Origin of the sequence: Achromobacter sp. MYb9 (assembly GCF_002975275.1) — a bacterium.
Classification (GTDB): Bacteria; Pseudomonadota; Gammaproteobacteria; order Burkholderiales; family Burkholderiaceae_B; genus Achromobacter.
In genome coordinates this window covers 1-57,671 of sequence record NZ_PCOQ01000026.1, presented here as the reverse complement: position 1 = coordinate 57,671, position 57,671 = coordinate 1, and the positions used below count along the sequence as shown (strand labels likewise).

Genomic DNA, 57,671 nt, shown 5'->3' with positions numbered 1-57,671 from the left:
ATAGAACGCGTCGGGCAACGCGGCGAACGTATTGACGACGTGCAGTTCGGACAAGGATTGAGCGGTCATGCGCGTTGGCTCCTCGCGGCCCGCTTGGCGGGGCGCACATAGAAAATGGCGCTAAGGAAGAAGATGGACGACAGGACGATCTCGCCCCAAGCCATCAGCACCGAGAGCGGGGCCGGATCGGACATGGCCCGCACCGCGCCTTCCATCAGATACAGCAGCGACAGCATCGACGCCCACTGATAGGTATAGAGGTTTCCCCGCAGAATGCCACGCAGCGGAAAAGCCAGCGGCAGCGCTTTCAGCAGCATCCAGGAACCGCCCGGCCGCACAGGCGCCACCACGGTTTCCCAGGTAACGCACAGGACGATCAGGGCGAACAGTGAAACCGAGGCCAGCAGGCGCAAGCGGGGGTTGAGTTCAGGGTTCATGCTGCTATTATCGCCTGATGAATCGCCCCGCCGAGCCTGCCGCCGCTACGCCGGCGGCCACCGAGCCCTCGACCTCGCGCTCTTCATGGGCCGTGAGGGCCGGACGCGTCGTCCGGTTCACTGCGCAACGCGCCAACGAAGAAAAGCTGCTTCAGGTTGCCTCCAGCCTGACTTTCACCACGGTGCTGGCCATCGTGCCCATGCTGGCCGTGGTGCTATCCCTATTCACCGCGTTTCCGGTATTCCAGGAATTTCGCCTTGCCCTGGAAGACTTCCTGACCAACAGCCTGATGCCGCCGTCCGTTTCGGACAACATCATGGAATACCTGAACCAGTTCGCCCGCCAGGCATCGCGCCTGACCGCGATTGGCGGGGCATTCCTGCTGGTGACATCGCTGCTGCTGATCATGACGATCGACCAGGCCTTCAACGATATCTGGCACGTCTCGCGGCAGCGGCCTCTGCCGCAGCGGGCGCTGGTGTACTGGGCCATCATCACGCTGGGACCGGTCCTGGCGGGCGCCAGCCTGTGGGCCACCTCTTTCGTGGCGCGCGAATCGCTGGGCCTGGTGGCGGACGTGCCTGAAATCGTCAGCGTCGCCATTTCCTTCATCCCCCTGATCCTGACTGCCCTGGGCTTTGCCGCCCTGTTCGTCGTGGTGCCCAACCGCGAAGTGCTATGGCGGGATGCGCTGGTGGGCGGCTGCGTGACCGCCATCGTCCTGGAAATCATGAAATCGGCGTTTGCGTATTACCTGACCCGGTTCCCTACCTACACCGTTATCTACGGGGCGTTTGCCACCCTGCCGATCTTCCTGCTGTGGATATACCTGTCCTGGCTGGCGGTGCTGCTGGGCGCCACGCTGGCCTCCAGCGCACCGCTGATCCGGCTTGGCCGCTGGGAAATCAACCGCTATCCCGGTGCGCAATTCGTCGACGCCCTGGATGCGCTACGCGCCCTGCGCCGCGTGCAATCCGCCAAACCGCCTGGCCTGCCCGCGAATGAGCTGGCCTCGCAGTTGCGCCTGCATCAAGACGAATTGAACGAGGTGCTGGAAATACTGAATACCATGGGTCTCGCGACGCGCACCCCCGAAGACAACTGGGTATTGACCTGCGACGCGCGCGATACGTCGATGGCGCCGGTCGTAGACCATTTCCTGCTCGACCGCAATCAGCCTCGCGTCCGCAACGACCCCGAGATATTGCGAGTCGCTTCTGCCGTGATTTCCCAGCAAAATACGCCTACGCTGGAAGAACTGTGCGGAGAAGCGCAGAATACCGAAAATGGCGTCGCTCCAATATTGCAATTGGAAGCGAACAAGAAATAGCAAATGCATTCGGGCGTAGTCCGCCCAGGAGGAACCGATGTTGAAGGTCAGCGAGATTTTGCGCGTCAAGGGCGATACGCTCTATACGGCGTCGCCAGACATGCCTGTGTCCCAGGCCGTGCAAACCATGAGCGAGCAGGACATTGGCTCGCTCGTGATCATGGAATTCGGCACCCTGACCGGCATGCTCACGTTCCGCGAGATCATCCGTCACATGCACGCCCATGGCGGCGCCGGAGAAACCACCATCCGTTCCATCATGGATGATGCACCGGTCAGCGTGTCGCCCAACACCAGCGCCGACGAAGTGCAGCGCCTGATGTTGGAAAAGCATGCTCGCTACATCCCCGTCATGGATGGCCCGACGTTGATGGGCGTGATTTCGTTCTACGACATGGCGCAGGCCATCGTGGCGGCTCAGCAGTTCGAAAACAACATGCTGAAGGCCTACATTCGCGATTGGCCCACGGAAAGCGCCGAACCGGCCAAGTCCTGAGCGCCCTGCCTGCCAGCGTCCCGCGGCGCCTGCCGCGATATGGCTTATCCCCTTCCTGGCCTACACCCCTTTCTGGCTTACACCCCTGCCGGCGCCGCCTCGAACGCGGCGCCGCGCATTTCCGGCGCCTGCCGCTGGCTGCGCCAGGCGTCGTAGATCAATTCGGGGTTATTCGCGGCAAGCAGCGCCGGATCCGACAGCATGCGGCGCCAGCGGCGAGCGCCCGATTGCCCGTTCACCAGACCCAACATCGGCCGCGTCATCACCCGCAACGGCACGCCCTTGGCCACTTGGCGCGCGGCGTATTCGGTCATTGCATCCACCACTTGCGCGTCGCTGGGCAGCCGTACGGACGGCCACAGTTGCAACGACACCTCTGACAGCACGCGCGGCGTATGCCAGGCCGCCCGGCCCAGCATCACGCCATCGAACTCGTCCGCGGCACGGACGGATTGCTCGGCATCGGCAAGCCCGCCGTTCAGCACGAACGTGCAATCCGGGAAGTCCAGTTTCAGCTGCTTGACCACGTCATATCGCAGCGGCGGAATTTCACGGTTATCCTTGGGCGACAAGCCCTTGAGCACCGCATTGCGGGCATGGGCAATAAAAACCCGGCATCCGGTGTCGTAGATCTTGCCGACGAAATCCCGGACGAACGCGTAGGATTCCTCGTAGTCCAACCCCAGGCGGTGCTTGACCGTGACGGGAACATCCACGGCATCCTGCATGGCTTTCATGCAATCAGCCACCAGCGCCGGTTCCGCCATCAGGCACGCGCCGAAAGCCCCCTTCTGCACGCGTTCCGACGGACAGCCGCAGTTCAGGTTGATCTCGTCGTAGCCCCATTGCCGACCCAGCTTGGCGGCGTGCGCCAACGCGTCGGGTTCGCTGCCGCCCAACTGCAGGGCCACAGGATGCTCGGCTTCGTCGAAATCCAGATGGCGCGAAACGCTGCCGTGCAGCAGCGCGCCCGTGGTGATCATTTCCGTATACAAGCGTGCGCGAGGCGCCAGCAGCCGGTGGAAATAGCGGCAATGGCGATCAGTCACGTCAATCATCGGGGCGACGCACAGCCGCCAGTCGGGGGAGTCCAAGAATCACTCTACAAAACAAGGGGATGCGGTATTTTACGGGCTTAGCGGCATTATGTCCGGCAGGGGCGCACCCGCGCCGCCGGCCGATCATCGTAACCCCGCCCGCTATGTGGTCTAAAATTGCGCCGCCGCCGCCGCACACGCATGGCCGAGCGTCCGTTAACCCCCTCACCCCTCTATATCAATGGCCGTATTCACTCCCGTATCCGACGACGACGCGCGCGCCCTTCTGGCGCAATTCGACCTGGGCGAGCTGGTTTCGCTTCGGGGGATTACGGCCGGTATCGAGAACACCAATTACTTTCTGTACACCACGCGGGGCGAATACGTCCTGACCCTGTTCGAGGTCCTGACGCAGGCGCAATTGCCGTTCTACATCGAACTGATGTATCACCTGGCCCAGCGCGGCATCCCGGTGCCGCAACCGCAGAACCTGCGTGACGGCACCCGCCTGACGACGCTGCACGGCAAGCCCTGCGCCATCGTTTCCCGCCTGCCGGGGGGCTACGAACCCGCTCCGGGCGCCGCCCATTGCGCCCTGGCCGGCGCCACCCTGGCCCGCGCCCACCTGGCCGCCCAGGACTTCCCGATCCACCAGCCCAATCTGCGCGGCCTGTCCTGGTGGCTGGAAACAGCGCCCAAGGTCATGCCTTTCCTGGACGCCGGCCAAGCCGGATTGCTGCAGTCGGAACTGGCCGCCCAAGAAGCGGCGGCAGCTACACCCACCTGGCAGGCATTGCAGACCGGCCCGGCCCATTGCGACCTCTTCCGGGACAACGTGCTGTTCGCCGGCACATTCGAAGATCCGCTGATGGGCGGCATCATCGATTTCTATTTCGCCGGTTGCGACACGTGGCTGTTCGACGTGGCGGTCAGCGTCAATGACTGGTGCATCGACCGCGACACCGGGGAATTCGTCCCCGAACTGGTGCAGTCCTGGCTGGCCGCCTACGCCCGCGTACGTCCGTTCACCGACGCCGAACGCGAGATCTGGCCGGTGATGCTGCGCGGTGCCGCGCTGCGCTTCTGGATATCCCGCCTGTACGACTTTTTCCTGCCCCGGCCGGCCCAGACGCTCAAGCCCCACGATCCGCGGCACTTCGAAAGAGTGTTGCAAGCGCGCCACCGCCCGGGCTTGCCAATATTGCCGTAACCGTTATGCCCCCCATAATGGGGTTAGCGCGTCCCTTTTGAGAGATCACCCCTTTAGAGAGCCATGCAAGCAGCATTCCTACCCGCGACATCCGGCTGGCATTGGGTTCGAGACGGCTTCCGTCTGTTCCGCAAACAACCTCTGGCCATGTTCACCTGGGCCATGTTCATCAGCCTTTTGGTCGTCTTCGCCAGCGCGACTCCTCCCGTCGGACCGATCCTGGTCGTGGCGCTGATGCCGATCATCACCCTCATGACGCTTTCGGCGTGCAAGCACGTGGACGCCGACCGCGTCATGCTGCCATCCATGTGGGGCAAGCCCCTCAAGCAGCCCGGGGTGTTCAGGAAGTTGTTCCTGATGGGCCTGCTGTATGCGGGGCTGAGCATGGTAGCGGGCCTGCTGACCTTCCTGCCCTTCATGGACTCGATGGCGGAAGCCTATCGCATCGCTTCGGTCGAACGTTCGCTGGACCCCATCCTGATGGCCATGCGCGTACCGTTGACCATCTTCGCCATCATCTATGTCGTGATCGCCGCGTTGTTCTGGCATGCGCCGGTGCTGGTGGCCTGGCATGGCCTGCGCCTGGTCCAGGCCTTGTTCTTCTCGGGTATCGCCTGCTGGCGCAATAAGTGGCCCTTCCTGGTGTACGGCGCCACCTGGGCCCTGGTGTTCCTGTTCATCGACCTGTGCGCGGGCTTGCTGGTCACGATGGGCCTATCGCCCCAGTTCGCCGGCACGCTGCAAATTCCGTTCAACATCGCGGCGGGCGGCGTTCTGTATTGCAGCTTCTATCCTGCCTATACCTCCGTATTTGGCATCGATCGCGCCAGCTCGCATCTCGACAACGGCCACAGCGCCGAAGCATAGGGCAATGCGGCAGGGCTTCAACGCCCTGCGCACCCCGATCACCCGCATGTCCGGCGCCACGAACGCCACGTCGATGGCGTAGCGCATACCAAAGGTATGCACGCTGGCGCAAGGCATCAGCAAAATGCCGGACCGCCGCCCAGGCGGCCGGCGCCCCAGCAAACCACGCATCCGGCCGCACCAGGTCGACACGCGCACCAACCTGAAACGGTCTACCGGCAACGACGGGCGGCGGTTCATTGCACGCTTTGAAGCAGTTGGACAGCGATCGGGAACGCCAGCACGATGAAGGTGCAGGGAAATATGCAACCGATCAGGGGCAGCAGCATCTTCACCGGGGCCTGCATGGCCAATTGCTCCGCCCGAACATGACGGTCGCTACGGCATTGCGCCGCCTGGGCACGCAATACCGGCCCCAGACTGATGCCAAGCGATTCCGCCTGCGCCAAGGCTGCCGCCCAATTTCGCGCCAACGGGCTATTGCAGCGATCGGCCAATGCCTTGATCGCCGCGGTTCTTGAGACGCCTGCCCGCATCTCCGCCAACGCGTCCGCCAAGCCGTCGCGCAACGCGCCTCGCGGCCCGCTTTGCGCTGCCAGTTGCAGGGCGCCCTGCACGCTCAAGCCTGCCTCCACGCACAACGTCATCATGTCGAAAACGAAGGGCAAATCCCGTTCGATGCTGCGACGGCGCTTTTCGCCCAGGGTGCGCAGCCATAGCGCCGGGGCCACCCCGCCCGCCAAGGCCGCCACAATCATCCAGGAGGCCCAGACGGACGGTGCGGGGTCGGCAAGTGCCGCAACCGCCGCGGCAAGGCCTCCCGCCCCCCCGGCAGCGCTTGCGGACAACGCTGCCATGTGGGCGTAGCTGACGCCTGCCGGCAACGCGGCTTGCTCGATCGCCCGCGTCAGTCGGATGCGCAAGCGCCAGGAACACAGCGGCCCCACCCAAGGGGCAACCGCCGACACCCAGGGCCAGGCGGCCCGCCACCACCACGGCAACGAGGCGGCGGCGACCTGCTTGTCCCGCAACAACGGGCGCAATGCAAACCACGCCAACCCGCCAACGCCCAGGGCCGTCGTCAACATGCCCAATTGCAGCCACATCTTCGCCTCGCTTTCATGTTCAACACGTGAATCGGACCGCACACCGGGTCAAAGGTCGATCCGGATGATGCGCCGGATCAGCACCACTCCCGCGATCTCTAGCACCGCGATGATGGCCAGCACGCCCCACCCCATCGGCGTATGCCACAACAGCTGCATGATCTCTGGCTCCAGCCTGTCCAGCACGGCAAGCAGCAGCAATGGCAGCGCGCCGACAATCCAGGCTTGCAAGCGCCCTTGGGACGTCAGTGCCCGTAACTTCGCCTGCAATTGCAGCTGCGCCCGCAAAGTCTGCGCGATGCTTTCCAGCGCCTCGGCCAGATTGCCCCCGGTCTGCGCGGCAATACGCATGGCGGCGACCACCAACGAAGTGGAATCAGCCGGCATCCGGGCATGCAGGTTCTCTAGCGCGGTATCCCACGGCACCCCCATGCGTTGTTCCCGAAGCATCAGGCCGAATTCTTGCGCCAACGGTGCGCCGCTCTGCTCCACGATGTGCCGCAACCCGGTCGCCAGCGCAACCCCCGCACGCAATGCCGACGCCAGCATCAACAACGCCATCGGCAGCTGTTGCTCGAAGCGGTCTGCCCGCCTGCGCCGTAGCCGATCGACCGTCCAGCGGGGCACGCGGGACGCAAGTCCCGCCGACAGGGCCGCCACGACGCCGCTGCCGGATACGGACAGCGCCAGTCCCGCCGCCAGCACGGCACAGGCGACGGCCGCCGCCCACAGCTGCGCCGGATCGATGAACAGGAACACTTCGCTCAGGCGAACGCCTGCGTCCTGGGTATAGAACTCGCGGTACCGGCGCAAGGCCGGCGCGAACCAGCCCTGGGCATGCCAGGCAAGAATCGCCACGCAGCACATCGCCCCCGCCGCCGCCAGCCAGATCATGACAAGCCCTGTGCAACGCTCGCCGGGCCGGAACGAGCACCGCCGGTTTCCGCAAACCAGGCAGGGTCCAGCGGCACGCCTTCCTCGTTCCATTCCCGCGCGAAGCTGGGCAAGGCGCCACACCCTAAAAAGCCTGCCACGCGGTCGTACCGGAACAACTCCAACAGCTGGATGCGCCCGCTTTCCATGCCCACGACGTCAACAATCGACATCACCACCCGGCGACCGTCCGCCAACCGGGCTTGCTGCACCACCAGATCCACGCTGGCGGCAATGTGCTCGCGCACGGCCGACAATGGCAGGTCCAGGCCAGCCATCAAGATCATTGACTCCAGCCGGCCCAGCGCATCCCGAGGGGAATTCGCATGCAGCGTCGTCAAGGAGCCTTCATGCCCGGTATTCATGGCCGTCAACATGTCGAACGCCTCGGCCCCCCGACACTCGCCGACGACGATCCGGTCGGGCCGCATGCGTAGCGCGTTGCGCACCAGTTCGCGGATATCGATGTGCCCTCTGCCCTCCTGGTTGGCGGGGCGGGCCTCCAGCGCAACCAAGTGATCATGATTCAGCCGCAGCTCCGCCGCGTCTTCGATCGTGACGACGCGTTCGCCGTCCGGAATCTCGTTTGAAAGGATGTTCAGCAACGTCGTCTTGCCGGACCCGGTCCCGCCCGATACCACCAGGCTTTTACGCATCCGGACGCATACCGCCAGAAACTGCGCCATGCCGTCGCTTAACGAAGACGCGGCGATCAGATCGGCCATCTTGGGCCGTCGCTGCGGGAATTTTCGGATGGTCAGGCTTGCTCCTTTCATGGCGATAGGCGGAATGATGGCGTGCACGCGCGATCCGTCAGGCAGACGGGCGTCGACCATGGGCGAACTCTCGTCGATGCGCCTGCCCAGCGGCGTCACGATGCGTTCGATCACCCAACGCACGGATTGCTCGCTGGTGAAGGCCGCGGGATGCCGCCACAGCCGGCCGGCACGTTCGACGTAGATCTCGTCATAGCGATTGACCATGATTTCCGTAATGTCGGGCGCCGCCAGCAAGGGCTCCAGCGGCCCCAGGCCAACGGCTTCATCCAGCACCTCGCGGCACAGGGCGGCCCTGTCCACATCGGAGGACAAGTCAGGATCCGTGGCGACGATCTGGGTCAGCAGACGTTCCGCTTCCGCACGCAATGTGCCATCGCTCATGCCAGCCACATCGCGTCGGCGCAGATCCAGCCCATCAAGCAGCGCTGCGTGCAATCGTCGGCGTTCCTGAAGCCGTTGAGGCGCCACCGGCTGCGCGATCCTTGCTGCGTGCGGCAACACCGAGACGGACGCAGGGCTGGCCGCCACGGACTCGGCGGCCTCGTGCGCCTGAGCATTGGCCGTGGGTGCGGCACTGGACGAGTCCCATTGCACCCTCAGACGGCAGGGGCCGATCAGAATGTCGTCATCAGGCAGCACCGGCGCATGTCGCACTACCCTGACGCCATTCACCATCGTGCCGGCGAGCGTGCCCAGGTCCTCAAGGACGATATCGGCATCCTCGCGCGACAGGCGAGCATGCTGCCTGCCGACCCGCCAGTTCGCGATACGCAGGTCGCACTGCGCGCTCCGTCCGATCAATACCGGCGCCGCAGCCGCCAGGCGGCGAACGCCCGCGTCCTCGAAAGTCATCTCAATATCAAGCATCGTCTTACTCCCGAAGCAGGGCCTGAGTCACGTCGTCGCCGGCCGCCCATTGGGAACCGGCCCCCGAATAGGGATCCCAACCTCCCGTTGCCAATGGCACCGCGGTGCCCAAACGGGGCGGCTCGGGAAATGTGGCGTTCAGCACGTCGCGCCCACGCCGTATCCGGTCCGCCATGGCAGGTTCACTTTGCGACACGATCTTTGGCGTCACGAAAATCGCCAATTCAGTTTCTCGCTGTTGATAGCGGCGCGACGCAAACAGCGCCCCCAGGATGGGAATGTTCTGCAGCCAAGGCAAACCGCTGACTTCTTCCCCTTGCTCCCTGGATAGAAACCCGCCGATGACCAGCGTATTGCCCGAGCGCACGTTGAATTCGGTGGACGCGCGCCGGGTGCGCAACGCCGGACCGCCGGCCACGCTAAGCGAAGCATCCACCGAACTGGCTTCCACTTCGATCAACGAGCGGATTACCCCGTTGCGGTCGATGCGCGGCGTGATGTTGAGCGATACGCCATACGGTTTGAACAACGTCGTGGGATTGCCGCGCGAATCGGTCGACACGTAAGGCACTTCCCCGCCAGCCAGGAACGTTGCGCTGGAACCGCTGCGCGCAAGCAGTTGCGGTTGGGCCAACATCACGGCCTCGCCGGTTTGCGCCAGTGCGGCGATTCGCGCGGACAACAACGCATTGACGCCGAAATAGCCCGCAGCCGACGATATCGGCCCTGCGGTCTCGATCACCGCTTCTCCGGGCCGGGTCATCCTGCCCAGCGCTCCCGCGTCCCACGCCAGGCCCGCGTTTATCCCCCCTTGCGTCATGCCATCCCAGCGCACGCCGAATTCACGCAGCCTTGAGGTGGGAATCTCGACCACCTGCACATCCAGCAACACCATGCGGTCCCAGCCCACTTGCCCGGTGAAGTCGAGCACCGCGGGATACCGTTCAGCCAGGGCGGCAATACGGGACCTGTCGTCATCGGACAGATCGTCGCCTTCGATCAAGATGCGTTCGCCCACGCTAGTGCTGCGCGCGCCCGGGATTCGGGCAAGCAAGGCCTCGACTTCCGCGCGCAAGCGCGGTGCGCCCGCAGCGACGACCCGCATTTCGTAGGCGGTCGGCCGCCCCTTCGCGGTCCAGACGTGTACCGAAGAGATGCCTTCCGCGCGGGCGAAAATCACAACATCACGGCCTTCCGCCGCCACGGCGCTCAGCACCTGCCCGTTGCCAATAGCCACCCTTTTCACGCCGGGATGCGGTAGCACGCGCGTCTCGCCCACTTGGAGTTGCAGCACTTCCATCTCGGCCCACGCGGCGGGCGCCCACAGACACAAGCCCATCGCGCCAAGGATCAACACGATACGTCTCATGGCCGCCCCGTCTCGAAGGTGGTCATCGCGGCATGGCCTTGGGGAACGACAAGAGCTTGCGCATCCACCCGGTCTCCGTAAAGGATGCTCACGCCAGGAGTCGGCTCGGGCTCGGCATCCAGACCAACAAGGGACGCCAGATCCGTCTGGGCCGACGCCTTCACGGCAGCCGCATCATCACGGTGCCGCAGCATTGCCGTCAGCGAGCCCGCCTGCCTGGCCGCGATGAAACGCACCGCTTCGTCCGGCTCGGCAGCCAGCGTGATGTTGCCCACGCCCACGCCGTCGGAATCGGCCTCTGCCCCCACGGTCAGCACTCGCATGCCTTGCAACAACGGAACGGTGAGCTCGCGCTGGCGATGTGAAAAACTCACGTAGATATCGATCAGATCGCCGGCGCGCAACATCTCGGCCAACCCTCCGAGATCGCCCGCAGCGACGGTAAGTGCCCGTTGGCCAGACCGAAGCCTCGACGCCAACGCGGGCGCCGGAGGGGTGAAGGTCAGGTGCGTCTTCAAGAGGGGTTCCCCGTGTGCCACGTCCGCCGCCAGGGTCGCCCCCAGCAGGCTGCTCAGATCCAACGGATCCAGACTGGCGCTGGAGGCCCACTGCACGGGGATTTCGCGCACGGCCAGATGCATGTCTTCCAGCCGCGTGCCCGCAGGCAAGTCATAGGCAGCCACCAAGCGTTCCACGACAGGGGTACGGGCTTGCGCCTCCAGCGCCTGCACGCGTTGCTGCACGTGCTCGCGCACGGCCCACGCCGACACCAGGCCCGCCGTCAACGCCAGGCCATAGACGCCCACGCGGCGCAAGCGCTGCACGCCGTGAATGATCAAGGCCTTCATGACGCCCATCCCCTGACGCGCAGGCCGCTGCCGGAATCCAGCGGCGCCACGGAAATCCGCAGACGGTGGCTGCCCCGTGCCCAAGCCTGCACCTTGCCGTCGCCGGCCTGACGCCGCCATCCATTCTGCAATAGGCGCGCATCCAGCACGGACATCATCCGCGCTGGTGTGAACGCATGCTGCCAGATCCGTTCGGTCACCCTGACGCCTTCGTCCATGACGGCTAAATCCAGCCGCAAGCGTGAACCTTCCGGCAACCACGCGGGCTCGGGCGAGTCCCGCGACGATGCCTGAGATGCCGCCACAAGGCGCAACGTGGAAATACTGCCTACCGTGCGCCCAGCACCGGCGTCCTCCATCTGCACCACCCACTGCTCGTCGCCGATCGTGCCGGAAAGGATCAACTGCCCGGGCAGCACGTTCAAATCAACCAATGCGGACTGCTGCCGCGACAGATGGCGAACCAGGTCCGGCGCTTTCATCGGCACGTCAAACACAAGAACCTCGGCCGGTTGGCCATACAGCCACAAGCGATCGGCCAGCAGCGCATGGCGCGCGCCGTCGGGAAACCGCAACCGGTTCAGTGACGACATCTTGGGCTTTGGCAACGCTCGATCATCCGACGCCGGCGCGGCTATCAGCCCCGTTGCACACGCCATCAAACCGCCGGCCAGCATCAATCGGCACGAACCAGCAAAGGCGCGTCCCTTCCGCAGCAAGCACGCAAGCATGTACGCGTTCATCGATTCTTCCCCCCATGTCTTCCCAACCGATCCGCAGGCACAACGTCTTCCCACGCCGAGAGCCAGTCCGTCGACACCGAAGGCCTGCCCCAAGGGCCGTCCATGCGTTGCACTAGCGCCCCCACCCGACGCGCCTGCGTCAGCGACCCGCGTTCAGCCTGCCGCCATGCCGTGGGCGCATTGGCTATCCGACGACGCGCATCGGCGTCCCCATCGGCATACCCGGCGCCAATCGCCACCCGCGTCTGGCGGATGATCCGGAGTGCAAGCGGGGCATCCACGCGCAGCGGCACCGCTTGTGCTTGCACCGTCAACAACTGCAATCCCACGCCAAACCACTCGTCCTGCAAAGCGCTCAGGCCGGGCGTGGCGATACCCCGCAACGGCTTGCCCTGCTTCGTCAGCACCGTAGCCGCGCGAGACCACGAAGGCGCCAGCGGCTGCCCTAGCGCTCCGGACATCACCGCCTTGCGGCTGGCCTGGGACATCTGCTGCGCTGAAAATTGCAGGCCACCAATGCCAGCCACGGCCCAGACCATCACCGCCATCAGCGGCAGCAGCAACAGTGCTTCCAACATGGCCTGGCCTTGCTGACGAACGATGTGCCGTTTCCTCGTCCGCATCGTCGTCATGGGGATCTCCTGGCAAGCAAGGCTTCCTGGGAATTGACAGCGGATAAACGCGCTTGCCAGTACGGCCGAAACAGCGTGGCGAATTCGCCGCACCCATCCGCGCGTTGTTCAGGCCGCAGGAAATAAGTCTCTGCGGCGCTGGTTACCGTGATGGCGCCTGCCTGCCCCACACCGGCGTATCGGAACAGGCCGGCTGGCGGGGACAGCGCGCTGTCCGCGTCCGTGGTTTTCAACACGGCACCCGCAAGGCTCACCCCGACCGCAAAACGCAAAGAATCTCCCATGCGCGAGGCGGCGACCTCTCGAAAAACGGGCAGCCCGCCGCCCGGCCATCGCTGCGCGGATGCCATCGCGTACGAATTGGCCATCGGATTCGTGATGCCGCTGACGAGGTCCCACGACGTCGATTGCTCCACCCACCGCCAGAAGTCTGCCTGTGAAAAATCCACGGGCGGTTCTTCGACGTATTCCACGCCTTCAGGCGCCTTGCTCTTCTGGCCTTGCGCGGTGCCCCAACCCATTGCGTACTCGCGGTAATAGCAACCGATCCAGCGATTGGACCGCAGCGCATGGAATGACTGCGTGTCCAAGGCCCCCCACCGGCCATCCGGCCCAAGCCAGGTCGATCCACGACGACGCAGTTCGTGCCGAAAGAACGGGCAGCGTGTACTGACAAGCCATGGATTGCGTCGCGTGTAATTCCTTTTCTTCAGGAACCCGTAACGCTCAGCCGCCTGCTCGACCGCTGGTCGCAGGCCAGATTGGCGCGTAGCGGCACTGCGTTCAATGAATCCCGGCCATGCATCCGACAGCATCTGCAACGTCAATCCCTGCGCGCCCGCGCTTGCCTCCGCTCCGTCCTCCGAGAAATTGGCGGCAAGCACCTCGCGCATGACGCGGTCGCGGGATGCAGGCAATTCCGTCATGGCGGACGCCGCAGCCTTTTCAAGCACCTGATACACAACACGATCATGTTGCGCGAAGGCGCCGGCCAGCCGCGCCTCGGCGTCGGGCAGCGCCTGGCCTGCTCGATAGGCCAGCCCCATGTCGGGGCCAAACAACATCGCGATCAAGCTGACGGGAGGATTGCCGCGGTTGCGCTGCGACTGCAGCGTGCGGCCATACTGCGCGGACGCCGCCAGCGTCACCAGATGCGCCATCGCAACCTGATGGGCGATCTGCGTCCGGTTGACATAAGCGATGGCGTTCAGCGTGCGCGCTTGTTCAAGCGCGCCACTATAGGCGGCCGCATCGGCGGCGTGCGTCAGCCGGACCCGGCCTTCGACCGTTTGGCCCAGGTTGTAAAGCACAACCAGGGACACCACGGCGACCGCCACGATCAGCATGCCCAAGACCAACGCTTGGCCATGCTGACGGACGGCATGCGTACGCCTTGGCAGCGTCACTTCGCATCCGCCGCGTTGCCGGTAAAGGACTTGAGCGAACGTGCCTTGGTCTGAGCCGCGGCCTTCTGCGCCGCCTGCTGCGCCGCGCGACTCTGCGTGCTGCCGTCTTCGCCCGCGAGTTCGCGGGCCATGGCGGCGGTTTGGGAACGCACGACTTGCCCGAAATACTGATAGACGGCAATTGCGGCCACCGCGACCAGCGCGACGACCACGATGTACTCGGTCATGCCTTGGCCCAACTGACGCTTACGAATGCCCCACATGTCTGCTCTCCGATGCAATGAATGTGGGATTCAGTGTCGGCGTGGCAGGCAGGGACGACAATTCGCAGATGCCGAGGCGGGCAAAATGGGCACAGGTGCATTGACACGCCTGAATAGCGCGTCCCAGGCGCCAAGGAAAGCCCGGCCGAGCGACTTTCTGCCACGCCGAGCCCTGCGAAAAACGTCAACCGGGAAATCTTGTAACCCGCTAATTTTTCAGGGTTTTCCCTATTGCCGAGGCCCTACCTCGGCAGTAGATTGGAGTTGCCGGGCTGTCTGACACCCATCGCGTGCGAAGCCGGGCAGGAGCGCCCCAGACTCATCTAGAGCTGGGGCGCTCTTCCATTTCTGCGCGGGCTTTGGCGCGCAGCTTGAGCGCTCATTTCGTGCATTCCCCGCTCCCGTCCGCGCCGGGTTCCGCTCGCCGCTTCAGCGTGCCGAAATGCCGACTAGTCCCCCACCTATCGTTACGCCCAACCCGATGGCCAACATCTGGATCATCGAGAACAAGCTATTGCCGCTGGCCGCATCCCGCTTGCTCGGTCGTACTGCGCGAATGCCAACGGACGGCTGACAGGCAGCGCTATCGCCCTGCCTGCCGCCCCCCAAAAGGAAAAGGAATGGCCCCGTTTTTTTTGTGGAATATACTGTATATACAAACAGTGTTTTCCATCATGCCGTTCAAAGCCCCCCTCACCCACGCCGACCTGCGCAACATCCGCGAGCGCCAGCCCTGGAACGCCGACGTCATCTCTTTGCTATGGGAGGTCAAACGGCTGCGATCCGTGCTGCTGCGCGCCTATCAGCTCTCCGCCGACTTGAAGCGGCCAGCCGGCGTGACGGGTGAACTCTATGATGATTTCATGAAGGGCTTGCGGGAAGAGCCCTGTGTCCACGAACGGGACGGAATGACGGCCTCGCTGCTGGAAGCGCCGGTCAGGCTAAGCAAAGGAATGGCGCCTCGTTAGGCGTCACCGCAACGACGCCGACGTTCTTTCAAACGTTGGCAGCCACCTTGCATTCCCGTTCCTCGCCATATCCGAATGGCCAGCGCCGCTTGTTCGGCTCGGGCGACGGTTTCTCGCTATTCATACTAAGCATCCAATTTTCGAATATCGGAATCCTAGCCGCTTATTCGTAACAGCAATGTAAGGGTTCGCAATGATGCCCTTCCGTATTCCAATTCTCTGCGTCGCAAGGATTCACAGCAAAACAGCGCGGACAGTCGTGAGGTCAGCATCCCCCTACGACATCTTCGCGCATATAGAACGTTCCTGGCGCGTCGTGAACTCGAATAAGACATAGTCCAGATCCCCCGGATCCGTACGCGCCGGTTCTCTCAATAGCAGCACTCATTTCAGAACTTCTGCCTGCCCGGCTTTGCCTTTCTACTACTGGCATCCAAGCAGTGATGGAGAACCCCAGTATTGAATGGGCGCGTGCTTTACATGCGTCAAAATAGAGCACTTCAGCTCGGTGACAGTCCTCTCCCTCAGCCCACAATCGGTTGGAACGTGAAGCCGGCCCGCAACGGCCGGTTAACTCCGCCGTTAAGGTGCCGCACGTGATTACAGCGCCAAAGTATCAAATATATACATTTAGTGGTCAACTAGATATATAAAGTCCATTTTTGAATTATTAGCTTTCAAATTGCCAACGAAGTGGGCACATCAACTTCCCAGGAGGAGGATGCAAGCATGGGCTCGCTTGAATATCATGGAAAGAACTCTTAACATAAAGTCCGTCCCCTTTTTGAACAGTCGTAACGACGGGACGACAAAATGTCACCTCATACAGTGTTCTTTCGGTACTCGTTCTTCGTCCCGACCACGACATGGCCACTTCTAACGCGCCTTCGTCGTAGGCTCGGCCTGGCGGCCCGCAGACTCAACGCGGCTCAGTCAGCCTATCTTTGCAATACTCAGCACGAATAGAGGCTCCCGTGACAATCGTGTTGTGCGACGCCTGCTATAGCCTGGCATCCGGTATGGCAGGGATTCCTCCCCACGACAACCTCCGGTATCAAGGCTTTACTCCGCAAGGTGACTCCCGTCCTGGCGATCAGGATGCCGTCGAACGCATCAATCACTATCGATGCATACAGTGCGACACACGCTGGCTGCACAAAATCGGTAAATGGGGCGTCGAGGACGGATTCCGCCTGGCGGTCTGATCCAACGTACAGAGCATCTCCCCATGCAGGAGGACGCTCGTCCTGCATCGCTCCCGCCGATATGCAGGCCCTCTCTTGGCCCGCGCCCCCAGTGCCAACGAAATACCACATAAGACGCACACGCCTTCCTTTCCGTCTGTTGCGGCCGAAGCCACTGCTCGCCGTCCTTTCACGCCGGTCCGCATATTTTTTCGCACATTGATCACGCCCTCTGCATTTCCCCGAGATCGGCCATTGGGCTCTTCAGGCTGCCTGATTCGCATAGCCGGATACGTTGCACAACACCATGTGCAGGTACTCGAAAACCCCGGTCAATAAAAAAATTGAGATTAAAAAGAAATACAAGCCGTCAAATATGATTCAGAAGAATATTTTGTAACTTCGCCCGAAATTCTGAATGCGCGCTTAAAAATATCATTGCTTGTTATATTTCGATATAAAACACTTTCGCAATAATTTGACACTAGCGACCGATTTTTGCCTTTTTTGGGCGAAATTTCGCTATTTCTGAAAAATTTCGTATTTTTTACTCATAAAACTAGGCATAAATCCCCCCTTTTTGCTGATTTAGTAACAGACATTTAATTCGATTGCAAAACGTTTGCGTTTTTTTTCCATATAGGGTTATCCCTATAAATGGGTAACTCAGCTTCATTAATAATTGCCTCAAGTAACTCGAACCATCGATTACTAACACCGTTCTAGCGCGTTTCACTCGCACAACTTTCCATATGGGAGAAAGTCAATGTCGCCCATTTTCCGTTAGCGCCACCTCACCAGCTACGACTTAGGTAGCGCTCATTTCCCGCCCCAAGAATATGTCCGAGTGCATTTATGCACCCGGTGGGGACACCTTTACGCAAAAAATCCCGAGGGACACCATGGCATTAGATATTTCCGTTGGATCGAATACCACCGAGATCATTAACTCCACGAATGCCCCTGCAGACGACATTATTAATGCCGAACTGCTGGGCAACAGTAACCTTATCGTTGACGGCGTCGATGTAACCTTGAATCCGACGGTGGGCGCAGGCGTACTGCAAACCAACACCGTCAGCGCGATCAACGGAGCGAATGTCGTGGTTTCGGGCGTCGCCGGCGTGACCGCCGCAAATGCCATCACCTACAACATTGGTGCGGACTCCTCGCTGCAATACGGAGGCGAACTACTTGACGTCTCTTTGCTGGAAAACACCAAGATCAATTTCGACGCTAACGGTACCGGCACGCTGAAAGTGATCATGCCGACGATCGATCTGAATCTTTCCACCTTTCCGACGATTTCGGGCCTCTCTAACGGCGACCAACTGATCGTCGAAAAAGACAACCTCATCGGCGCGAATACGGTCGGCAACCAGGTTTCCTTCGATGAAGCTACTGGCGTGCTGCAAGTGCAATTCGTGTCCAGCGGCCCGATTCCCATCACTACCAATCTGGCGTCCTTTCAAATCACCGACTACCCCGCCGGCGCCACCTTCAGCATCGACGGTTCCGGTAATGTGGTTTTCGCTTGCTATCTCCGCGGCACCCGGATTGCAACAGTGGACGGCGAGAAGCCGGTGGAAGAGATTCAGGCCGGCGATCGCCTTCTTACCGCCCGTGGCGGAATCGCGACGGTGAAGTGGGTTGGCCATCGGAAGCTGAACAGCAGCCGCATCAAGGCCTCGGATGCGATTCGCGCGTATCCCGTGCGCTTTAGCGCCGGTTCTTTGGCTCCGAATGTGCCCAATCGCGATCTCTACGTTTCGCCGGGCCACCACATGTACTTCGACGGCAAGCTGGTACCGGCCATGCTGCTGGTCAACGGCCAGACGGTTACCCAGGAATTCAATCGCACGTCGTTCGAGTACTTCCACGTCGAGCTTGATCAATTCGACATCCTCATTGCTGAAGGGGCTGCTGCGGAATCGTATGTCGACACGGGCAACCGCGACATGTTCGAAAACGCCGCAAGCGTCGCCATGAATCCCGACTTCGGCGTCATCGAAGGACGCCCGCAGATCGAAGGTATCGAAGTCGTGCGTGGCGGTCCGGTCATCGAGGCGCTGCGCAAATCGATTCTCAAGCGTGCGGAACAACTTACGGGCGTCCGCCGCGTCACCGAAACCGGCCTACACCTTCAGATCGGCGACCGTACCATCGAGTCGGTCAACGGTTCCAACGAAGGTTCAGTACGTTTCGAACTTTCGGCCCCTGTGGACGGCGACGTGATCATTGCGTCGCACTCGGCCGTGGTCCGTGACACCACCGCGCATGCCCGCCGGGACCTTCGCAAGGTCGGCGTCGGTTTGTCGCAAATCGTGGTGGAAACGCCCTCAGGCCGTCATGCCATTGATTTGCAAGATCCCCGCCTGGAAGGCCTGCACGAACAGCAGGATGTCCATGGAATGAGTATGCGCTGGACGGGGGGGGCTGCACGGATCCCGGCAGCCCTGCTTGAAGGCGCAACGGCGATCGAACTGCACATCCTGCGGACCTACACCTACTGGAAGAAGGCAGCCTAAGTACCAATGCGCTCAATGCGTTGCCGCAGAAGCGGCACGCATTGAGCGCCCCTCAGGCATGCGCACGTTCGAATGCGAAGCCGATTCAGGGGCCAGGCGCGCTCCCTTAAACACCAAAGCTCCGGTTTGGAGATGATCTGCATGCAGCAACTAGAGCCATATCGTCACATAAGCGCCTATAGCGACACCAAAGACGTCCACATCGAGGTCGGACTGTGCGACCCCTGCCATGCCTTGGCGGTATGCCGCCCTAGGTCGGACCCGCACCCCGCGCTCCGGTTCCTGGGGTCTATGGCCGCACACTTGAACCCCATTTTGGCGAGAGAAACCGGGGGCCGCGTTGACCAATATTGCTGCATGACCTGCGGAGCCAAGTGGCATCACAGAATCGATCGACACGATGTGGGCCGCGGTTTCCGGTTAGCCCCCGGATAACGCCTGCGGTATGGATTACGGGGCTTTTCCGGCGTGAGTCGTGGACAGCCACGCTTCCCTCGATCATCAGGTTTGGGACGCCGCCGCTCCATCACGCAGCTAGGCTTCCAAGTGCACGTAGCTCTTTCCATTACAGGCTGCCCCATGCTGGTATTGCATAAACGTACCGTCCCGCTCGTCCGCCCCCCTAAAGGCCTGAACGCGGTACCGCCCAGGCTGCTATCCGCGTTGTGGGAGCCGGAGTCACTTCGTCGTTGGGTTCGCTATTGGCTGCAAGATCCGGCAAGCGGGGCCTTGGAATTCGGCTTGTATTACCTGCTCCGCCTTATCTCTGTCGAGCGTTGTTCGGCGATAGGAGCTTGGCGTGGGCGTTACGGCCGGGCTGAGCGTAAAGAGATGGAACAACGGGCACGCGCCGCGTTAGCCATGTTGCGGCCGGATCTGCGCGACGGCGAGCAAATCAACGATCTGATCGCGCAACTGCGACAGAACGCCGGCCGCACCTTCCTGGAAACGCTGATCAGCGACCGCATCAGCAACAGCACGCGGGTGCAGGCGGCGGACCCTTCCGCATTGGCCGAAATTCTGCAAGACCGCCGGCCGGTGATCTTCGTCACCGTGCATACGGCCAATCTGGGCGACACCATGGGCGGCGCATTGCTGGCATTGACGGGACGGCATGGCACGACAGTCACTCGACCTTTCTTGAACCGGTTCCGCCAGCGCTTGAGCGTCAAGCTACGCCCGCGCGCCAATGCTGCAATATTGCCCCCCGGGATCGGCACCACTCGGCAACTGCTACGCCAGTTGCAACGGCCCGACACTTTCGTGCTCCTCCATTTGGACGAAGCGCGCGGCAAGCAAATCCATTTTCCAACGTTTGGCCGGCCGCTACCCCATGGCGGAAACCTCTCCGTAGCAATACGCCTCGCGGCGACCAGCGGCGCACGACTGGTTCCCGTGCACCTCGAGCGTCTTCCTGGCGTGCGCTATACGCTCCATATGAGCAATCCAGTGGTTGTGCCACCAACGGCTACCCCTGAAGACATGGACGCCGTAGCCCGGCAATTGGACGCGCATTTCAGCACAGTCATCCAGACATATTTGTCCGACTGGCTACAGCTCTACTATTTGCGCACCTAAGATCCGCCATTAGGCCGAAACACATCAATTCAGATATATATTTCTTATATATCAATTACTTATCAAAACAGCCCTTGTTCGCGCACGCGAAGTAAGGGCTTAAGCTGGTCGTTTTCCACGGTTTCGCGGTCGCTCGCCGCTCGATAATGTTGAACCGCTGCTACATGGCACGGTCCAACTGGCAAGTAAACCCTGCGATAGGAGGCCACTATGGACTCTCAAAACCCGACTGACAAGTTTCTACGGTGGCCCAGCGATTTTTCACCAAAACACTAAACTGAAGGCCCGCTACGGCGGGCCTTTTTTTCAGAGCCTCCCAAATGCGCAATCCTTACACACTCCTGGGACAGGACCCGACGAAAAGCCGCCCGAGATAGTTTTCCCATACCCATGCGGGATGACTAGATTGCAGGGATACGACTTCCTACCGATGGCAGTGCGTCGCATTTGGGAATAGCGTATACCGGACACGCTGCAAGGCTTTGAGCTCGCAGGATGAGATGAAGGAAGTTCTCTGCTGAAGGGGATGGCGATGCAAGACAGCGATTTAGTCAAGATTCTGGCCACAAGCTTGTTTGGTACGGCGGAAAGGCGCGTGGCGGAAAGGCCCGACAGTCAGCCCGCCAAAGCACCAGACCCATGCGCATCGAAAGCGCCCGAAGCCATGCGCTGGCCCAGCGACTTTCCGGCAAAACACTAATACAAGCGCCGGGGCGCCATGTCCAGCCTCACTGCAGACGCCGCCAACGGATGCATCGGGCTTGGCACAGTCAAATGGCAAAAACGAAACAGCCGCCATTGCTGGCGGCTGTAGGTACCTGATTTCTCAGGATTTCTTTGGTAGGCCCCCCGAGAGTCGAACTCGGCACCAACGGATTATGAGTCCGCTGCTCTAACCAGGCATGAGCTAGAGGCCCAGGAAACGATTACTGCCCTTCCAGGAAGCTCTTCAGCTTATCGGCCCGGCTGGGGTGACGCAGCTTGCGCAGTGCTTTAGCCTCTATTTGGCGAATGCGCTCACGCGTGACGTCGAATTGCTTGCCCACTTCTTCCAGGGTCTGGTCGGTGCTCATTTCGATGCCGAAACGCATACGCAGAACCTTGGCTTCACGCGGGGTGAGAGAGTCTAGCACTTCCTTGACCACATCACGCATGGAGCCGTGCAGAGCCGCGTCCGAAGGTGCCAGGGTGGACGTGTCTTCGATGAAATCGCCCAGGTGCGAGTCATCGTCGTCACCAATCGGCGTTTCCATGGAGATCGGTTCCTTCGCGATCTTCAGGATCTTGCGGATCTTGTCTTCCGGCATGTCCATCTTCTGCGCCAGGGTCGCGGGATCCGGCTCGGCACCGGTTTCCTGCAGAATCTGACGGCTGATCCGGTTCATCTTGTTGATCGTTTCGATCATGTGAACCGGGATACGGATGGTACGCGCCTGGTCGGCGATCGAACGCGTGATGGCCTGACGGATCCACCACGTGGCGTACGTCGAGAACTTGTAGCCGCGGCGGTATTCGAACTTGTCCACGGCCTTCATCAAGCCGATGTTGCCTTCCTGGATCAGATCCAGGAACTGCAGGCCACGGTTCGTATACTTCTTGGCGATCGAGATCACCAGGCGCAGGTTGGCCTCGGTCATTTCGCGCTTGGCCTTGCGAGCCTTGGCTTCGCCGGTGGCCATACGCTTGTTGACGTCTTTCAGGTCTTTCAGCGGCAGCACGACGCGCGTTTGCAGGTCGATCAGCTTTTGCTGCAATTCCTGCACGGCGGGAATCTGGCGTTCCAGCGTCTCGGCGTACGGATGGCCAGCGGCGACTTCGTCCACCACCCACTGCAGGTTGGTTTCGTTGCCCGGGAAGACCTTGATGAAGTGCGTGCGCGGCATGCCGGCACGATCCACACACGTGTGCAGGACGGCGCGCTCAAGCTGGCGCACTTCTTCAACCTGGCTGCGCAACGTGTCGGCCAGCTTTTCGACCATCTTGGCCGTGAAGCGGATGCCCATCAGTTCGTTCTGGATGGATTCCTGGGCACGCACGTAGATGTCCGACTTGTAGCCGTCCTTCTCGTACGACAGGCGCATCTTGTCGAACTGCTTGCTGACCTCGTCGAACTTGGCCAACGCCTTCACGCGCAGGTCTTCCAGCTGCTTGCTGGACATGCCGCCCGCCGGGCCGTCATCGCTTTCGTCTTCGTCGGCGGTAACGCCGGCGCCGGCGTATTCTTCGCCGTCTTCCGGATCAACCAGGCCATCGACGACTTCGTCGATCTGCGCCTGGCCTTCCCGCACGCGCAGGATGTGGGCCAGGATCTCGTTGATCGTGGTCGGGCAGGCCGAGATGGCCATGACCATGTGCTTCAGGCCGTCTTCGATACGCTTGGCGATCTCGATTTCGCCTTCGCGGGTCAGCAGTTCGACCGAACCCATTTCGCGCATGTACATGCGCACGGGGTCGGTGGTGCGACCGAAATCGGAGTCGACGGTGGTCAGCGCCGCTTCGGCTTCGTCTTCGACGTCGTCGTCGTTGGACGCGACCGGCGCGTTTTCGCTCATCAGCAGCGTTTCGGCGTCGGGGGCCTGGTCGTAGACCGCGATGCCCATGTCGCTGAACGTGCTGATGATGCCGTCGATCGCTTCCGCGTCGACCAGATCGTCAGGCAGATGATCGTTGATTTCGCCGTAGGTCAGGTAGCCGCGGTCCTTGCCCAGCTTGATCAGCTGCTTCAGGCGGTTGCGGCGCGCTTCGTATTCTTCCGGCGTGACGGGGCCACGGGCGATCAGATCCTTGGGATCTGCCTTGCCGCGCTTGCCGCCGCGCTTGGGCGGCTTCAGGTCAGGCAGCACTTCGCCTTCGCCGTCCATCGTGTCGTCGAAACCATCGCCGTCGTTATTGGCGTTCTTGGCGGGGCGGCCCGGGCGGCGACCGCTGGGTACCGGACCCGAACGGGGCGCGCTGCCACCCACCAAGTCGGCGAGCTTATCCTCAGCCTTCTTGGCGCGAGCCTTCGTCACTTTTTCGGGCTTATCAGCCGCGGCCGTTTTGGTTGCCTTCTTGGCAGCCGTCTTGGCAGCGGGCTTGGCGACCTTCACCGCCGTTTTGGCGGGCGCTTTTTCCGCCGCCATGCTTACGGCGCGCTTGGCCGCAGGGGCCTTGAGTTCAGCCGCATCAATTGCAGAGGAGGATTTGCCGGTGGATTTGGTCATAGTCGCTTCCGTGGTCGTCGCAACCCGTTTGGGCATGTTGCACCGCATAAAGCCGCCCTGGACGGTGGCCCGGCGCGGCGCAAAATACGGGTAAAACTGGTGAATCGGCGGAGTTCATGCGGCTGCGTTGTTCGCAGCGCCAGCTCTTGCGAGCCCGCTTGGCGTCGGGGCGGTGCAATACCGTTGGGACGCTTGACGTGCATGACCTCATTCCACGGCGGATTCCGGGCGTTGGGGGGGCTGCCTGCCTATAAATAGGCTTTGCTTGCTTATGGGGATGCACCCCTAGCAGCTTATGTAGACACAGCACCCAGACCACTAACGCTACGCGAAACGACACGCCGTTGAACTGCCTGATTCACCGCTCAGCTATCAGCTATATTAATTAACTATGTAACAATTTTGACGCGCGGACCTGATAATTTCTGCGGATCAAATGGCGCTATACATCTAGCACTACACATCTTCAACATCTTCAAACGCAGCGTGCCGTCATGCACAAAGCGCCTACAAGTACTTTCCAGACACGCCTTCAACCGGGTCTTCAACCATGCCTTCAACCGTGCCTTTAAACCTGTCTTCAACATCACTACTGGGTTAGATTCCGCCCGCTGCAATAGATTCCGTGATCTCTCGCACCAACCCCACATTCGCGCCAGGACTATCAGCAAATTCAGGAAGAATAAGCTGCAATCAACTGAAAACGCACCAATGGAGCAAAGAAGACGGACCCGAGGCTTCCCCACCTGGCCTTCCCCCAGGTTTTCCCGCGCTTTGCCCACCCACCAGCAACCCTCGGCTAGCGGACAACCTTTGATTTTAGCGCATTTAGCGTATCCCGGCACCTTTCAGCGTTGCCATGCGGCTGGATAGCTCCACGTAGCGCTTGCGCGCCTCGTCCGTCGACAATCCGGCGGCCGCCAACTTGGCCATTTCAAGCTTGGCCGAATCGAATTCAATGCGTCTCAACGCATCATCCCATTCGGTTTGAGGATCTGGAAGGTCTTCTTGGGACAGAATATCCGCTCGCAATCCCTTGAGTACCGTGGCCAGGTCCGAATCGGGCTCGGCCGCTTCCAGCAGGGCGCCAACATGGCGCGCGCCGCTGGATTGCGCCAGCATGATCAAGTCCCTTACCAATCCTAGATGGGGGCCATGGTCGATGACTTCAAGCTGCTGGTCTCCCATGGAGTCCACCAGCTCGGGATGTGCCAGCAACAACCCAAGCAAGCGCTTGGCCAACGACGGCATGGTGCGGCGGCCTTCGAAGCCCCCGACGTCGTTGTCTCGACGCCCCTTCCAGTTGCCTTTACCGCCTTTCCAGTCGCCTTTGCTTTTCCAGTCGCTCTTGCCCTTCCATTCCTGTTTGCCGCCCGCGCGCTGACCGCCACCCGTGAATTCGCCGCCGCCTTGCGACGCGAATTGACCGTAATCGGGGAAATCCGGCTCGTCGGCAGGAATGTCGTGAAAATCATGCCCGGCAAAGTCATAGCCCATGTCCGGGTGACCACCTTCATGGTCCGCCGCGGAAGATGCCGTTACCTCGCCTGCCAGTTTGGGCGCGGCCGTGGGCGCAAACGGCTTGGCCGGCTGTTGCGCCAGGATCTGCGCCATCTCTTCCGGTGTCAGTTGCACCAGCTTGGCCATTTCCCGCTCGATCTGCACACGCAGCGCGCATTCGGGAATCGCCGCCAAGAGCGGCTTGGCTTCATGCAGGCAACTGGCGCGTCCTTCGGCCTCGTTCATGTTGTGCCGCGATGCCAGCTCGTCCAACAGGAAACGCGACAGCGCCACCGCATCGGCCAGGCAAGCCCGGAAGGCTTCGGCGCCCAATTCGCGCACATAGGAATCCGGGTCGTGCTCGGATGGCAGGAACAGGAACCGAATTGCAATATCGTCACGCAAGACGGGCAGGCAAGCCTGCAACGCTCGCCAGGCGGCGCGCCGGCCGGCTCCATCGCCGTCAAAACTGAAAATCACCTTGTCACTGGCGCGCAGCAGCTTCTTCACGTGATCGGGCGTAGTGGCCGTGCCCAGCGTGGCCACCGCGTTCGCGATGCCCTGCTGCGCCAGGCCGACCACATCCATATAGCCTTCGACCACGATCACCTGCCCTTCCTGGCGGATGGACTGGCGCGCCTCCCACAGGCCGTAGAGCTCGTGGCCCTTCGAAAACAGAGGCGTTTCGGGAGAATTCAGGTATTTGGGCTCGCCTTTGCCAATGATGCGTCCGCCGAATCCGATCAGGCTGCCCCGCACGTTGCGGATGGGAAACATGACGCGTTCTCGGAAGCGGTCGTAGCGACGACCGTCTTCGGACTCAATGACCAGCCCTGACTCCACCAACGTGGGGTCATCGTAATTGGGAAAAACCTGCGACAGGCCATGGCGGTCGGTACCCGACCACCCCAAGCCGAAATGCGCCGCGATTTCACCGGTCAGGCCACGCTGCTTCAGATAACGGATCGCCGCTGGCGACGCACGCAACTGCTTCAGGTAATGCGCCTGCGCGGCATCCAGCACCTGCGTATGGCGGGATTCCTCGGCCTTGCGGCGCACGGATTCCTGCTGCTGGCGTGGACTGCGATTTTCTTCGGGGACCGTCATTCCCGCCGAAGCCGCGAGCGTACGCACGGCTTCGGGGAAACTGGTGCCCGTATGTTCCATCAGGAAAGTGATGGCACTGCCGTGTGCTCCACAACCGAAGCAGTGGTAGAACTGCTTGGTGGGGCTGACAGTAAAGGACGGACTTTTTTCGTTATGAAAGGGGCACAGGCCAAGCAGGTTGGCCCCACCCTTTCGCAACTGCACATATCGCCCGACTACGTCGACGACGTCGACTCGGGCGAGTAGATCCTGGATGAATGATTCTGGAATCAATAGATTCGGGAATCAAAAATCAATACAGGCGCGGGGGCAGTTGTTGGCTACGGATGCGCTTGTAGTGGCGCTTCACAGCGGCGGCGTGCTTGCGCTTGCGCTCGGCCGTGGGCTTCTCATAGAACTCGCGCGAACGCAGCTCGGTGAGCAAACCGGTCTTTTCGATGGTGCGCTTGAAGCGACGCAGAGCGGCTTCAAACGGTTCGTTTTCCTTCAGTCGAACGATAGGCATAAAGTGATTGGCCTGCTTGTAGGGTAACAAAAGTTGATGACAAACCTGGCTTGCTTACCAGCAACGCTGCCGCGGGTCCAGGTCCGCGAAAACATCCCTTCGCCCTATGGGCATGCGCTGGCAGACCAGGCACGCAACCACAACACAAAGGGAGTACCGCGGAAACGAGGAACCTTGGAGCGCAATCCGATATCTATTATCCGGATTTGCGCTGGCTGTTTCCGTTACCCAAAGACTACCCAAAGAGTAACAAGCCAAGTTCGGTTTAGCGATAACCAGCGATTCTAGCATGGTCATGGCCATTTTGACTACTAGGAGGGACACTTGGGGCCTGAAGGCTGCCTGGCGCCCCTCCTCTGGCCGGTGCCGGCTCAGCCCTGGGAGCCCTTGCGGATCCAGGCCTCAAGCTGGTGCGGACGCAGGCTGTCGTAATCTTCGAACGGCTGGTGGATCCAGGGGTTCGTCGGCAGCTTCTCGACATAGTAGTCGGGCGTTGCCTGGGAATGCCCCTTCCACCACAGGACCGCGCTGCGCAGTTCGGTGATATCAGCGAACTGGCTCTTCAAGTGATCATAGACCTTGCTGAAGGTCTTTCCGGTATCGACCATGTCGTCCACCAACAACACCCGCCCGGACAATGTGCCGCGCGTAATGGTGATGAACTGGGCGATATCCATGTCGCCTTGCTTCGTGCCGGCCGCCTCGCGGTAGCTGCTCGTCGCCAGGATACCCAGCGGCACATCGAAAATGCGGGACATGACGTCACCGACGCGCATACCACCGCGCGCCAGACAAAGAATCTTGTCGAACTTCCATCCCGATTGATGCACCTGCAAAGTCAGGCGTTCGATCAAGCGGTTGTAATCGTCCCACGTCACCCACAGATGGCTGTCATCATTGGTCGGCGCGCTCATAGGCAAGCATCTCCTGCTTAAAGATACGAAAAGGCCGCCGCCGGTATGAGACCGGCGGCGGCCTTTGGAATATTAACCCGATGTCAGCTCTTCAGGGGATGACGCAGGACAATGGTTTCATTGCGGTCAGGACCGGTCGACACCAGGTCGATCGGCACACCGCAAACTTCGGCAACGCGCTCCAGGTAGCGACGGGCGGCCTCGGGCAGCTTGTCGTACTCGGTGATGCCGACGGTCGATTCCGACCAGCCCGGCAGCTCTTCCAGCACCGGCTGCGCTTGCGCGACGGCGTGGGCGCCGTACGGCAGCACGTCGCGGAATTCACCGTTGACGCGGTAACCCACGCCCAACTGGATGGTTTCCAGACCGTCCAGCACGTCCAGCTTGGTGATGCAAAGGCCGGAAATGCCATTCAGGCGAACCGATCGCTTCAGCGCGGCGCCATCGAACCAGCCGCAACGGCGCGGACGGCCGGTGACCGAACCGAATTCCTTGCCGATCGTGGCCAGGCGCGTACCGATCTCGTCGACCAGTTCGGTCGGGAACGGACCCGAACCAACGCGAGTCGTGTAGGCCTTGGTGATGCCCAGGACGTAGTCCAGCTGCTGCGGACCCACGCCAGCGCCAGCCGACGCCGCGCCCGCCACGCAATTGCTGCTGGTGACGAAGGGGTACGTGCCGTGATCGACGTCCAGCAAAGCGCCCTGCGCGCCTTCAAACAGAAGGCGCTTGCCTTCCTGCTGCATGGCGTACAGATTGCTGGACACGTCCTTGACCATCGGTGCGATGGCCGGAGCCAGGGCCATGGCCTGATCGCGCACTTCGTTGGCGGAAACCGCTTCGGCGCCCAGGTACTTGGTCAGCACGAAGTTGTGGTAATCCAGCACTTCGGCGAGCTTCTCGTCGAACAACGAAGGATTGAAGAGGTCCTGCACGCGCAGCGCGCGGCGGGCAACCTTGTCCTCGTAGGCCGGACCGATTCCACGACCGGTCGTGCCGATCTTGCCTTCGCCCTTACGCGCTTCGCGCGCCTTGTCGATGGCCACGTGGTACGGCAGGATCAGCGGGCAGATTTCGGAAATCTGCAGGCGCGAGCGCACATCCAGGCCGGCAGCCTCCAGCTCTTCGATTTCCTTGAGCAGGGCTTCCGGGGACAGCACGACGCCGTTGCCGATAAAGCAGGTGACGCCGGGATGCATGATGCCGGACGGGATCAGGCGAAGAATCGTCTTCTTGCCATTGATCCACAGCGTATGGCCGGCATTGTGACCACCCTGGAAGCGGACCACGCCTTGGACGGATTCCGCCAGCCAATCGACGATCTTGCCTTTGCCCTCGTCACCCCATTGGGTGCCGATTACGACTACGTTCTTGCTCATGTTACGAATCAATATCGAGTTTCTCGGGAAATCCGGAAATCTCCCCGCGGCCCTCTTGTTTCCAAGAGGGAGTTAGTCACAGCGTTCTGACCGTCCAGGCGCCATCTTGCAGCACCAGCTCGCGATCGCAAACGAATTCGTCCTGATCCTGCTCGTGACCGGGCAATACCTGAACGACAATCTCCCCTGACCGGCGCAGGCGGCGAACCGCCTCGGTCAGAGCGGGGGCCTGCCCCCAAGGCGCGCGAACCGCACGCGCCCGTTCCGCTGGCGGCAAACCCGCCGCCAGTTTGCGTAAATCCAGACTGAAACCAGTAGCCGGACGCGCCCGGCCAAAGGCTCGGCTGACGTCGTCATAGCGACCACCGCTGACCAGCGCGTCGTGCCAGCCTTCCGCATACAGCGCGAACTTCACGCCGGAGTGGTAGCCATAGCCGCCCACATCGGCAAGATCAACGCTGAACGCGACATTCGGCATCGCATCCACCACCACCTGCAATGCATCCAGCGCCACCGCGACGCCCGGCAACAGGGGCAGATCCCGACGCGCCGCCTTCAGCACTTCAGCCCCGCCATACAGCGTCGGCAGCAACTGCAACGCCTTCAACGTTTCATTCCGCATGCCCGGCGCGCGCTGGGCCAGCTCACCCAGACCCGGCACGTCTTTCTCGCGCAGCAGGCGGATGATCTCCTGCGACACTGCCACGGCAGCGGGGTCGGATTCCAGGATGGCGCGAACCACGCCCGAATGGCACAAGTCCAGACGGGGGTTGCGCACCCCGGCGATCACCACCGTTTCAAGCACGAGCTGAATGATTTCCAGATCGGCTTCGAAACCGGCATGACCGTAAATCTCGGCGCCGATCTGCAACAGCTCGCGGCTGGACAGCAAGTCCGCCGGACGGGCATGCAGCACATTGCCGCAATAGCACAGGCGGGTCACGCCGGCGCGATTCAACAAGTGCGCATCAATGCGCGTGACCTGAGGAGTCATGTCCGCCCGCACGCCCAGCGTGCGTCCGGTCAACTGGTCGACCAGTTTGCACGTGCGCAGATCCAGATCGCTACCGGTACCGGACAGCAATGAATCGATGTATTCGACCAGGGGCGGCGCGACCAGCTCGAAGCCGTAAGTACGGTACAGATCGAGAAGTTCGCGGCGCAGTTCCTCGATGCGCCGGGCCTCTGCCGGAAGTACGTCGGCAAGGCTCTCGGGCAGCAACCAGTTACCCATGAATGTTTACCTGAAGAACGCCAAGTGATGCGTGGGCGTCGCCCAAACGAAAAAGCGGCTGAGGGGGCGTAAGCCCGCTCAGCCGCTGCGGAATGTTTTCTAGCTTACGCGGTATTGTACATGAGTCGGCGGGCCGCGCCAGCCAGGATTGCAGGCAGCCAAAGCTGTCCCCCATTGCCGCCCCACCCTGTTTGGTCAAGCGCCGCGCCAGTAAAAAGCCCCTTGGATTTCCAAGGGGCTTTCCGTTTGGCTACGCGTGCCGCCTTACTTGGCCGGCACGGTGACCGGCGCCAAAGCTGCGCCCGCCGGGTCCTTCATGAACTGGAAGAAACTGGAGCTGGGGTCGACCACCAGCACGTCGCCCGGCTTCGAGAACGAAGCGCGGTAGGCTTCCAGGCTCTTGTAGTACGTGTAGAACTGCGGGTTCTTGCCGTAGGCCTGCGCGTAGATCGATGCCGCGGCGGCATCGCCTTCGCCCATGATGCCTTGGGCCTTGGCATACGCCTGGGCCACGATCACTTCGCGTTGACGGTCGGCCTCGGCGCGGATCTTCTCGCCTTCGGCGGCACCAATGGAACGCAGCTCGTTTGCGACGCGCGTACGCTCCGCTTCCATGCGGCGATACACCGACTCCGAAATTTCCGGGGCGAATTCGATGCGGCGCAAACGCACGTCGACGATCTGCACGCCCAGGGGCTCGGCGCGCTTGGCCACGTTGGTCAGGATCTCGGCCATGATCTTGTCGCGTTCGGTCGAGACCACGTCGCGCACCGTGCGCACGTTGACCGATGCGTTCAGCGCGTCGCGGATCAGCGCTTGCAGGCGCTCTTGCGCCACGCGCTCGTTGCCGCCAGTCGAAACGTAGTATTGACGGGGGTCGGCAATACGCCACTTGACGTACGAATCGATCAGCAGGTTCTTCTTTTCGGAAGTCTGGATGCGCTCGGCTTCGTTGGTCTCGATGGTCAGAACGCGCTTGTCCAGCGTCACCACGTTCTGGAACGGCGGCGGGGCCTTGAAATACAGGCCGGGTTCACTAATGGTCTTGCGCACTTCACCCAGCGAGAACACCAGGGCGTAGTCGCGCTCGCGCACGACGAAGACGCAGGAAGACAGGGCGGCCAGCACGATGAGCAGGCCGACCAGGATGGGCATAAAACGTTGCATGATCAGGACTCCTCCGGGTTAGCGCGACGTACGGTCGCGGGGCAGCGTGTTGCTATTGCTGCTGCCGGAAGACTGAGGCACCGGAACCGCGCCGCTACGCAACGGCGGCTGGACCGGCGGACTGATCAACGCAGGCGAACCCGGGTTGCCAACGCTGGACTTGCTGCCATCTTGGGCAGCCAGATGCATGATCTTGTCCAAGGGCAGGTACAACATGTTGTTGTTGCTCTTGGTGTCGACCATGACCTTGCTGGCGCGCGTGAAGATGTCCTGCATGCTTTCCAGGTACATGCGCTGGCGCATGACCTGCGGCGCTTTCTCGTATTCGCCCAGAATGCTGGTGAAGCGCGACGTATTACCCTGCGCATCGCCTACGACCTTGGCCTTGTAGCCTTCGGCCTGTTCGGTCATGCGCGAAGCCTGGCCACTGGCCAGCGGCACGACCTGGTTGGCGTAAGCCTGGCCTTCGTTGATCTGGCGCTCGCGGTCTTGACCGGCCTTGACGGCATCATCAAAGGCGGCTTGCACCTGCTCGGGCGGCTGAACGTTCTGAATGGCGACCGTGCTGACCTGGACACCGCTCTGGTAGCGATCAAGGATCTGCTGCATCAGCGCCTGGACCTGGGTGGCGACCATCGTACGGCCTTCGTACAGCACGAAGTCCATCGACTGCTTGCCCACGACTTCGCGCATGGCGGTTTCAGAGGCTTGGCGGACGGATTCGTCCGGATCGCGCGTCATGAAGAGGTAGTCCGGCGCGCCGTCCGCCCGCAGGCGATACTGGACGACGAACTGCATATCGACGATGTTCTCGTCCGTCGTGAGCATCAGCGCTTCAGGCAGCACCTTGTTGCGCGAACCACCGCGGAAACCGACTTCAAACGTGCGCAGCTGCGACACGTTGACGATTTCCTGGCTTTGAATCGGGTACGGCAGGCGCCATTGGAAACCGGCCTGCGACGTGCTCTTGTATTTGCCGAACTGGGTCACAACCGCGACCTGGCCTTCTTGCACGATGTAGAAGCCGCTGGCCGCCCAGATGCCCACTGCGACCAGGGCAATGACGCCCAGGCCGATGCGCGCACCGCGTGGCGAAGGCGGCGTCATGCCGCCACGGTTGCCGGGGCGGTTATTACCACCGCCACCGCCCTTGCGACCGAACAGGGATCCGATGCGATTATTGAAATCGCGCCAGACCTCGTCCAGGTCGGGAGGGCCGTCTCCATTGCCTTGAGGCCGCTTCGGCGGCGGCTCGGAGCCATTGTTATTCCCACGACCCCAACCAGGGTCATTCAGATTGAAGAGTTTGATAATTCGCGGCATTGTTTCCCACAATCTGTCCGGTCTCCGCAATTGCCCCGCGCAACGCATCCAGACCGGCGCGCTCGGTGGCGCTTACAAATACTCGCGCAATCGTACCATGTGCATCGCGCTCCACCCGGGGTTCCAATCCAGCCCGGTCAATCTTGTTGTATACCAGGATGGTGGGAACGGCGGAGGCGCCGATTTCAGCGAGGACTTTATTCACTTCGAAAATCTGTTCGTCGCGCTGCGGACTGGCCGCATCGACCACATGCAGCAACAGATCCGCGTGCACCGTCTCTTCCAGAGTCGCGCGAAACGCCGCGATCAGGTCATGAGGCAGGTCACGGATGAATCCGACAGTGTCCGATATCACAACGTTCCCGGCGCCCTCGATCCAAATGCGCCGCGTGGTCGTATCGAGTGTCGCGAATAGCTGGTCGGCGGCGTAGGTATCCGCCCGGGTCAAGGCATTGAACAACGTGGACTTGCCGGCGTTGGTGTAACCCACAAGCGAAACCGACAGCGCACCGCCCCGGGCCCGCGCGCGGCGCTGGGTCACGCGTTGGCGCTCAACACGGTCCAGCCGCTCGCGCAGCGTCTTGACCTTGGCGCCGATCATGCGGCGGTCCATTTCAAGCTGCGACTCACCCGGCCCGCGCATGCCAATACCGCCGCGTTGACGTTCCAAGTGGCTCCACATGCGCGTCAGGCGCGTGGACAGGTGCTGCAGCTGCGCAAGCTCGACCTGCAACTTGCCTTCATGGCTCTTGGCGCGCAGCGCGAAGATGTCCAGGATGAGGGCAACGCGGTCCACCACGCGCAGATTGAAGACACGTTCCAGATTGCGCTGCTGGGCGGGCGACAAGGGTTGGTCGAAGAGGACGATGTCGGCCAGCAAGGCTTGCGACATCGCGACGCCCTCGTCCGCCTTGCCGGAGCCGATGAAGAACTTGGCGTCGGGCCGGTCGCGCCGGGCGGTCAAGGTGCCGACGACTTCCGCGCCCGCGCCCTTGGCCAGCATGGCAAATTCCTCGGCATGGGCCGTGAAGTCCGGATCACCCAGATCCACGCTGATAATCAGAGCGCGCATACATGCACCATATTGGAGCCAAAGCGAAAATGCCCGCCGACGTCATCCGTCTGGCGGGCAAAAAAAGGTACAGCTGGAGCGAGATTACTCAGCAGGGACTTCCACCTGGAAATTCACGGCGCGGGCGGGGACAACGGTGGAAATGGCGTGCTTGTAGACCATTTGCGTAACCGTATTGCGCAGCAGCACCACGTACTGGTCAAAAGATTCGATTTGCCCTTGAAGCTTGATACCGTTCACCAAGTAAATCGACACGGGCACATGATCCTTGCGCAGCGTGTTCAGGAACGGATCTTGCAGAGTTTGCCCTTTATTGCTCATTGGCCAGGCTCCATTTGTTTGTTATTGAGTGATGATGTGCTTTTTTGTACTGGTGGAGCACACCGAAATACGTACTCTACAGGGTTTTCCCGGCCCGTGCTACTTGGCCAGGAAGCAAAAGTGACACCAGAGTTTTCAAGCTGAAAAGCCCCTGACCATCACGCTTGCAGGACCTCTGCGAGCCCCTTCAAAAGCACGTCTACTTGCTCGTTCGTGCCCACGGTAATGCGAAGAAACTGATCGATGCGCGCATGACGGAAATGACGCACGATGATGCTGCGCTCGCGCAAGGCGGCGGCGAGGCCCGAAGCATCTTTGGAGGGGTGCCGCGCGAACACGAAATTCGCGGCCGACGGCAACACCTCAAATCCCAGCGACTCCAGGCCCGCCGTCATCCGCGACCGGGTTTCGATCACGGCTTGGCGAGTCTTCTCAAAGTACTCTGTATCTTCCAATGCCGCCACTGCGCCAGCCGATGCGAGACGATCAATGGGGTAGGAGTTGAAACTGTTCTTTACGCGGTCGAGCCCATCGATGAGCTCGGCGCTGCCCACGGCGAAGCCCACACGCAACCCGGCCAGCGAACGCGACTTGGATAGCGTCTGCACGACGAGCAGGTTGTCGTAGCGCGCGACCAGCCCCACCGCCGATTCCCCGCCGAAGTCCACATAGGCTTCATCGACGACCACGACGGCGCCGGGGTTGCCGGCGACGATGCGCTCGACCTCGGGCAAGCTCAATGCGCGGCCGGTGGGGGCATTGGGATTCGGGAAAATGATGGCGCCGGCCTGACCGTCGGCCCGAGGCAGGTAGTCTTCCACGTCAATGCGGAAGTCTGCCGTCAGGGGCACGGTTTCGTATTCGATGCCGTACAGACCGCAGTAGACCGGGTAGAAACTGTAGGTGATGTCCGGGAAGCGCAGCGGACGCTCGTGCTTGAGCAGTGCCAGGAAAACATGCGCCAGCACCTCGTCGGAACCGTTGCCCACGAACACCTGGCCCGGCTGCACACCCATCGTTTTGGCGATCGTCTGGCGAAGACGGTCCGAGGACGGATCCGGATACAGCTTGAGCGTGTCATCGCACGCCGCGCGGATGGCGTCGAGCACCTTGGGCGACGGGCCGTAGGGGTGCTCGTTGGTGTTCAGCTTGATCAGGTTCTGAAGCTTGGGCTGCTCGCCCGGGACATACGGACTCAGCGTCCCCACCACGGGACTCCAGAAACGGCTCATGGATCAGCTTTCCTGCGCGTAGGGGTTGTGCGAAGACTTGAATTCGATGCGCAACGGCGTGCCGGCCAGGTCGAACGCGTTGCGGAAACGCGTTTCCAGATAGCGGCGATATGAATCCGGGATGGCGTCCAGCGCATTGCCGTGGATGACGACCAGCGGCGGGTTCTGCCCGCCTTGGTGCGCATAGCGCATCTTGGGACGGAAGATACCCTTGCGCGGCGGTTGCTGCTGCTCGATGGCGGCTTGCAGCTCACGCGTCAGTTTGGGCGTGGACAATTTGGCGAACGCCGCGGCGTGGGCCGAGTTGATGGACTTCAAGAGCGGCTTGATGCCCTGTCCGCGCAACGCCGAAATGGTGTGCATGCGGGCGAACGACAGGAAGCGCAGCTTGCGCTGGAATTCGCGCTCGATGCGTTCCTTTTCTTCGCCGTCCAGGCCATCCCACTTGTTGATCGCGACCACCACGGCGCGGCCGGTTTCCAGCACGAAACCCGCGATGTGGGCGTCTTGCTCGGAAATCTCGGTGTGCGCGTCCAGCATCAGCAGCACGACGTTGCTGGCCTCGATGGCCTGCAGCGTCTTGATCACGGAGAACTTCTCGACGGCTTCGAACACCTTGCCGCGCTTGCGCAGGCCGGCGGTGTCGATCAGCGTGTAGCGGCGGCCATCGCGGTCGAAGTCGATTTCGATGGCGTCGCGGGTGGTGCCGGGCAAGTCGAAGGCGATCACGCGTTCTTCGCCCATCAGCGTATTGATGAGCGTCGACTTGCCGACGTTCGGGCGGCCCACGATAGCCAGCTTGATGCGGTGGTCGTGTTCACCTTCCTCGACGATTTCGTCCTCGGCGGGCGGTTCGGCCAGGTCTTTCAGTGCCAATTCGATCAGGTCGACGATGCCGTCGCCGTGCGCGGCCGAAATCGGATAGGGCTGGCCCAATCCCAGTTCGTGGAATTCGGAGATCGCCGGGCCCAAGCCCATGCCTTCGGCCTTGTTCACGGCCAGCAACACGCGCTGTTGCCCGGACTTGCGCAGCAACTGGGCAATTTCGTGATCGTGCGCATTGAGGCCGGCACGGGCATCCACCAGGAACACCACCACGTCCGCTTCGGCGATGGCCTGCCGCGTCTGGCGGGCCATTTCCAGCAGAATGCCGTCCTTGGCGACGGGTTCGAAACCACCGGTATCGATAGCGATGAACGGGATCTCGCCTACCCTGCCCTCACCGTAATGGCGATCGCGGGTCAGGCCGGAAAAATCGGCCACCAACGCGGCGCGTGATCGCGTCAGGCGGTTGAAAAGGGTCGACTTCCCCACATTGGGGCGACCGACCAGGGCAACGACAGGCTTGAAAGACACGGTGTAAGGCTTTGTTCTATAGGTTTTAGTTGGCGCCGATCATGACGAGATTGCCATTGCCCGTCTGGACCAGCACACCTTGGGGGGTGGTTTGCGGCGGCGAAACGACGGCGCCTCCACCCACGGACAGCCGTGCCATCAGGCTGCCATCACTACGCGACAGGAAGTGCAGGTAACCTTCCAGGTCGCCCACTGCCAGCGCACCGCCCAGCATAGCCGGTGCGGTGACTTGGCGGTTTTTCAGGGCCGCCTGCTTCCAGACATTGCCGCCATTATCCAGCGCAAACGCGCTGACGACGCTGTTCTGGTCCGCCGAATAGGCGAAACGCTCGTCCAGCGTCAAGCCGCTGACGCTGGAAAAATCCTTGGCCCACAACGGGCGGCCGCCTGCGGTGACGTCAAAGCAGACGATACGCCCTTGATAGGCGACTGCGCAAAGGAGATTGCCGGCGATGCGCGGAACGCCGACGACGTCGGTCAGGCGTTCGAGGTCGCTTGCGCCCTTGGGGGTGGCCACGGTGCCTTCCCACTGCACATTGCCGCTGTTGGAGGCGATCGCCATCAGCTTGCCGCCCGGCAGGCCGGTGATGACCAGGCCTTCTGCCAAAACCATCTGCGACACGCTGCGCAAAGCCAGCGACGGGCCGGGACGCTGCACGTTCCAGACGCGTTCACCGCTATTGGCGTCGAACGCCTGGATACGGTAGTCGCCGCTGCGCACGACCACGATGCCGTAGCCGACCACGGGCGGGATCGTGACGTCGCTGGTGGCGCGGACCTTCCACTTCACCTTGCCGTTGTCGTCAAAGGCGATCACGTCGCCGTCGGGAGAGGCGACCGCGGTGGTGGTGCCGTCGCTGCCGGCGCCGGCCGACAGCTTGCCGTCAGTCTTGGCCTTCCAGAGCGGACGGCCGCTTTGCAGATCGAACTTACCCACGGAGCCATCCGGCGTGGCGGCGTAGACGGCGCTGCCCAGCACCGTGGGCGCAAAGCCCAGGCCGGATCCGCTGCCGATCGACGTCGACCAGACCTGGTGCACGGACATGCCAGCCTTGTACTCGGTCAGCGGCGCAGGATCGTAGCGGCCGTCATCGTGCGAAAACAAGCCGCATCCGCCCAAAGCAAGCAAGCTTGCCAGGCAAACGGCGCCACGCCACGTACGACCAGGTGCAAATTTACGCATTACAGTCACGCTCCGCTCAAGGCATCCAATTTCAATTGCACAACCTGGGTCATCGGGTTCGACGTGCCCAGGCCATCAATGGCGCTTTGCCATGCCGCACGCGCTTCGTCGCGCTTGCCTTGCGCAGCGAGGATATCGCCACGGCGGTCCGCGAACAAGGCGGCGAAAGCGGCCGGCGGGTTGTTCAATTGCGCAAGCGCCGCGTCATATTGCTTCTGATCCAGCAGCATGCCGGCCAGGCGCAGGCGCGCCACGGATTGCATGGCGGGGTTCTTGCCTTGCGCAGCCAGCCATTCGAGCTGTTCGCGGGCGCCGGCCTCGTCTTTCTGAGCTTGCAGGGCTTGCGCCGCGACGAGCGCGCCGCGCGCGGCGTAGCCGGTGGCCGGATACTGTTCGCGCAACGTGGCCGCGGCCGTCTTGATGCGCACCGAGGAATCGGCGCCACCCAGGCGAGCCGCATCTTCCAGCGCTTCGAAGTAGCCCATGGCTTGATTGGCACGATGCGACTCATAGGCCTTCCAGCCCCACCAGCCGCCCCACGCCAGCGCCACGACGGCAAACAGCGTGACGATCAGCGTGCCGTAACGGGCCCACCACGCCTTGATTGCGTCCAGTTTTTCCTGTTCTTCGAGATCGTATGCCATGCCTTAACCCTTGTTGTTCAGTACCGCAGCCAGGTCCGTCAGCGGGACCTGCTGCTGGGCGGCGTCGCCCTGGGCGTCCGCGCGCAAATATTTGACGCTGGCGGTCTGCGACGCGACCTCATCGGCGCCAAGAATAACCGCAACCCTGGCGCCGCTGGCATCCGCGCGCTTGAATTGGGACTTGAAACCGGCTGAACCGGCATGCACGATCACCGACAGGCCCGCGTCACGCAGGTTTTCGCCGACCCGGGCGGCCAAGCGCTGGGCCTCTTCGCCCTGGTGCACGACATAGACGTCGCATTCGGCCGGCGCTTCCAGTTGCACGCTTTGTTCCCAGAGGTCCAGCAGGCGTTCCATGCCGATCGCGAAGCCGACCGCGGGCGCGTGCTTGCCGCCCAGGAGTTCGACCAGGCCGTCGTAGCGGCCGCCGCCGCAGACCGTGCCCTGAGAGCCCAGGCGGTCAGTGACCCACTCAAACACCGTCAGGTTGTAATAATCAAGACCGCGCACCAGGCGCGGATTCAGGCTGTATTCGATGCCGGCGTCCGTCAGGCGCTGGCACACGCCGTCAAAGTGCGCACGGGATTCATCGCCGAGGAAATCAAACAGGCGCGGCGCGCTGTTGGCCATTTCCTGCATGGCGGGGTTCTTGGTGTCCAGCACGCGCAGCGGGTTGGTGTACAAGCGGCGCTGGCCGTCTTCGTCCAGGATGTCGCGGTGCTTTTCCAGGTGTTCGATCAGGGCGGCGCGGTGCGCGGCGCGTTCGGCGGGCTGGCCCAGCGAATTGAGTTCCAGGCGCACGTCCTTCAGGTCCAGCAGCTTCCACAAGCGGGCCAGCATGACGATCAGTTCGGCATCCACGTCGGGGCCGGCAAAGCCCAGGGCCTCGACGTCGATCTGATGAAATTGACGATAGCGGCCGCGCTGCGGGCGCTCGTGGCGGAACACGGGGCCGATCGAGTAGACGCGCTGCGGACGGTCATAGAGCATGTTGTGCTCGATGGAGGCACGCACGATGCCGGCCGTCATTTCGGGACGCATCGTCAGCGATTCGCCGTTCAACGCGTCGGTGAACGTGTACATCTCTTTTTCGACGATGTCGGTCACTTCGCCGATGCCGCGCGTGAACAGGCGCGTATGCTCAAGCACGGGCGTACGCACATTGCGGTAGCCATAGCCGCGCAGCCAACCGCGCACGATTTCCTCGAACTGTTCCCAACGGGCGCTCGTCCCGGGCAACACGTCATTCATGCCGCGTATGGCGGCCACTTTCTGGAAAGCTTGAGTCATCTTGATCATGCCGCATCACGCGCCTGCCGGCGCGTCCGCGGCTACACCCTTTCTTTTAATGAGAGGCGAGCGCGCCGTAACGGCGCGCCACGTAGTCTTCGACGATGGCCTGGAACTCTTCGGCGATATGGTCGCCCTTGAGCGTAACCGTGCGTTCGCCATCCACGAATACCGGCGCCGCGGGCACTTCGCCCGTTCCCGGCAGACTGATTCCGATATCGGCATGACGGCTTTCGCCCGGCCCATTGACCACACAGCCCATGACCGCGACGTTCATGCTTTCTACGCCCGGGTACTGCGCTTTCCAGACGGGCATCTGGCGGCGCAAGTAGGACTGGATGCTATCAGCAAGTTCCTGGAAGAACGTGCTGCTGGTGCGGCCGCAGCCGGGGCACGCCACCACCATCGGCGTGAAGGCGCGCAGGCCCATCGTTTGCAGGATCTCTTGCGCCACGATGGCTTCGCGGCTGCGATCGCCGCCGGGTTCCGGCGTGAGCGAAATACGGATGGTGTCGCCAATGCCTTGCTGGAGCAGCACTGCCAGCGCGGCGGTGGACGCCACGATGCCCTTGCTGCCCATGCCGGCTTCGGTCAGGCCCAGGTGCAGGGGATAGTCGCAACGCGCGGACAAATCGCGGTAAACCGCGATCAAGTCCTGCACATGGCTGACCTTGCAGGACAGGATGATGGCGTCGCGCCGCAGGCCGAGTTCTTCGGCCCGCTGCGCGTTGCTGATAGCCGACACGACCAGCGCATCGCGCATCACGGCCTGGGCCTCCCAGGGCTGCGCGCGACGGCTGTTTTCGTCCATCTTGCGCGCCATCAGTTCGTGATCCAGGCTGCCCCAGTTCACGCCGATGCGCACCGGCTTGTCGTAACGGCAAGCCACTTCGATCATCTGCGCAAAGTTGTCGTCGCGCCGCTTGCCGCCGCCCATGTTGCCGGGGTTGATCCGGTACTTGGACAGCGCTTGCGCGCATTCCGGAAACTGCGTCAGCAGCTTGTGGCCGTTGTAGTGGAAGTCGCCTACCAACGGCACGTTTACGCCCATGCGGTCGAGTTGTTCGCGGATGGCGACCACTTCGCGCGCCGCCTCGGGCGTATTCACCGTGATGCGCACCAGCTCGGAGCCGGCCAACGCCAGCTCTTTGACCTGGATCGCCGTGGCGATGGCGTCAGCCGTGTCGGTGTTGGTCATGGACTGCACCACGACCGGGGCGTCGCCGCCCACCATCACGACGCGATCACCCCACTTCACCGCCACCGAACGCGTGGCGCGGCGCATCGCCGCCCCGACGGAGGGAGGCGGCGCATCCTGGCAAGGCAGAAAAGAATCTTGCATCGGTGGAACCGGGTTACTTGGTCGGCTTCTGCAGCCAGTCGAACGGCAGCCATTGCTGCGGCAACCAGCCTTGCCAGAAGGCATACGCCACGCCGGCGGCCAGCACCAGCACGATGGCGATGAGCCATCCCCAGGAGGTCGACGACGAACGGTCGTCGTCGGCGCTGGACTGGGGGATGGAATGGGCCGAATGCAGGGCGCCCGGGCTCAGCTTCACCGGACCGGTGACGCGGGCCTTGGGGTCCAGCGAATCGACGATGGCTTGCGAATCCGCGCCCAGCAGGCGCGCGTAATTGCGGACCAAACCGCGCAGGGAAACGCCGGTGGGCAGGTCTGCCCACGCTTCGTTTTCTAGGGCTTCGATCTGCTTCGTGGAAAACTTGATGCGGCTGGACACCTCATCGAGCGACCAGCCTTTGGACTGGCGCAGCGCGCGCAATGCCGAGCCCACGTTGCCCGCAGCGCTTGCGGGCGTTTCAGAAACTGCAGAAGCGAAATCCTGCGTCATGCATGCACCTGTTTAATTGGTATGGTCTGGCGCTGTGCGGCATTACGCTCGGTAATCCGAGTGCGGTCCCGCACTTCTCCGGCCAGTTGACCACAAGCTGCATCGATATCGTCGCCCCGGGTCTTGCGCACGGTCGTGATGATGCCAGCGTCCATCAGACGCTGCGCGAACACCTTGACGCGTGCGGAGTTGGAGCGTTTCAGGCCCGACTCGGGGAAGGGGTTGAACGGAATCAGATTGAGCTTGCAGCGCAGCTGGCGTGCAATTTGGATCAGTTCCTTGGCGTGCTGGTCGGTGTCGTTGATGCCGTCCAGCATGCAGTATTCAAAGGTGATGAAGTCGCGCGGGGCGAACGCCAGATAGCGTTCGCAAGCCGCCAGCAACTCTTTCAGCGGGTACTTCTTGTTCAGCGGCACCAGTTCGTCGCGCAGCGCATCGTTCGGCGCGTGCAGCGAGACGGCCAGCGCCACCGGACAGTCCTGCGACAGGCGGTCCATCATGGGGACCACGCCCGACGTGGACACCGTCACGCGCCGACGAGACAAGCCGTAGGCGTTGTCGTCCAGCATCAGGCGCAACGCCGGCAGGACCTGGTCGTAGTTGAGCAGGGGCTCGCCCATGCCCATCATCACCACGTTGCTGATGACGCGCGTATCTTCGGTGGCCTTGGCGCTTTCCAGGCGGGCGGTACCGATATCGGCCTCCAGCACGCGCTTGGCCCACCAAAGCTGGCCGATGATTTCACTGGTTTTCAGGTTGCGGTTGAAGCCCTGGTGCCCGGTCGAGCAAAAGCGGCAGTTCACCACGCAGCCGGCCTGGCTGGAAATGCAAAGGGTGCCGCGATCGTCTTCGGGGATGAAGACGGTTTCGATGGCATTGCCCTGCCCCACGTCGAACAGCCACTTGCGCGTGCCGTCGGTCGAGCGCTGCTCGATATTGACGGGCAAGGCTTCGATGCGGCAGTTGGACGCGAGCTGGCTGCGGAATTCGCGGGCCAGGTCGGTCATGGCGTCGAACGAATCGGCGCCGCGCTGGTGCATCCAGCGCTGCAACTGGCGAGCGCGAAACGGCTTGCCGCCCCACTGCCCGACAAGTTCGGACAGGGCGGAGCCATCCAGCCCCAGCAGATTGATTCGTTCGACGGATTCCATGACCTGGGTAACGCTAAAAAACTAGAACAGTGCTTCCGGGAAAATCAACGGCTGTGGATGTTGATTTCGGGGAAGAAGAAAGCGATTTCGACAGCAGCCGTTTCCGGAGCGTCCGAGCCGTGCACGGCGTTGGCGTCGATGCTGTCGGCGAAGTCGGCGCGGATGGTGCCGGGAGCAGCCTTCTTCGGGTCCGTGGCGCCCATCAGGTCGCGGTTCTTCAGGATGGCTTCTTCACCTTCCAGCACTTGCACGAAGACCGGGCCCGAGATCATGAAATCGACCAGGTCCTTGAAGAAGGGGCGTTCCGAGTGCACGGCGTAGAAACGCTCGGCGTCGGCGCGCGACAGTTGGGCCAGGCGGGCGGCGATGACCTTCAGGCCGGCTTGCTCGAAACGGCCGACGATCTGGCCGATGACGTTCTTGGCGACGGCGTCGGGCTTGATGATCGAGAGGGTGCGTTGGATGGACATAGGAACTCCGAAAGCTGATTTCTGACTGGTTTCTGATGAATTGCCTGGCGTGGCTCTGCACTTGTCGGTGTCACCCTTGAAGTGTCATCGCGCGATTGGCGCACAGGCGGTCCGGATCGTTTGAACAGTTCTGCTGAACGCTCCGGGCCGTCCTGAGCCACATGGCCAAGGCAGGGATTCGACACTGCCGACCGATCGGACGCGCCCTCAATTCTGCTTCGGATTTCTGAAACGCGGACTTTTCCGTGCGCATTTCCGAAGGAATCCTTAATGAATTCAGGGACTTCTAAAAGGTTTACAGTAACCCGGTATTCTAACACGCTGAGAAGACCGCATTACATCTTAAAATGAGCGGTTTGCTGCCCGTATCCCTACGCCGGGCGCCCTGTTTGCCGGAACCCTGTAATGACCCAAGCTGCCCCCCCGAACGCCGCGAATCCCGCGAGCGACACCCCGGAACTCTCCAAGAGCTTCGAACCCTCCGAACTGGAGTCCCGCTGGTATGCCGAGTGGGACAAGCGCGGCTACTTCGCGGCGGGCCAGCACGTAAAAACGGGGACGGAAAACCAGCCGTATGTCATCCAGTTCCCGCCGCCCAACGTCACGGGCACCCTTCACATGGGCCACGCGTTCAACCAGACCATCATGGACGGCCTGGTTCGCTACCGCCGCATGGCTGGTGACGATACCGTGTTCATTCCCGGCACGGACCACGCCGGCATCGCCACTCAGATCGTTGTTGAGAGACAGCTGGACGCCCAGAAGGTTTCCCGCCACGACCTTGGCCGCGAAAAATTCGTGGAAAAAGTGTGGGAATGGAAGGAAAAGTCGGGCAACGCCATCACCGAGCAGGTGCGCCGCCTGGGCGCGTCGGCCGATTGGCCGCGCGAATATTTCACCATGGACGACCGCATGTCGCGCGGCGTGGTGGAGACCTTCGTACGCCTGCATAAACAGGGACTGATCTACCGCGGCAAGCGCCTGGTCAACTGGGATCCGAAGCTGCTGACCGCCGTGTCCGACCTGGAAGTCCAGTCCGAAGAGACCGACGGCCACATGTGGCACATCCTCTACCCCTTCGTCGACGGGCCGCAGACCATTGTCGACAAAGACGGCCAGACCGTTACGCTGCGGGGCATGACGATCGCCACGACCCGCCCGGAAACGATGCTGGCTGACGGCGCCCTGTGCGTGCACCCGGACGATCCGCGCTACCAGCACCTGATCGGCAAGGAAGTCGAACTGCCGCTGTGCGATCGCAACATCCCCATCATCGCGGACGATTTCGTCGACCCCGAATTCGGTACGGGCTGCGTCAAGATCACCGGCGCCCACGATTTCAACGATTACGCCTGCGCGATGCGCCACGATCTGCCGCTGATCGTGATCTTCACGCTGGATGCGCACATCAACGAAAACGGCCCCAAGCAGTTCCAGGGCCTGGAGCGCTACGAAGCCCGCAAGGCGGTCGTCGCCCAACTGGATGCCGAAGGCTATCTGGTCAAGATCGAACCGCACAAGATGATGCAGCCCAAAGGCGACCGGACCGGCGTCGTGCTGGAGCCCATGCTGACGGACCAATGGTTCGTCGCCATGAGCAAGCCGGCCCCGGAAGGCACGCTGAACCCGGGCAAGAGCATCACCGAAGTTGCGCTGGAAGTCGTGGCCGATGGCCGTATCAAGTTCTATCCGGACAACTGGACCACCATTTACAACCAGTGGCTGAACAACATCCAGGACTGGTGCATTTCGCGCCAACTGTGGTGGGGCCACCAGATCCCGGCGTGGTATTCGGAAGACGGCCAGGTCTTCGTGGCGCACGACGAAGCCGGCGCCATCGAACAGGCGCGCGCCGCCGGCGTCACGGGCGAACTCAAGCGCGACCCGGACGTGCTGGACACCTGGTTCTCGTCGGGCCTCGTGCCTTTCACGACGCTGGGCTGGCCGGAAAACACGCCCGACCTGCAACGCTACCTGCCCTCCAGCGTGCTGGTCACGGGCTTTGACATCATCTTCTTCTGGGTCGCCCGCATGGTCATGCTGACCACGCACCTGACCGGCCAGATTCCGTTCAAGCACGTCTACGTGCACGGCCTGATCCGCGACGCCGACGGCCAGAAAATGAGCAAGTCCAAGGGCAATACGCTGGACCCGGTCGACCTGATCGACGGCATCGACCTGGACGGCCTGATCGCCAAGCGCACCTATGGCCTGATGAACCCCAAGCAGGCGGGAGCCATCGAAAAGGCCACGCGCCGCCAGTACCCGGACGGCATCCCCGCTTTCGGCACCGATGCGCTGCGCTTCACGATGGCCGCTTACGCCACCCTGGGCCGCAACATCAACTTCGACCTGAAGCGCTGCGAGGGGTATCGCAACTTCTGCAACAAGCTGTGGAACGCCACGCGCTTCGTGCTGATGAATACCGAAGGCCACGACCTGACGGGCACGGACGCGGGCGAGACCTCGTTCGTCGACCGCTGGATCATCAGCCAGATGCAGACGCTGGAAGCCGACGTCGCGCGCGGATTCGCCGACTACCGCTTCGACAATATCGCCAATGCCCTGTACCGCTATGTGTGGGACGAGTACTGCGACTGGTACCTGGAACTGGCCAAGGTGCAGATCCAGACCGGCACGCCCGCCCAGCAGCTGGGCACGCGCCGCACGCTGATCCGCGTGCTGGAATGCGTGCTGCGCCTGGCGCACCCGATCATTCCGTTCATCACGGAAGAACTCTGGCAAAAGGTGTCGGTGGTGGCCGGCAAGCGCAAGGAAGGCGTGGCCGACAGCGTCAGCGTCCAGCCCTACCCGCAAGCCAATCCGGACGCGGTCGATGTGGCGGCGGAAGCCGCCGTGGCCGAACTCAAGGCCCAGGTGGAAGCGGTGCGAGCGCTGCGCGGCGAAATGAACCTGTCGCCCGCCCAGAAAGTGCCGTTGTGCGCCCAGGGCGACGCGCCCACGCTCAAGCGCAACGCGCCGTACCTGGCCGCGCTGGCCAAGCTGAGCCAGGTCGACGTGCTGGACGCCCTGCCCGACGCCGGCGCGCCGGTCCAGGTTGTGGGCGCCAGCCGCCTGATGCTGCACGTCGAGATCGACGTGGCGGCCGAGCGCATTCGCCTAGACAAGGAAATCGCACGCCTGGAAGGCGAGATCGCCAAGGCCAATGGCAAGCTGTCGAACGCCAGCTTCGTCGAACGCGCCCCGGCGGCGGTCGTCGAGCAGGAAAAGGCCCGCATGGCGCAGTTCGGTGAAACGCTGCAGAAGGTGCGCGAACAGCGCGCCAAGCTGGGCGACTGAACGGCGGCCACGCCCCGCTGAAACCAAAAACCCCGGACTGGTTCCGGGGTTTTTTCATGGCGGCAACCACCGAGGAAGTCAGACGCCGCCATCGGTCATGCGGTACCAGGTCACCACCGCATTGACGTAGAGCCGCCGCAGGCCATACAGCGGAAACGGCACCACCGGGGACAAGGGCACGGGCAGCGCGTTGGCGTCGCCCGTCGCCACGTATTGGGCCATGGCGCGGCCCATGCTGGTCTGCAGCCCCACCCCGCGCCCCTGGCACCCGATATCCACCAACAGGCCAGGTTGCGGCTCGTGCAAATGCGGCAGGTAGTCGCGGGTGACCGCCACGCGCCCGCACCAACGGTATTCGAATGGCGTGCCCGCCACCTGCGGGAACAGCTTCAGCATGACCCGTTCCAGATGCGCCCAGTCTTCCGGCCCCTTGGGTTCACGGAAGGGCCCGCGCCCACCCATCAACAGCCGGCCCTGGTGGTCCAGCCGGAAATACAGCAGCAGGTTGCGCGTATCCGAGGTGACATGCCCTTCAGGGAATATGCCCGCGCGCACCGGCTCCGGCAAGGGCGCGGTGGCGACCTGGAAGGTATTGGCGTCGATGATGGATGTCTTCAAACCCGGCAACAGGTCGCCGCCGTAGGCATTGGTGCACATCACCACCCGGTCGGCGGTGACCGTCGCGCCGCGGGCCGTCGCCGCCACCCACTTGCCATCGCTGCGGGTCAGGCCGGTGACGGGCGTGTCCGTGTAAATCGAGGCGCCGGCGTTCAGTGCGGCGCGCGCCAATCCACGCGCATAGCTCAGCGGCTGCACGGCGCCGGCGCGGTTGTCCACCCAGCCGCCCAGATAGCGGTCCGTGCCCAGCAGGCGGGCGACTTGCTCGCGATCCAACGGCTGCGCGTCCACGCCATGCCGCGCCCATTGCGCCGCTCGGCCGTGCGCGGTGCGCAGCGCCTCTGCATTGTGGGCGCCCTGGACCCAACCTTTGCGGACATGCGGCACGTCCATGGCATGGCGGTCGATCAGGTTGAACACCGAGTCGGCCGTCGCCCCCGCGAACCGCAACAAGCGCTCGCCGCGCTCTTGGCCAAACATCGAGATCAAGGCGTCCGGGTCGTACTTCAGCCCCGGGATCACCTGCCCGCCATTGCGGCCTGACCCGCCGAAGCCGATTTCATGCGCTTCCAGCACCACGGTGTTGACGCCGCGCTCCGCCAGATGCAGCGCGGTGCTCAGCCCGGCGTAGCCACCGCCGATGACCAGCACATCCGCCTGCAAGGACGCCGAAAGCGGTTGGGTGGGCGGCGGCGCCGAAGCGGTCGCTGCCCACAAGGACGGAGAAAGCGGAAACGGCACTGGCTGCATGATGATTCCTTCCTACATGGGGTGCAGCACACGGCGCAGGAAATCCTGCGTGCGGGGGTGCTGCGGATGGTTCAAGACCTCTCGGGCCACGCCCTGCTCGACCATGACGCCGCCATCGAAGAACATGACGCGGTCGGCAACCTCGCGGGCGAAGCTCATTTCGTGCGTCACGACGACCATGGTCATGCCGGCCTCGGCCAGCTTGCGCATCACGCCCAGCACGTCGCCCACCAGTTCCGGGTCCAGCGCGGACGTCGGCTCATCGAAGAGGATGGCCTTGGGCTGCATCGCCAGGGCGCGCGCAATGGCCACGCGCTGCTGCTGCCCGCCCGACAACTGATTGGGATGCGCATCCGCCTTGTCTGCCAAGCCCACGCTGGCCAGCAATTCGCGGCCGCGCTCCAGCACCTGCGCGCGCGGCTCTTTCTTCACGAAGATCGGCCCTTCGATCACGTTTTCCAGCGCGGTGCGGTGCGGAAACAGGTTGAAGCGCTGGAACACCATCGCCACCTGCGTGCGGATCGACACGATGGAAGGCGCGTCGGCGTCGACCAGCTCGCCATCCACGGTGATGCGCCCGGCGTTGTAGCGCTCCAGCCCATTGATGCAACGCAGGATGGTGGATTTTCCAGAGCCGGACGGGCCGATCACGCATACGACTTCGCCCTTGGTGACTTCGGCGTCGATGCCCTTGAGCACCTCTAGCGGACCGAAGCTCTTGCGGACTCCCTTGAGTTCGATCATTTCGTGGCGCTCCTTTTCTCGAGGTGCCGGACAAGAAGGATCAGCGGCACGCACATGATCAGGTACATCAGCGCCACCAGCGAGAACACGGTGGCGTTCTTGAACGTGGACACGGCGATCAGCTTGCCCTGCAAAGCCAGTTCAGCCACCGTGATCGTGGACGCCTGCGACGAGTCCTTGAGCATCATGATCATGATGTTGCCGTAAGGCGGCAGCACGATCTTCACGGCTTGCGGCAGCACCACGCGCCGCATCGTCATGCTCCAGCTCATGCCCATCGCCATCGCGGCTTCGATCTGGCCACGGTCGATGGCCTGGATGCCCGCGCGGAAGTTCTCGGCCTGATACGCGGAATAGGCCACGCCCAACCCGATGATGGCGGCCTGCACGGCCGTCAGCGACACCCCCATGTCGGGCATCACGAAGTAGATGTAGAACAGCAGCACGATGATCGGGATGCCGCGCAGCAGGTTGATGATTCCGCCGCTGAGCTTGGACAGGAACGTGTTGCCGGAGACGCGCATCAGCGCCCACACCAAGCCCAGCACCGTCGATAAGGCAAGCGAACCCAACGTGACCAGGATCGTCAGCTTCGCGCCTTGCAGCAATATCGGCAGGTACTCCGCCGAGTCCTTGAAGAATTCCGTCATGACTTCACCCACCCCAACAAGACAGCCCACCGGCACGCCGGATGCGTGCTGCCCGCCAGCGCGCGGGTGCGCGCCGGCAAGGCTGATGCGATAACGCTTGGTTGCTTTGCGGTCTGGCCGGCATCACGCGCCGGACAGGCCCCACTTTTTCAGGATGGCGTCGATGGCGCCGTTCGCCTTCAACTTGGTCAGCGCCTTGTTGATGCGATCAAGCAAGGCCGTGTCTTCCTTGCGCGTGGCCAGGCCCAGGCTGCCCATGATGGTCGGCTGGTAGGACGACGCCATCTTCAGGTTGGGATAGTTGCCCTGGGTCAGGATATAGGCCGCGATGGGATAGTCCATGAAACCGCCCTGGATGCGCCCGGCGTTGGCGTCGCGCATCATATCGGGCGGATTGTCGTAGAGCTTCACTTCCTTGAACATGCCGCTTTTCTGGATCGGCTCGACGAATGCAGTGCCGACCTGCACGCCAACGGTCATGCCCTTCATGTCGGCGAAGGACTTGTAGTCCTTGTTGTCGGTCTTCAGCACCATCAGCCCTTCCCCGTAGCGGTATACGGGGTCGGAAAAGCTGACAACCTGCTGGCGCTGCGGCGTGATGAACATGGCCGCGGACACGATGTCGATCCGTTTGGAAGTCAGCGAACCGATCAGAGCCGAAAACGCCATGGGTTCAATCTGCACCTCGAATCCCGCTTCTTTGCCGACGGCCTTCACGATGTCGACCATCACGCCTTCGATGCTGTTGGTCTTGGTGTCGAGAAAGGTGAAAGGACTGCCGGTGGGTGTGGACCCCACTTTCAACACCGTCTGGGCTTGCGCGCCCGCGGCCATGGACAATGCTGCGAATACCGAGACAACCAGAGTCTTGAATTTCATGACATATCCTCATCGTGGCAAAGAAACCCGGACGACGCGCTGCGTGCCCGGTGGCGCGACGATCCCCTGAGTCGCCACGCCGCTATGGAAGCTGTGCGCTTAGGGAGCCTGTTGCGTGTCGTCCCCCGCGGCTTGAGTGATGTTGGAGATGGCCCAGATGACCTCGGTCGTCTGCGACCCGGGATTACGCCAGCGACGCGGCGTGCTGCTGGCATAGCAAAAGCTGTCGCCTTCATTGAGCAACATGACGCGGTCGCCCACCCATAGCTCGAGCGAGCCTTTGAGCACCACGCCGATCTGCTCGCCCTGCCCCGTCACGAAAAGCTCCTGCCCGGTCGAGCCGCCGGGCTCGATCGTGGCGCGGCACAGGTCCATGCTGCGACACGCGGGCGGCGTGTACATCTCTTTGCTGATGCCCTTTTCGCTCAGGTCGATAAAGCGGTGCGTGCCGGCCCGCGCGACACGGCCGCCATCTTCACTTTGCGTATGCTCGGCGTTGCGCAGCAGAGAATTCACGGAGACGTTGAATTCGCGCGCCAGCATGTGCAGGACCTTTACCGACGCGGAACTCAAACCGCGCTCGATCTGGCTCAGCAAGCCCAAAGACATGCCGCAAGCGCGGGCAACCTCGGCCAGCGAGCGTTTCTGCTGCTTGCGCAGTTGGCGCAGTTGCTGGCCCAGCCATAAGTCGACGGCCGACTCTGGCCTACCCGCCATGGCGCTAGCCGACGGCGAGGCGACGCGGCGCTCGGGCGCGGATAGGGCTGCAGCGGATCGGCCGGAAGCGGCCCGGCCAGAGGGGGAATTCGACATATGAAAATTTCATTTGCATGTAATTTTCAATACTAAAGAGCAGCCGAAACGCCCACAACCTAGGAACATCCCTACGCTTGCGGAACCGAGAATGAGGAGGGGAATGACTTAGGACGCGTCGGGCGTCTTCGGGGGCTGGGCAGGCTTGGCCGACGGCTTGCGCCTGCGCTTGGGCGCGTCGGCAGCGGGGTCATAGGTGCCGGCCAATTCGGCCAGGTAACGCTCGTCCGCCTTATTCAACCACCCTTTCGCGCGAGCCGATTCGATGAGCTCGGGGCGTCGGGTTGCCGTCAGCGCAAGCGAACGCTCGCGTCGCCAGCGGGCGATGTTGGCGTGATGGCCGCTAAGCAGCGGCGCAGGCACGGACTCGCCTTCGTACACTTCCGGACGCGTGTAATGCGGGCTGTCCAGCAAACCTGACAAGGTGTCGTTGAACGAATCCTGCAGCGCGGAATCGCCATCGTTCAACACGCCTGGCACCAAGCGCACGGCGGCATCGATCACTGCCAGCGCGGCGATCTCTCCGCCGGACAACACGAAGTCGCCCAGCGAGATCTCACGCGTTACGCAGCGTTCGATGAACCGCTGGTCCACGCCTTCGTAGCGGCCGCAGATCAGGATGATCCCGTCGCTTGCGGCCAGTGTTTCGGCGCCGGCTTGATCGTAGCGCTGGCCGACTGGCGCCAGCAGCGCAACCGGGGCGGGCGCCAGGCCAAGCGCTGCGCGCGCTTGCTGGGCGGCATTGACGGCAGCTTCCAAAGGCGCCGCCATCATTACCATTCCCGGGCCGCCGCCATAAGGACGGTCGTCCACGGTGCGATGGACGTCCTGCGTGAAATCACGGGGATTCCAGGCGTGCAAGGACCACCGGCCTTGGGCATGCGCCCGGCCGGTGACACCCAGATCGCGCACTACCCCGAACATTTCGGGAAAGAGCGTAATGACGTCGAATCGCATCAAAGATCCGCCGGCCAGTCGCTGTCTATGCGGCGAGCAGCCAGATCGACGGCGTGTATGTGCGCGCGTACGAACGGAACAAGCATTTCGGCAGGTCGGCCTTTGGCGTTCAGGATAGGCTCGGGCCCTTCGGCCCCCACCTTCTGGCACAAGACCTTCAAGACGGCGTGAGCGCCGTTATCAAGGACTTCGTCCACCACGCCAATCAGCGCGGGTTCACCGTTGGCGCTGGTGTACAGCGAACAACCGATGAGGTCGACCCAGTAGTATTCGTCTTCCTTGGGCGCGGGGAACGAACCGCGCGGCGCTTGCACGGAATATCCGCGCAAGGCTTCCGCCTGATCGCGATCCGCAACGCCTGCCAGCTGGGCCACGACCGTGGAACCCTGCGAGCGGACTTGCAAAATCTTGATTGCGACAGGCGCAGACGCGACAGCGCCCCGCGCCAATTCAGGCACAGGGCGAGTCAACCACCATTGAGACGCTGAGAGCAGCACTTCGGCATTGGCCGAATGTGGCTGCACCTTAACCCAGCCTTTCACACCGTAGGCTGCACTGATGCGGCCCAGCTCGATCAAATCCGTAGGCGCCGCGTTAGAGGTTGCGGCATCAGACATGTATCGCGCTCTTCGTAATGATGAAACAGCTAAGAATGGTAGCTTTACAGCTGAACTAACGGCTTGGGCACGACGCAGGCAATTAAGCTGCGGCGGAAACCTTGGCCGAGTAGTCCTTGACCAGACGCTCGACAGCGGGCGACAGTTGCGCGCCAGTGCCGGTCCAGTACTGCACGCGATCCAGCGCAATGCGCAGGTTTTCCGTGCCTTCGCTAGCTACGGGGTTGTAGAAACCCACGCGCTCGATGAAGCGGCCGTCGCGACGGTTACGCGAATCGGTGGCCACCAGGTTGTAAAACGGACGCTTCTTGGACCCACCGCGGGCCAGGCGAATCACCACCATAGGTAATCCCTTGAATTAGTTGTGAAAAACGGGAAATTCTAGCACTTAAACAAGCCGGCTGGCAAATGCAGGTGCTGAATCAGTCGTGGCGGCGCAATTTGTATCCTAAAACACCGCATACGGGTATTCTACAAATACGGGCCGGAGCCCGCCGCAGACGAAAGTGTAGCCTTCAGGCGCGCTTCGCGTCTGCATTTCGTGCGGTTGAACCTGAGTGCGTGTGAAGAATAACCCGATTGGAGAGATCGGTTTTATGTCGACCTGCGCAAGACCCGACGCTTTGCTCCCCCCGGCTACGCCGCAACGGCGCCGCCCTTCTGCTGCCTTCAAGCCCTCGTCCTGAGGGTGGAACACTCCCCTTTTTCGCCCTGCCCCCGGTTTTTCCTCGCGTTTTTTTCCGTGTTTTTTCCCAACACTTCCTCTTGGAGAGGTGCCACACCATGAAGAACCAAAAATCCGTCTTCACCCCCGTCGCGCGCCTGGCTCTGACCGGCCTATTGCTGGGCACGCTGGCGATGCCGCTCGCGGCTTCTGCCCGGGTTGTCGGCGCGGCATTGACCACGGCGTCGGGCAAGGTCACCGCCGTCGACCCCGCCACCCGCACCATCACGCTGCAAGGCGCCAACGGCAACACCGTGGACGTGCTGGCAGGCCCCGAGGTCCGCAATTTCCAGCAGATCAAGCCGGGCGACACGCTGACGCTGGACTATTACGAGTCTGTCGCGGTCGATGTGCGGCCCGCCGGCTCGGGCGCTCCCGAAGTGGTGACCGAAACCGCCGCCAACCGCAGCGCCAAGGGCGCCAAACCGGGCGGCGCGATGGGCCGCCAGACCACCATTACGGCTGCGATCTGGCACATCAACAAAAGCGCCAACCTGGTCACGCTGAAAGGCCCGCAAGGCGGCATGCGCACGATCCAGGTGAAGGACCCCGCCATGCAGGCACGCCTGCAGCAGCTCAAGGAAGGCGATCTGGTCGACTTCACCATCACCCAGGCGGTGGCGGCTGCCATCCATAAGTAAGCACGCCTGCGTCGACGTAAAAAAGCCCGCGAAAGCGGGCTTTTTCGTGAGCGGCAGCGAACGCCGCCGACGGTCGGCGCGTCAGCGCCTGCGCAGGTAGTGCACGCCCCGGCCGTCGTCTTCTTGCTGCAGAACCAGCGCGTTGCCGGTCTGCCGCGCGAAGGCCTGGAAGTCGCGGATGGCGTTGCGGTCCGTGGTGATGACGCGCAACACTTCGCCGCTTGCCATCTGCGCCAAGGCCTTCTTGGCGCGCAGGATGGGCAAGGGGCACGTCAGGCCGCTGGCATCCACTTCCTGCTCGAATGCAGGCGCTTGCGCGTCCGCATCGAGGCTGGTGTCGGCACCCATCAGAGACGCTCTTCCACCCACTTCTGCACGCCGGCGATCGCCGCGGGCAAGGCAGCGAGGTCGGTGCCGCCGCCCATGGCCATGTCGGGGCGGCCACCGCCCTTGCCGCCCACCTGGCTGGCCACGAAGCCCACCAGGTCGCCGGCCTTGATGCGGTCGGTCAGATCGGCCGTAACGCCACCCACCACGCTGATCTTGCCGTCGGCCGAGCCGGTGGCAAGCAGCACGATAGCCGGCTTCAGGCGGTCTTTCAGGTTGTCGACCATGCCGCGCAAGGCCTTGGGATCCACGTCGCCGATGCTGGCGGCGAGCACCTTGATGCCCTTGACGTCGACTGCCGCGCTGGCGGCAAGGTCATTGCCCGCGCTGGCGGCCAGCTTGTTGCGGGATTGTTCCAGGTCTTTTTCCAGCGCCTTGACCTGATCCTGCACTTGCGCAATGCGCGCAGGCACATCGGCCGGCGTGCTGCGCAGCATGCCCGCGATCTGGGTCAGCAAGGCGTTCTGGTTCTGCACCCAAGCCAGCGCGTTGTCGCCGGTGATGGCCTCGATGCGGCGCACCCCCGCGGCCACGCCGCCTTCGGAGATGATCTTGAACAGGCCGATGTCGCCCGTGCGGCTGACGTGCGTGCCGCCGCAGAGTTCGCGTGAAAAGCCGATGTCCAGCACCCGCACGGTATCGCCGTATTTTTCGCCGAACAGCGCCATGGCGCCACCCTTGACCGCGTCGTCATAGGCCATGACCTGGGCCACGGTGGGCTGGTTGGCCAGGACTTCAGCGTTAACGATGGCTTCAACGCGCGCGATCTGTTCGGCGGTCATTGGCGCATCCTGCGCGAAGTCGAAACGGGTCTTGTCGGGATCCACCAGCGAGCCGCGCTGCTGCACGTGCGAGCCCAGCACCTGGCGCAAGGCCTTGTGCATCAAGTGAGTAGCCGAGTGATTGCGGATCGTGCGGGCCCGGCGGACTGCGTCAACACGGGCCAGCAGGGTATCGCCTACCGACAGCGAACCGGATTCCAGCACCCCGTGGTGACCGGACACGCCGGCCTGGATCTTCAGGGTGTCGCCGACGGCGAAGCGCACGCCATCCGCTTCGAGCAAGCCGGTGTCGCCCACCTGGCCGCCGGATTCCGCGTAGAACGGGGTGGCGTCCAGCACGACCACGGCGCTTTGGCCGGCTTTCACTTCCTGCACCTGGGTGCCGTCGACGTACAGGGCGGTGACCTTGACGTTGTCGAGCTCCAGCTTTTCGTAGCCTTCGAAGCGCGTCGCGGCGCCTTCGTAACTGAGGCCTTCGGCCATCTTGAACTTGCCGGCGGCGCGAGCCTGGTCGCGCTGGCGTTCCATGGCGACCTCGAAGCCGGCCATGTCGATGTCCACTTCGCGTTCGCGGCAAATGTCGGCGGTCAGGTCCACGGGGAAACCGTAGGTGTCGTACAGCGTGAAGAGCGTGTTGCCGTCCAGCACGCCGCCCTTGGTCACATTGGCCAGGGCCGTGTCCAGGATGCGCATGCCGTGTTCGAGCGTTTCGCCAAAGCGCTCTTCTTCCTGCTTGAGCACCTGCGCCACGCGGTCGGCCATGGCAGCCAGTTCCGGATAGGCCTCGCCCATTTCGGCGACCAGATCCGGCACCAGGCGGTGGAAGAAGGGCTTGGTCTGGCCCAGCTTGTAGCCATGGCGCAGCGCGCGGCGCACGATGCGGCGCAGCACGTATCCGCGGCCTTCGTTGCTGGGGATCACGCCGTCGACGATCAGGAAGGAGCACGCGCGGATGTGGTCCGCGATGACCTTGAGCGAATTGTTTTCCAGGTCTTTGATGCCGGTTTCGCGAGCGGCGGCGTGAATCAGCTTCTGAAAGAGGTCGATTTCGTAATTGGAATGCACGCCCTGCAGGACGGCGGCGATGCGCTCCAGACCCATGCCGGTATCGACACAGGGACGCGGCAGGCGCGGCATGTTGCCAGCGGCATCGCGCTCGAACTGCATGAACACCAGGTTCCAGATCTCGATGTAGCGGTCGCCGTCTTCCTCGGGCGATCCCGGAGGGCCGCCCCAGATTTCCGGGCCGTGGTCAAAGAAGATTTCCGAGCAAGGGCCGCAAGGGCCGGTGTCGGCCATCTGCCAGAAGTTGTCGGAGGCGTAGCGCGCGCCCTTGTTGTCGCCGATGCGGATGATGCGTTCGGTCGGCACGCCGACTTCCTTGGCCCAGATGTCGTAGGCTTCGTCGTCTTCCTGATACACCGTGACCCACAGCTTTTCCGCCGGCAGCTTGTAGACCTGCGTCAGCAGTTCCCAAGCGTATTGGATGGCGTCGCGCTTGAAGTAGTCGCCGAAGCTGAAGTTGCCCAGCATTTCGAAGAACGTATGGTGGCGGGCGGTGTAGCCCACGTTTTCAAGGTCGTTGTGCTTGCCGCCGGCGCGCACACTGCGCTGCGACGATGTGGCGCGCGTGTACGACCGCGATTCCTTGCCGGTGAAGACGTCCTTGAACTGAACCATGCCCGAATTGGTGAAGAGCAAGGTCGGGTCGTTGCCGGGGACGAGCGACGACGAAGGAACAATGGTGTGCCCCTTCGACTTGAAGAATTGCAGGAACTGGCGGCGAATCTCAGAGGATTTCATCGTGGATGACGCAGGATTTAGGCGAATCTTTGATTATAGAGGGTTGGCGAAAAAGCGCGGAGCCAAGGGATCGCCCCCCTAGCGGACGCACACGTAGCCGGTGGTCCACCCCTCCGTTTCGGTCCACTTACCGCCCGCGGATACGATGACCGGCTGGTACCCGGCCGGACACGAGCATTCCCCGGTGCGTGGATTCGCCGTCGACTGCCCGGAATAATGCCGGCATCCGAACCGATTATTACTGCTGAACGCCCCCCCGAACCCGCCGCTGGCGGGTTGCCAGACGCCGGACTGGCAAACCAGCAGCTCGCCAGCTTGCGTGCTGGCGATCGTTCCATTGGCAAGACCGCAGCCAAGCCCCGGCTGGGCTCGCCCGCCCACGCTCAGGTAGGCGCCCGTTGCGATGGACGCCGCGACGGTCAGCGATCCGCTCAATGCCGGGTCGCGCGCGTCGCCGATGCGGACGAACGGGTCAAGGTCGGGAAACGCGGGAGGGTTATCCGCCCCCAGTTCGGCCCCCGCC

The 57,671-nt window shown here is 62.4% G+C and carries 50 protein-coding genes, 1 tRNA gene and 2 pseudogenes (1 of these 53 running past the window's edge); 9 read left to right on the top strand and 44 right to left on the bottom strand.

Going from position 1 to position 57,671, the window contains the following annotated elements:
- Both CQ050_RS26365 and CQ050_RS26360 read right to left on the bottom strand, forming a co-directional pair.
- Positions 1–69, bottom strand: partial view of a YdiU family protein gene (locus CQ050_RS26365; protein ID WP_105559796.1) — the 5' portion only. 1,419 nt of this gene lie to the left of the window's left edge; the window shows 69 of its 1,488 coding nt (coding positions 1–69); the start codon lies at positions 67–69; the stop codon falls past the left edge of the window.
- Entirely contained in the window at positions 66–437 is a 372-nt protein-coding gene (locus CQ050_RS26360; protein ID WP_105559795.1) for a DUF2069 domain-containing protein, read from the bottom strand. The genes CQ050_RS26365 and CQ050_RS26360 overlap by 4 nt, the downstream gene beginning before the upstream one ends.
- Before the next feature lie 17 nt (positions 438–454).
- Between CQ050_RS26360 and CQ050_RS26355 the strand changes: the two genes are divergently transcribed.
- Together CQ050_RS26355 and CQ050_RS26350 are read left to right on the top strand one after the other, a co-directional pair.
- Positions 455–1,768, top strand: coding sequence for a YihY family inner membrane protein (locus CQ050_RS26355; RefSeq protein ID WP_105559794.1), 1,314 nt, complete (start codon positions 455–457; stop codon positions 1,766–1,768).
- A 37-nt stretch (positions 1,769–1,805) separates the two neighbouring features.
- On the top strand, positions 1,806–2,264 hold the full coding sequence (locus CQ050_RS26350; RefSeq protein ID WP_042792875.1) for a CBS domain-containing protein: 459 nt from the start codon (positions 1,806–1,808) through the stop codon (positions 2,262–2,264).
- Between the two features lie 77 nt (positions 2,265–2,341).
- Here the strand turns inward: CQ050_RS26350 and dusA are convergent, their stop codons facing one another.
- Positions 2,342–3,358: a tRNA dihydrouridine(20/20a) synthase DusA gene (gene dusA, locus CQ050_RS26345; protein ID WP_105559793.1), complete on the bottom strand. Its 1,017-nt coding sequence runs from the start codon at positions 3,356–3,358 to the stop codon at positions 2,342–2,344.
- Positions 3,359–3,542: 184 nt separating this feature from the next.
- Here dusA and CQ050_RS26340 point away from each other — a divergent pair, with 184 nt between their 5' ends.
- Together CQ050_RS26340 and CQ050_RS31185 are read left to right on the top strand one after the other, a co-directional pair.
- On the top strand, positions 3,543–4,511 hold the full coding sequence (locus tag CQ050_RS26340; RefSeq protein WP_105559792.1) for a homoserine kinase: 969 nt from the start codon (positions 3,543–3,545) through the stop codon (positions 4,509–4,511).
- 63 nt (positions 4,512–4,574) lie between these two features.
- Complete coding sequence (locus CQ050_RS31185; protein WP_233214296.1) at positions 4,575–5,378, top strand: BPSS1780 family membrane protein; 804 nt, start codon at positions 4,575–4,577, stop codon at positions 5,376–5,378.
- A 6-nt stretch (positions 5,379–5,384) separates the two neighbouring features.
- Here CQ050_RS31185 and CQ050_RS31350 read toward each other — a convergent pair.
- The 10 genes and pseudogenes from CQ050_RS31350 to CQ050_RS26280 form a co-directional block, all read right to left on the bottom strand.
- A pseudogene (locus tag CQ050_RS31350) lies at positions 5,385–5,549 on the bottom strand (DUF192 domain-containing protein); the annotation flags it as partial.
- Positions 5,550–5,614: 65 nt separating this feature from the next.
- Positions 5,615–6,484 (bottom strand): type II secretion system F family protein, encoded by an 870-nt coding sequence (locus CQ050_RS26320; RefSeq protein WP_105559788.1) that lies wholly within the window; start codon positions 6,482–6,484, stop codon positions 5,615–5,617.
- Between the two features lie 48 nt (positions 6,485–6,532).
- Positions 6,533–7,378 (bottom strand): type II secretion system F family protein, encoded by an 846-nt coding sequence (locus CQ050_RS26315; protein ID WP_105559787.1) that lies wholly within the window; start codon positions 7,376–7,378, stop codon positions 6,533–6,535.
- Positions 7,375–9,063, bottom strand: coding sequence for an ATPase, T2SS/T4P/T4SS family (locus tag CQ050_RS26310; RefSeq protein ID WP_105559786.1), 1,689 nt, complete (start codon positions 9,061–9,063; stop codon positions 7,375–7,377). Before CQ050_RS26310 ends, CQ050_RS26315 begins: the two co-directional genes overlap by 4 nt.
- A 4-nt stretch (positions 9,064–9,067) precedes the next feature.
- Complete coding sequence (locus tag CQ050_RS26305; protein WP_105559785.1) at positions 9,068–10,432, bottom strand: type II and III secretion system protein family protein; 1,365 nt, start codon at positions 10,430–10,432, stop codon at positions 9,068–9,070.
- Positions 10,429–11,280: a Flp pilus assembly protein CpaB gene (gene cpaB / locus CQ050_RS26300; RefSeq protein ID WP_199196938.1), complete on the bottom strand. Its 852-nt coding sequence runs from the start codon at positions 11,278–11,280 to the stop codon at positions 10,429–10,431. Before cpaB ends, CQ050_RS26305 begins: the two co-directional genes overlap by 4 nt.
- Positions 11,277–11,957: a hypothetical protein gene (locus CQ050_RS26295; protein WP_233214308.1), complete on the bottom strand. Its 681-nt coding sequence runs from the start codon at positions 11,955–11,957 to the stop codon at positions 11,277–11,279. Before CQ050_RS26295 ends, cpaB begins: the two co-directional genes overlap by 4 nt.
- Before the next feature lie 62 nt (positions 11,958–12,019).
- Entirely contained in the window at positions 12,020–12,655 is a 636-nt protein-coding gene (locus tag CQ050_RS26290; protein WP_105559782.1) for a pilus assembly protein TadE, read from the bottom strand.
- Complete coding sequence (locus tag CQ050_RS26285) at positions 12,652–14,061, bottom strand: pilus assembly protein TadG-related protein (protein WP_105559781.1); 1,410 nt, start codon at positions 14,059–14,061, stop codon at positions 12,652–12,654. The genes CQ050_RS26290 and CQ050_RS26285 overlap by 4 nt, the downstream gene beginning before the upstream one ends.
- Complete coding sequence (locus tag CQ050_RS26280) at positions 14,058–14,324, bottom strand: hypothetical protein (protein ID WP_105559780.1); 267 nt, start codon at positions 14,322–14,324, stop codon at positions 14,058–14,060. The genes CQ050_RS26285 and CQ050_RS26280 overlap by 4 nt, the downstream gene beginning before the upstream one ends.
- Positions 14,325–14,998: 674 nt before the next feature.
- Here CQ050_RS26280 and CQ050_RS26270 point away from each other — a divergent pair.
- From CQ050_RS26270 to CQ050_RS26260, 3 genes are all read left to right on the top strand, one after another.
- Complete coding sequence (locus CQ050_RS26270) at positions 14,999–15,292, top strand: hypothetical protein (protein WP_105559804.1); 294 nt, start codon at positions 14,999–15,001, stop codon at positions 15,290–15,292.
- A 2,086-nt stretch (positions 15,293–17,378) separates the two neighbouring features.
- Positions 17,379–19,004, top strand: a complete 1,626-nt coding sequence (locus tag CQ050_RS26265; protein WP_158266082.1) for a Hint domain-containing protein — start codon at positions 17,379–17,381, stop codon at positions 19,002–19,004.
- 741 nt (positions 19,005–19,745) lie between these two features.
- Entirely contained in the window at positions 19,746–20,582 is an 837-nt protein-coding gene (locus CQ050_RS26260) for a lysophospholipid acyltransferase family protein (RefSeq protein WP_158266081.1), read from the top strand.
- 838 nt (positions 20,583–21,420) lie between these two features.
- Here the strand turns inward: CQ050_RS26260 and CQ050_RS26255 are convergent.
- The 20 genes from CQ050_RS26255 to ndk form a co-directional block, all read right to left on the bottom strand.
- Positions 21,421–21,499, bottom strand: a tRNA-Ile gene (locus tag CQ050_RS26255).
- Positions 21,500–21,508: 9 nt separating this feature from the next.
- Positions 21,509–23,785 (bottom strand): RNA polymerase sigma factor RpoD, encoded by a 2,277-nt coding sequence (gene rpoD, locus CQ050_RS26250; protein WP_105559776.1) that lies wholly within the window; start codon positions 23,783–23,785, stop codon positions 21,509–21,511.
- An 828-nt stretch (positions 23,786–24,613) separates the two neighbouring features.
- Positions 24,614–26,665 (bottom strand): DNA primase, encoded by a 2,052-nt coding sequence (dnaG, locus tag CQ050_RS26245; protein WP_105559775.1) that lies wholly within the window; start codon positions 26,663–26,665, stop codon positions 24,614–24,616.
- Between the two features lie 19 nt (positions 26,666–26,684).
- The gene (rpsU, locus tag CQ050_RS26240) at positions 26,685–26,897 is read right to left on the bottom strand and encodes a 30S ribosomal protein S21 (RefSeq protein WP_006218592.1); all 213 of its coding nucleotides are present in this window, start codon (positions 26,895–26,897) and stop codon (positions 26,685–26,687) included.
- 371 nt (positions 26,898–27,268) lie between these two features.
- Entirely contained in the window at positions 27,269–27,811 is a 543-nt protein-coding gene (locus CQ050_RS26235; RefSeq protein ID WP_105559774.1) for a phosphoribosyltransferase, read from the bottom strand.
- A gap of 83 nt (positions 27,812–27,894) precedes the next feature.
- Positions 27,895–29,190 (bottom strand): adenylosuccinate synthase, encoded by a 1,296-nt coding sequence (locus CQ050_RS26230; RefSeq protein WP_199196937.1) that lies wholly within the window; start codon positions 29,188–29,190, stop codon positions 27,895–27,897.
- A 76-nt stretch (positions 29,191–29,266) separates the two neighbouring features.
- Positions 29,267–30,424, bottom strand: a complete 1,158-nt coding sequence (locus tag CQ050_RS26225) for an ATP phosphoribosyltransferase regulatory subunit (RefSeq protein ID WP_105559772.1) — start codon at positions 30,422–30,424, stop codon at positions 29,267–29,269.
- A gap of 264 nt (positions 30,425–30,688) precedes the next feature.
- Positions 30,689–31,591, bottom strand: a complete 903-nt coding sequence (gene hflC, locus CQ050_RS26220; RefSeq protein WP_105559771.1) for a protease modulator HflC — start codon at positions 31,589–31,591, stop codon at positions 30,689–30,691.
- Positions 31,592–31,609: 18 nt separating this feature from the next.
- The gene (gene hflK / locus CQ050_RS26215) at positions 31,610–32,914 is read right to left on the bottom strand and encodes an FtsH protease activity modulator HflK (RefSeq protein ID WP_105559770.1); all 1,305 of its coding nucleotides are present in this window, start codon (positions 32,912–32,914) and stop codon (positions 31,610–31,612) included.
- On the bottom strand, positions 32,880–33,986 hold the full coding sequence (hflX, locus tag CQ050_RS26210; protein ID WP_088590962.1) for a GTPase HflX: 1,107 nt from the start codon (positions 33,984–33,986) through the stop codon (positions 32,880–32,882). The genes hflK and hflX overlap by 35 nt, the downstream gene beginning before the upstream one ends.
- Before the next feature lie 84 nt (positions 33,987–34,070).
- A complete protein-coding gene (gene hfq, locus CQ050_RS26205; RefSeq protein ID WP_006218585.1) occupies positions 34,071–34,307 on the bottom strand; it encodes an RNA chaperone Hfq in 237 nt (78 codons plus the stop codon).
- A gap of 158 nt (positions 34,308–34,465) precedes the next feature.
- The gene (gene hisC, locus CQ050_RS26200; protein ID WP_105559769.1) at positions 34,466–35,539 is read right to left on the bottom strand and encodes a histidinol-phosphate transaminase; all 1,074 of its coding nucleotides are present in this window, start codon (positions 35,537–35,539) and stop codon (positions 34,466–34,468) included.
- Between the two features lie 3 nt (positions 35,540–35,542).
- Positions 35,543–36,895: a ribosome biogenesis GTPase Der gene (gene der / locus CQ050_RS26195; protein ID WP_105559768.1), complete on the bottom strand. Its 1,353-nt coding sequence runs from the start codon at positions 36,893–36,895 to the stop codon at positions 35,543–35,545.
- A gap of 25 nt (positions 36,896–36,920) precedes the next feature.
- Entirely contained in the window at positions 36,921–38,078 is a 1,158-nt protein-coding gene (bamB, locus tag CQ050_RS26190) for an outer membrane protein assembly factor BamB (protein ID WP_105559767.1), read from the bottom strand.
- A gap of 5 nt (positions 38,079–38,083) precedes the next feature.
- The gene (locus CQ050_RS26185) at positions 38,084–38,722 is read right to left on the bottom strand and encodes a tetratricopeptide repeat protein (RefSeq protein WP_105559766.1); all 639 of its coding nucleotides are present in this window, start codon (positions 38,720–38,722) and stop codon (positions 38,084–38,086) included.
- Positions 38,723–38,725: 3 nt separating this feature from the next.
- A complete protein-coding gene (gene hisS, locus CQ050_RS26180) occupies positions 38,726–40,012 on the bottom strand; it encodes a histidine--tRNA ligase (protein ID WP_105559803.1) in 1,287 nt (428 codons plus the stop codon).
- A 55-nt stretch (positions 40,013–40,067) separates the two neighbouring features.
- On the bottom strand, positions 40,068–41,354 hold the full coding sequence (gene ispG / locus CQ050_RS26175; protein ID WP_105559765.1) for a flavodoxin-dependent (E)-4-hydroxy-3-methylbut-2-enyl-diphosphate synthase: 1,287 nt from the start codon (positions 41,352–41,354) through the stop codon (positions 40,068–40,070).
- Between the two features lie 13 nt (positions 41,355–41,367).
- Positions 41,368–41,862 (bottom strand): helix-turn-helix transcriptional regulator, encoded by a 495-nt coding sequence (locus CQ050_RS26170; RefSeq protein ID WP_105559764.1) that lies wholly within the window; start codon positions 41,860–41,862, stop codon positions 41,368–41,370.
- Positions 41,859–43,013 carry a 23S rRNA (adenine(2503)-C(2))-methyltransferase RlmN gene (rlmN, locus tag CQ050_RS26165; protein WP_046803686.1) on the bottom strand — a complete coding sequence of 385 codons (1,155 nt, stop codon included), beginning with the start codon at positions 43,011–43,013 and terminating at the stop codon, positions 41,859–41,861. Before rlmN ends, CQ050_RS26170 begins: the two co-directional genes overlap by 4 nt.
- Before the next feature lie 44 nt (positions 43,014–43,057).
- Positions 43,058–43,483: a nucleoside-diphosphate kinase gene (ndk, locus tag CQ050_RS26160; RefSeq protein ID WP_054427443.1), complete on the bottom strand. Its 426-nt coding sequence runs from the start codon at positions 43,481–43,483 to the stop codon at positions 43,058–43,060.
- 405 nt (positions 43,484–43,888) lie between these two features.
- Here ndk and CQ050_RS26155 point away from each other — a divergent pair, with 405 nt between their 5' ends.
- Positions 43,889–46,783, top strand: a complete 2,895-nt coding sequence (locus tag CQ050_RS26155) for a valine--tRNA ligase (RefSeq protein WP_105559763.1) — start codon at positions 43,889–43,891, stop codon at positions 46,781–46,783.
- Between the two features lie 78 nt (positions 46,784–46,861).
- On the opposite strand, the gene CQ050_RS26150 is transcribed toward CQ050_RS26155, so the two are convergent.
- The 8 genes from CQ050_RS26150 to rpsP form a co-directional block, all read right to left on the bottom strand.
- Positions 46,862–48,151, bottom strand: a complete 1,290-nt coding sequence (locus tag CQ050_RS26150; RefSeq protein ID WP_105559762.1) for an FAD-binding oxidoreductase — start codon at positions 48,149–48,151, stop codon at positions 46,862–46,864.
- Positions 48,152–48,163: 12 nt separating this feature from the next.
- The gene (locus CQ050_RS26145; RefSeq protein WP_105559761.1) at positions 48,164–48,895 is read right to left on the bottom strand and encodes an amino acid ABC transporter ATP-binding protein; all 732 of its coding nucleotides are present in this window, start codon (positions 48,893–48,895) and stop codon (positions 48,164–48,166) included.
- Complete coding sequence (locus tag CQ050_RS26140) at positions 48,892–49,545, bottom strand: amino acid ABC transporter permease (RefSeq protein WP_105559760.1); 654 nt, start codon at positions 49,543–49,545, stop codon at positions 48,892–48,894. Before CQ050_RS26140 ends, CQ050_RS26145 begins: the two co-directional genes overlap by 4 nt.
- 123 nt (positions 49,546–49,668) lie before the next feature.
- Positions 49,669–50,424, bottom strand: coding sequence for an ABC transporter substrate-binding protein (locus CQ050_RS26135; protein WP_105559759.1), 756 nt, complete (start codon positions 50,422–50,424; stop codon positions 49,669–49,671).
- A 99-nt stretch (positions 50,425–50,523) separates the two neighbouring features.
- Complete coding sequence (locus CQ050_RS26130; protein WP_105559758.1) at positions 50,524–51,141, bottom strand: helix-turn-helix domain-containing protein; 618 nt, start codon at positions 51,139–51,141, stop codon at positions 50,524–50,526.
- Between the two features lie 204 nt (positions 51,142–51,345).
- A complete protein-coding gene (trmD, locus tag CQ050_RS26125) occupies positions 51,346–52,194 on the bottom strand; it encodes a tRNA (guanosine(37)-N1)-methyltransferase TrmD (RefSeq protein ID WP_105559757.1) in 849 nt (282 codons plus the stop codon).
- The gene (rimM, locus tag CQ050_RS26120) at positions 52,194–52,811 is read right to left on the bottom strand and encodes a ribosome maturation factor RimM (protein WP_105559756.1); all 618 of its coding nucleotides are present in this window, start codon (positions 52,809–52,811) and stop codon (positions 52,194–52,196) included. Before rimM ends, trmD begins: the two co-directional genes overlap by 1 nt.
- Positions 52,812–52,893: 82 nt before the next feature.
- Positions 52,894–53,154: a 30S ribosomal protein S16 gene (rpsP, locus tag CQ050_RS26115; protein WP_006224007.1), complete on the bottom strand. Its 261-nt coding sequence runs from the start codon at positions 53,152–53,154 to the stop codon at positions 52,894–52,896.
- A 440-nt stretch (positions 53,155–53,594) separates the two neighbouring features.
- Here rpsP and CQ050_RS26110 point away from each other — a divergent pair, with 440 nt between their 5' ends.
- Entirely contained in the window at positions 53,595–54,176 is a 582-nt protein-coding gene (locus tag CQ050_RS26110; RefSeq protein WP_105559755.1) for a hypothetical protein, read from the top strand.
- An 81-nt stretch (positions 54,177–54,257) separates the two neighbouring features.
- Here CQ050_RS26110 and CQ050_RS26105 read toward each other — a convergent pair whose 3' ends face one another.
- The 3 genes and pseudogenes from CQ050_RS26105 to CQ050_RS26095 form a co-directional block, all read right to left on the bottom strand.
- On the bottom strand, positions 54,258–54,524 hold the full coding sequence (locus tag CQ050_RS26105; RefSeq protein WP_105559754.1) for a sulfurtransferase TusA family protein: 267 nt from the start codon (positions 54,522–54,524) through the stop codon (positions 54,258–54,260).
- Positions 54,524–57,148 carry an alanine--tRNA ligase gene (gene alaS, locus CQ050_RS26100; RefSeq protein WP_105559753.1) on the bottom strand — a complete coding sequence of 875 codons (2,625 nt, stop codon included), beginning with the start codon at positions 57,146–57,148 and terminating at the stop codon, positions 54,524–54,526. The genes CQ050_RS26105 and alaS overlap by 1 nt, the downstream gene beginning before the upstream one ends.
- A 78-nt stretch (positions 57,149–57,226) precedes the next feature.
- Positions 57,227–57,671: pseudogene (locus CQ050_RS26095) on the bottom strand (prepilin); the annotation flags it as partial.

Bases quoted from the DNA above. Each gene is read 5' to 3' on its own strand.
- CQ050_RS26350 (WP_042792875.1), top strand. From the start codon at position 1,806: ATGTTGAAGGTCAGCGAGATTTTGCGCGTCAAGGGCGATACGCTCTAT.
- CQ050_RS26310 (WP_105559786.1), bottom strand. From the start codon at position 9,063: ATGCTTGATATTGAGATGACTTTCGAGGACGCGGGCGTTCGCCGCCTG.
- hisC (WP_105559769.1), bottom strand. From the start codon at position 35,539: ATGAGCCGTTTCTGGAGTCCCGTGGTGGGGACGCTGAGTCCGTATGTC.
- hflX (WP_088590962.1), bottom strand. From the start codon at position 33,986: ATGCGCGCTCTGATTATCAGCGTGGATCTGGGTGATCCGGACTTCACG.
- CQ050_RS26305 (WP_105559785.1), bottom strand. From the start codon at position 10,432: ATGAGACGTATCGTGTTGATCCTTGGCGCGATGGGCTTGTGTCTGTGG.
- CQ050_RS26340 (WP_105559792.1), top strand. From the start codon at position 3,543: ATGGCCGTATTCACTCCCGTATCCGACGACGACGCGCGCGCCCTTCTG.
- CQ050_RS26290 (WP_105559782.1), bottom strand. From the start codon at position 12,655: ATGACGACGATGCGGACGAGGAAACGGCACATCGTTCGTCAGCAAGGC.
- rpsP (WP_006224007.1), bottom strand. From the start codon at position 53,154: ATGGTGGTGATTCGCCTGGCCCGCGGTGGGTCCAAGAAGCGTCCGTTT.
- CQ050_RS26110 (WP_105559755.1), top strand. From the start codon at position 53,595: ATGAAGAACCAAAAATCCGTCTTCACCCCCGTCGCGCGCCTGGCTCTG.
- CQ050_RS26145 (WP_105559761.1), bottom strand. From the start codon at position 48,895: ATGATCGAACTCAAGGGAGTCCGCAAGAGCTTCGGTCCGCTAGAGGTG.
- CQ050_RS26155 (WP_105559763.1), top strand. From the start codon at position 43,889: ATGACCCAAGCTGCCCCCCCGAACGCCGCGAATCCCGCGAGCGACACC.
- CQ050_RS26225 (WP_105559772.1), bottom strand. From the start codon at position 30,424: ATGGGTAACTGGTTGCTGCCCGAGAGCCTTGCCGACGTACTTCCGGCA.
- CQ050_RS26265 (WP_158266082.1), top strand. From the start codon at position 17,379: ATGGCATTAGATATTTCCGTTGGATCGAATACCACCGAGATCATTAAC.
- rpoD (WP_105559776.1), bottom strand. From the start codon at position 23,785: ATGACCAAATCCACCGGCAAATCCTCCTCTGCAATTGATGCGGCTGAA.
- ispG (WP_105559765.1), bottom strand. From the start codon at position 41,354: ATGCAAGATTCTTTTCTGCCTTGCCAGGATGCGCCGCCTCCCTCCGTC.
- CQ050_RS26170 (WP_105559764.1), bottom strand. From the start codon at position 41,862: ATGACGCAGGATTTCGCTTCTGCAGTTTCTGAAACGCCCGCAAGCGCT.
- trmD (WP_105559757.1), bottom strand. From the start codon at position 52,194: ATGCGATTCGACGTCATTACGCTCTTTCCCGAAATGTTCGGGGTAGTG.
- hflK (WP_105559770.1), bottom strand. From the start codon at position 32,914: ATGCCGCGAATTATCAAACTCTTCAATCTGAATGACCCTGGTTGGGGT.
- ndk (WP_054427443.1), bottom strand. From the start codon at position 43,483: ATGTCCATCCAACGCACCCTCTCGATCATCAAGCCCGACGCCGTCGCC.
- alaS (WP_105559753.1), bottom strand. From the start codon at position 57,148: ATGAAATCCTCTGAGATTCGCCGCCAGTTCCTGCAATTCTTCAAGTCG.
- CQ050_RS26230 (WP_199196937.1), bottom strand. From the start codon at position 29,190: ATGAGCAAGAACGTAGTCGTAATCGGCACCCAATGGGGTGACGAGGGC.
- CQ050_RS26130 (WP_105559758.1), bottom strand. From the start codon at position 51,141: ATGGCGGGTAGGCCAGAGTCGGCCGTCGACTTATGGCTGGGCCAGCAA.
- bamB (WP_105559767.1), bottom strand. From the start codon at position 38,078: ATGCGTAAATTTGCACCTGGTCGTACGTGGCGTGGCGCCGTTTGCCTG.
- CQ050_RS26150 (WP_105559762.1), bottom strand. From the start codon at position 48,151: ATGCAGCCAGTGCCGTTTCCGCTTTCTCCGTCCTTGTGGGCAGCGACC.
- hfq (WP_006218585.1), bottom strand. From the start codon at position 34,307: ATGAGCAATAAAGGGCAAACTCTGCAAGATCCGTTCCTGAACACGCTG.
- CQ050_RS26295 (WP_233214308.1), bottom strand. From the start codon at position 11,957: ATGCTGGCCGGCGGTTTGATGGCGTGTGCAACGGGGCTGATAGCCGCG.
- CQ050_RS26355 (WP_105559794.1), top strand. From the start codon at position 455: ATGAATCGCCCCGCCGAGCCTGCCGCCGCTACGCCGGCGGCCACCGAG.
- CQ050_RS26185 (WP_105559766.1), bottom strand. From the start codon at position 38,722: ATGGCATACGATCTCGAAGAACAGGAAAAACTGGACGCAATCAAGGCG.
- CQ050_RS26320 (WP_105559788.1), bottom strand. From the start codon at position 6,484: ATGTGGCTGCAATTGGGCATGTTGACGACGGCCCTGGGCGTTGGCGGG.
- CQ050_RS26235 (WP_105559774.1), bottom strand. From the start codon at position 27,811: ATGAGCGCGCCGACCAATGATGACAGCCATCTGTGGGTGACGTGGGAC.
- rlmN (WP_046803686.1), bottom strand. From the start codon at position 43,013: ATGGAATCCGTCGAACGAATCAATCTGCTGGGGCTGGATGGCTCCGCC.
- CQ050_RS26140 (WP_105559760.1), bottom strand. From the start codon at position 49,545: ATGACGGAATTCTTCAAGGACTCGGCGGAGTACCTGCCGATATTGCTG.
- hflC (WP_105559771.1), bottom strand. From the start codon at position 31,591: ATGCAACGTTTTATGCCCATCCTGGTCGGCCTGCTCATCGTGCTGGCC.
- CQ050_RS26270 (WP_105559804.1), top strand. From the start codon at position 14,999: ATGCCGTTCAAAGCCCCCCTCACCCACGCCGACCTGCGCAACATCCGC.
- cpaB (WP_199196938.1), bottom strand. From the start codon at position 11,280: ATGAAGGCCTTGATCATTCACGGCGTGCAGCGCTTGCGCCGCGTGGGC.
- CQ050_RS26315 (WP_105559787.1), bottom strand. From the start codon at position 7,378: ATGATCTGGCTGGCGGCGGCGGGGGCGATGTGCTGCGTGGCGATTCTT.
- CQ050_RS31185 (WP_233214296.1), top strand. From the start codon at position 4,575: ATGCAAGCAGCATTCCTACCCGCGACATCCGGCTGGCATTGGGTTCGA.
- CQ050_RS26105 (WP_105559754.1), bottom strand. From the start codon at position 54,524: ATGGGTGCCGACACCAGCCTCGATGCGGACGCGCAAGCGCCTGCATTC.
- CQ050_RS26360 (WP_105559795.1), bottom strand. From the start codon at position 437: ATGAACCCTGAACTCAACCCCCGCTTGCGCCTGCTGGCCTCGGTTTCA.
- CQ050_RS26135 (WP_105559759.1), bottom strand. From the start codon at position 50,424: ATGAAATTCAAGACTCTGGTTGTCTCGGTATTCGCAGCATTGTCCATG.
- CQ050_RS26280 (WP_105559780.1), bottom strand. From the start codon at position 14,324: ATGTGGGGCATTCGTAAGCGTCAGTTGGGCCAAGGCATGACCGAGTAC.
- rimM (WP_105559756.1), bottom strand. From the start codon at position 52,811: ATGTCTGATGCCGCAACCTCTAACGCGGCGCCTACGGATTTGATCGAG.
- rpsU (WP_006218592.1), bottom strand. From the start codon at position 26,897: ATGCCTATCGTTCGACTGAAGGAAAACGAACCGTTTGAAGCCGCTCTG.
- hisS (WP_105559803.1), bottom strand. From the start codon at position 40,012: ATGACTCAAGCTTTCCAGAAAGTGGCCGCCATACGCGGCATGAATGAC.